We start from the raw sequence: 47,053 nt of genomic DNA on the forward strand, positions 1-47,053 counted from the left end.
GTGGAGGCGAGCGCGAGCGAGGGGCGTGCGCCGGTGAGGCCCAGGGCGCGCAGGGCGTCGCGCTGGGTGCAGACGAGCGCCTCCGGAAGGCCGTGCCCCGGGTCGAGCGCCGCGCAGGCGTCCAGTGCGACGTGCGCCGTGATGTCGCACGACCCGTCCGGGACGGGCAGCGTCGCACGCCCCGCGCGAAAGCCGGTGAGCGTGCCGAACGGCGGGCGTCCGGCCGCGGTGTGCGCGTAGTCCACGGCCACCGCGAGGCCTTCCCGCACACAGGCGACGGCGTCCGCCCACGCCCGGTCCCGGGGCAGCCCGATCTCCGCGCGCAGCCCCGGCTCGCCGCCCAGCGGCCACCACCGCGCCAGCCAGTCCGCGTCCGCGCCCGAGACGCGCTCGCCGAGCAGTTCGAGGCCGTCGCGCCGGACGTGCACGAGGCGGGGCGCACCGGCCGGGTCCACCTCGGCGACGTCGACCGGGACGTTGTCGAGCCATTCGTTGGCGAAGAGCAGGCCGGTCACCGTGCGCGGCAGCTCGGTCAGCCAGGTGATCCGGTCGGGCAGGCCCGGCGGGCGATCGGCGACCTCGACGGCGCAGGCACGCGTGCGTGCGGCCACGTCGGCGGGCAGCGCGGCGAGCACGCCGGCGACCAGTTCGCCGCGGCCTGCGCCCATGTCGACGAAGTCCAGCGCCCCGGGGTGCCCCAGGGCCTCGTCGACCCGGCACAGCAGCCGGGCCACGGCCCCGGCGAACAGCCGTGACGCGTGCACCGACGTACGGAAGTGGGCGGCCGGTCCCTCCGGGCGGCGGTAGAAGCCGCCGGGGCCGTACAGGGCCGCCTCGGTGGCCGCACGCCAGCCACGGGCGTCGTCCGCCGTCTCTCGCGTCGCCTCATCCGTCACCGGGCCAGACTAGGCGTACAGGTGATCACCTTCTCCACCTTGCGGAGTACGTGTGCGGAAAAGGGATCGGCCCTCCGGTTGACCCCTGCACCTATCACACTTCCCTACTCTGGGTTACGTGCAGCGCCTCTATGACTTCCTCCGCAGGAACCCGACATGGGTCGACAGCTTCTGGGCCGTCGTCCTGCTCGGGGTTTCCTGCGTGAGCGTCGTGAACCTCCGCGGGGCGCTCCAGCACCATGGTTCGACCGCCGCCATGCTGGCCGTGTCCGCCGTGATGGCCGTCGTGGTCGCGCTGCGGCGCCGGTTCCCGGAGCGGATGCTGCTGCTGGCCGCCGCGACCGGACTGGCGCAGCTGGTCCTGGACGTCGAGACGACGGTCGCCAACTTCGCCATGCTGGTGATCGTCTGCACGGTGGCCGCGATCGGCGAGCGCTGGTCGTCCCGGTTCGCCCTCTACGCGGGGCTGTGCGCGGCGCCGCTGGCGCAGATCCGGTGGCCGCAGGAGCGGACCAGTCTCGTCGGCCACCTGGCCATCGTGGTGTTCCAGGCGGTGCCGTTCGTGCTCGCCTGGGTGCTCGGCGACTCCATGCGCACCCGCCGCGCCTACTTCGCCCAGCTGGAGGAGCGCGCGGCCCGGCTGGAGAAGGAGCGCGAGGCGCAGGCCAAGGTCGCGGTGGCCGCCGAGCGCGCCCGCATCGCGCGCGAGCTGCACGACGTGGTCGCGCACAACGTGTCGGTGATGGTGGTCCAGGCCGACGGCGCCGCCTACGTCCTCGACGCCGCCCCCGACCAGGCCAAGAAGGCCCTGGAGACGATCTCCTCCACCGGCCGCCAGGCCCTCGCCGAGATGCGCCGCCTGCTGGGCGTGCTGCGCACGGGCGAGCACAAGGAGGTCGGCGAGTACGTTCCGCAGCCCGACGTCGAGCAGATCGACGACCTCGTCGAGCAGTGCCGCAGCTCCGGCCTGCCCGTCGACTTCAAGGTCGAGGGCACCCCGCGCCCGCTGCCCAGCGGCGTCGAGCTGACGGCGTACCGGATCGTGCAGGAGGCGCTCACCAACACCCGCAAGCACGGCGGGCCCAACACGGGCGCCAGCGTGCGGCTGGTCTACTTCGACGACGGACTCGGCCTGCTGGTGGAGGACGACGGCAAGGGCGCCCCGCACGAGATGTACGAGGAGGGCGGCGCCGACGGGCAGGGGCACGGCCTGATCGGCATGCGCGAGCGGGTCGGTATGGTCGGCGGCACGCTCGACGCGGGGCCCCGTCCCGGCGGAGGATTCCGCATCAGTGCTCTGCTGCCGCTCAAACCGGCGCATTGACGCAGACGCACGCCCCCGGTTGACACCTGTCACGCCCCCGGGACAGCCCCGGCGACAAGCCGCCGAACGGAAACGGAAGAGGACCCGATGACGATCCGCGTGATGCTCGTCGACGACCAGGTGCTGCTGCGCACCGGGTTCCGGATGGTGCTCGCGGCCCAGCCGGACATGGAGGTCGTCGCGGAGGCGGGCGACGGCGTCGAGGCCCTCCAGGTGCTGAGGTCCAGCGAGGTGGACGTCGTCCTGATGGACGTGCGCATGCCCAAGCTGGACGGGGTGGAGACCACCCGCCGCATCTGCTCCGAGCCCGACCCGCCCAAGGTGCTCATCCTGACCACCTTCGACCTCGACGAGTACGCCTTCTCGGGACTGAAGGCGGGCGCCTCCGGCTTCATGCTCAAGGACGTCCCGCCCGGCGAGCTGCTGGCCGCGATCCGCTCCGTGCACAGCGGCGACGCCGTCGTCGCGCCCTCCACCACCAGGCGGCTGCTCGACCGCTTCGCGCCGATGCTGCCCTCGGCCGGAAAGGAGCCCCAGCACCAGGAGCTGAACCGGCTCACCGACCGCGAGCGCGAGGTCATGGTGCTCGTCGCGCAGGGCCTGTCGAACGGCGAGATCGCCGGCCGCCTGGTGCTCTCCGAGGCGACCGTGAAGACCCACGTCGGCCGCATCCTGACCAAGCTCGGGCTGCGCGACCGCGTCCAGGTGGTCGTGCTCGCCTACGAGACCGGCCTGGTCCGCGCGGGCGGCGGCCACGGCTGACCCCGCGCCCGCGCGGGATGCGTACGGCTCGAACGCCCGGCGTACGGCCCGAACGCCCGACGTACGGCCCGCACGGCTAGCGGAGGATCCCCTCCAGGAAGTCGCTGCCGAGGCGGGCCACGACCGTGACGTCCAGCTGGTGCAGGACGTACCGGCCGCGGCGGCGGGTGGTGACCAGGCCCGCCTTCTTCAGGGCGCTGAGGTGCCGGGAGACCTCGGGCGCCGACAGGCCGTGCACCTGGGCCAGCTCGCTGGTGGTGTACGCGCTGCGCGCCAGGTAGCGGCACAGCCGCATCCGCACGGGGTGGGACAGCGCCGCCATCCGCAGCGTCAGCGCCTCCACCGACGCCGGGGCGGCCAGCTCGGGCGAGCCGACCGGGTAGTGCAGCACCGGCTGCCAGCCGTAGCGGTGCAGGACCATCAGATGCGGCCAGCCCAGGCTGGTGGGCACCAGCAGCAGGCCGTCGGCGTCGACCACGGCGTGGCCGTCGGTGAGCTTGTCCACCGTGATCCGCTCGCCCGCCTCGTCGAGCGTCACCACCGGCGAGACCGCGGCCAGCGCCTCGGCGAGCCCCTTGCGGCGCAGCAGCTCCGTCTTGTGCCGGGCGTCGGCCGCCAGCTGGTGGCGCAGCCGCGACCAGGCCTCGTCGAAGAACGCCTCGGCGCAGTCCTCCAGGAAGCGGCGCAGCCACGCGCGCACGCTCGGCGGATCGTCGAGCAGCCGCTGTGCGAACCGGACCTGCTGCGGCCCGCGCGAAGCCGCCACCTCCAGCGCCCGGCGGCGCGCCACCGGGTCCGACAGCAGGGCCGGCGCCCGCGTGTCGTAGGAGAGCACGCAGGTGAACTCCAGGGCCGCGTCGACGAACTGCTCGTCCGTCAGCTTGTCCAGCTGGCCCAGCTCCCCGGCCAGCGTGCCCTCAGGGACAGCACCGGGCACGGCCGCGTAGGGCAGGAACAGGTCGGAGAACGTCGTCCGCCACAGGAAGTCGGCCTCGCACATGCGGTCGGCCAGGTGCGGCTCCAGCCGCGCGGTCACCCCGGTCACCCAGGCCTGCAGGCCCGGATGGTGTCCCGGCTCCGACAGTGCGTGCAGCGCCATGCCGAGCTCGGCCAGCGGCGAGGGCACGACGACGACCCGCTCCGGCCGGAGCCCCGCGATGTCGATCCGCACGCTCATGCCCCCATCGTGCACCCCGCCACCGACAACGCCTCTCCCGATTGACGGGCGCCGTCAATCGGGGCGACGGCGGTGCGGCAAAAGCGCAGGCTGGGGCGCATGAGCATCGTCCAGCAGCACTTCCTCGACACCTGCCGGGCCCGGCGGCACGGAGAGCCCGCGCCGCCCGCGCCCGGCACCCACGACGTGCGCGTGGCGCGCGCGGTGCGCGACCACCGGAGGTTCCGCGCGGTTCTCGCAGGGCGCCCGGCGCGCGGACGGCTCCTGGCCGCCGTGCTGCGCCGGTCGCGCCCGTCGAGCCCGTCGAGCCCGTCCTAGGCGGCGGGGAGCGGTCGGGACGAGGCGAGGTGCCGGGCGCGCGAGGGCGCGCGCGAGTCCCGGCCCCTGGCCTGTGACCGGATCCCCTAGCGGGACGCGGACGGCAGCCGGGCAGCGAAGTCCGCGACCGCCGCCCGCACCTCCTCCGGCGTCCACGCCAGACCGGCCTCGGAGACCGTCACCTCGGTCATGGACAGCCCCGGGCCCTTCGGCTCCCAGAAGCCGGGCAGGAGATACGTGCCGGTCTCCTCGGCCTGCCGTACCGCCGCCTCCCTCAGCACGTCGGCCTCGTAGGGCAGCCAGAGCTGGAACTGGTGGGTGTGCGGCTCCTCGGGGTGCACGCGCGTCCAGGCGAGCCCCGCCTCGGCGAAGCCCTCGCGCAGGGCCGCGGCGACCACGCGCGCGTGCCGGACGTACTCCGGCAGGCGGGGCAGTTCGCGCTCCAGGCCGACCAGTGCCGCGAGCACCGTCGGGAACTGCTGGAAGATCATGCCGCCGTAGCGGTGACGCCAGGTCTTCGCCTCCTCGACCAGCGACTTCGGGCCGGCCAGCGCGGCACCGCCGATGCCCCCGAGGGACTTGTAGAACGACACGTAGACGCTGTCCGCGAGGTCCGCGATCTCGTGCAGGGGCCGTCCGAAGCGGTCCGTGCACTCCCACAGGCGGGCGCCGTCGAAGTGCACCACCGCGTCGCGCTCCCGGGCGGCGGCCACGACCTCCGTGAGCTCCTCCCAGGTGGGCAGCACGTACCCGGCGTCGCGGAGGGGCAGCTCCAGCATCAGTGCCCCGAAGGGCTCCTCGAAGTCGCGTATCTCCTGGGCGGTGGGGAGCCGGGGCTCGCTCGTGACACGGACCGGGCGCAGGCCGGCCACCTCGCGGAACGCGCTGCGCTCGTGGACCTCCGGATGGGCGAGGGCGTGCAGGGCCACCGTCCGGTCGCCGGTCCTGGCCGCCCAGCAGCGCAGCGCCACCTGCTGGGCCATCGTGCCGGTCGGGAAGAACGCGGCGGCCTCCGTGCCCAGCAGGGACGCGACGCGTTCCTCCAGGGCCGCGACGACTCCGTTGCCGTAGACGTCGGCCGGTTCGTCCAGGTCGTACACGTCGGGGGCCGCGTCGAGCAGCGCGAGCCGTTCGCGCAGGGTGGCACGCGGGCCCTCGCGCGCGAGGACGCGGTCCGCCTTCCGGTAGGCGGCCGCGCGCCGCTCCCGCATCCGCTGCTCCGCCGACCGGGATCCGTCCGGCTGCTCGTCCTGGGGCGTCGTCGCCGTATCGCTCATGCCGTGGATGATGCCGTGCGGCCGGGACGCACGGCACCGGCATTTTCCGCACCGGCCCGCACCGAGCTACCGCGGGCCGTCGTGTGACCCGTCACCCACAGCCTGTGGACAGCCAACTGGGCCCGAACCCGATAGCGTTAACATGACGAGAAATCGTCCGGTACCCAGAGCGGACTGGAACGGGAAGGCCACCGTCGCGTGAGTACAGTCCAACAGCCAGACCTCAGTGACCGCCCCGCGCGGCTCACCGTCGGCGTCGTCGGCGCCGGCCGGGTGGGACCCGCCCTCGCGGCCTCCCTGCAGCTCGCCGGGCACCGCCCGGTGGCCGTCTCCGGGGTCTCCGACGCCTCCCGGCGGCGCGCCGAGGCCATGTTGCCCGACGTCCCGCTGACGACCCCCGCCGACGTCCTCCAGCGCGCCGACCTGGTGCTCCTGACCGTTCCCGACGACGCCCTGCCCGGCCTGGTCGCCGGCCTCGCCGAGACCGGCGCGGTACGGCCGGGCCAACTGCTCGTGCACACCTCCGGCCGGTACGGCACCCGGGTCCTGGACCCGGCCCTGCGCGCGGGCGCGCTGCCGCTGGCCCTGCACCCGGCGATGACCTTCACCGGGACGCCGGTGGACGTGCAGCGGCTCGCGGGCTGCTCGTTCGGCGTGACCGCGCCCGAGGAACTGCGGCTGGCCGCCGAGGCGCTCGTCATCGAGATGGGCGGCGAGCCGGAGTGGATCCTGGAGGAGAACCGACCGCTCTACCACGCGGCCCTCGCCCTCGGCGCCAATCACCTGGTCACCCTGGTCGCCCAGGCCATGGAGCTGCTGCGCACGGCCGGTGTCGAGGCCCCGGACCGGATGCTCGGCCCGCTGCTCGGCGCCGCCCTGGACAACGCCCTGCGCTCCGGAGACGCGGCGCTGACCGGCCCGGTCGCGCGCGGGGACGCGGGCACCGTCGCCGCACACGTCACCGAGCTGCGCCGGCACGCCCCGCAGGCGGTCGACGGCTATCTCGCGATGGCCCGCGCCACCGCCGACCGGGCGCTCGCCCAGGGCCTGCTGAAGCCGGAACTCGCCGAGGACCTCCTCGGCGTCCTGGCCGGCGGCGCGAACGGCACCCACGGCACCGAGGGGAACACCCGATGAGCACCGCACTGCTGCGCACCGCCGCCGAACTGCACGCGCGCGTGCGGCACGGCCGCCGCGCCGTCGTGATGACCATGGGCGCCCTGCACGAGGGCCACGCCACGCTGATCCGCGGCGCCCGCGAGATCGCGGGCCCCGACGGCGAGGTCGTCGTCACGGTCTTCGTGAATCCGCTGCAGTTCGGGGCCGGCGAGGACCTCGACCGGTACCCGCGCACCCTGGAAGCCGACCTGAAGATCGCCGAGCAGGCGGGCGCGGACGCCGTGTTCGCGCCGTCGGCCGAGGAGGTCTACCCGGGCGGGCAGCCCCAGGTGCGGGTCACCGCGGGTCCGATGGGCACCCTCCTGGAGGGCGCCTCGCGGCCCGGACACTTCGACGGCGTCCTGACCGTCGTCGCCAAGCTGCTCCACCTCACCCGCCCCGACGCGGCCCTGTTCGGGCAGAAGGACGCCCAGCAGCTGGCCGTCATCCGGCGCATGGTGCGGGACCTGAACTTCGGCATCGAGATCGTCGGCGTACCGACGGTCCGCGAGACCGACGGACTCGCGCTCTCCAGCCGCAACCGCTACCTGTCGACCGACGAGCGGCGCACGGCGCTCACGCTGTCGCGCGCGCTGTTCGCCGGGCGCGACCGGCACGCCGCGCAGGAGGCGCTGCGGGCGCGGGCGCGCGAGGTGCCGTCCACGCGGGCGCGTGCCGAGGCGCTCAGCGCCATAGGGGAGTCCCGCGCGGCCGCCGACGCGCACGCCGTCGCCAAGGCCGTGCCGAACGCCGCCGCGGCCGTCCGCGCCGCCGCACGGGCCGTCCTGGACGAGGGCGTGCACTTCGACCCGCCGCTCAAGCTCGACTACCTCGCGCTGGTCGACCCCTGCGACTTCACCGAGATCGACGACGACTTCACCGGAGAGGCCGTCCTCGCGGTCGCCGCCCGGGTCGGCACGACCCGGCTGATCGACAACATCCCGCTCACCTTCGCCGCTCCCGGAGCCGCCTCGTGACCAGCACAGGCATACGACTGCACGCACCCGCCCCCGGATGGTCCATCGACGCGGACGTGGTGGTCGTCGGATCCGGCGTCGCCGGCCTGACCGCCGCCCTGCGCTGCGAGGCCGCCGGACTGACCACCGTCGTCGTCACCAAGGCGCACCTGGACGACGGCTCCACCCGCTGGGCCCAGGGCGGCATCGCGGCCGCCCTCGGCGACGGCGACACCCCCGAACAGCACCTGGACGACACCCTGGTCGCGGGCGCGGGCATGTGCGACGAGGGAGCCGTACGGATCCTCGTCACCGAGGGCCCCGACGCGGTACGGCGGCTGATCTCGACCGGCGCGCACTTCGACACCGACGCGGACGGCGGCATCGAGCTGACGCGCGAGGGCGGCCACCACCGGCGCCGGATCGCGCACGCGGGCGGGGACGCCACCGGAGCGGAGATCTCCCGCGCGCTGGTGGAGGCCGCCCTCGCGCGAGGCGTCCGGATGATCGAGAACGCGCTGGTCCTGGACCTGCTGACCGACGCCGAGGGCCGCACGGCGGGCGTGACCCTGCACGTGATGGGCGAGGGCCAGCACGACGGCGTGGGCGCCGTGCACGCCCCCGCGGTCGTGCTGGCCACCGGCGGCATGGGCCAGGTCTTCTCCGCGACCACCAACCCGTCGGTCTCCACCGGGGACGGCGTGGCGCTCGCGCTGCGGGCCGGCGCGGAGGTCTCCGACCTCGAATTCGTCCAGTTCCACCCGACCGTGCTGTTCCTCGGCGCCGACGCGGAGGGCCAGCAGCCGCTGGTCTCCGAGGCGGTGCGCGGGGAGGGCGCGCACCTGGTCGACGCGGACGGCGTGCGCTTCATGGTGGGGCAGCACGAGCTGGCCGAGCTGGCGCCGCGGGACATCGTCGCCAAGGGCATCATGCGGCGCATGCAGGAGCAGGACGCCGAGCACATGTTCCTGGACGCCCGGCACTTCGGCGCCGCGATGTGGGAGCACCGCTTCCCCACGATCCTGGCCGCCTGCCGGGCGCACGGCATCGACCCGGTCACCGAGCCCATCCCGATCGCGCCGGCCGCGCACTACGCCTCCGGCGGCGTGCGCACCGACGCGCGCGGGCGCACCACGGTGCCCGGGCTCTACGCGTGCGGCGAGGTCGCCTGCACCGGCGTGCACGGCGCGAACCGGCTCGCCTCCAACTCCCTCCTCGAAGGCCTGGTCTACGCCGAGCGCATCGCCGCCGACATCACCGCCCGGCACGCGGAGGACAGCCTGCACGCGCGCGTGCCCGTCCCGGTCCCGCACCCCTCCAGGCCCGCGCACCCGCTGCAGGCCGCCGAGGCGCGGTTCGCGATCCAGCGGATCATGACCGACGGCGCCGGCGTGCTGCGCTCCGACGAGTCCCTGACCAGGGCCGCCGAGCAGCTCCAGCGCCTGCACCGCGACGCCCGCGACGCCCTGGACGAGAATGGCAAGACCGCCGAGCCCGGCGTCGACACCTGGGAGGCCACCAACCTCCTGTGCGTCGCGCGGGTGCTCGTCGAGGCGGCCCTGCGCCGCCAGGAGACCCGCGGCTGCCACTGGCGCCTGGACCACGCCGACCGCGACGACACCGCGTGGCGCCGCCACATCGTCGTACGGCTGAATCCGGACCGCTCGCTGGCCGTGGACACCACCGACACCGCAGACTTCCCCCCGACCCGGCCGCACCAGCCATCCCAGGAGCAGTGACAGACGTGAGCACCAACGACCTTCCCCTCGCCGACGGCGGTGGCTGCGGCGACGGCTGCGCGTGTGGCGCAGAGGGCGACGAGGAGTACCTGGAGTGCGGGCTGGACCCCGCGCTCGCCGACCTGCTCGCCGCCGCCGGACTCGACCCCGTCGAGGTCGAGGACATCGCCAACGTGGCCATCCAGGAGGACCTGGACGGCGGTGTGGACGTGACGACCGTCGCCACCATCCCCGAGGAGGCCGTGGCGACCGGCGACTTCGTCGCGCGCGAGGCGGGCGTCGTCGCCGGCCTGCGGGTCGCCGAGGCCGTGGTCTCCGTGGTCTGCACCGACGAGTTCGAGGTCGAGCGGCACGTCGAGGACGGCGACCGGGTCGAGGCCGGGCAGCCGCTGCTGTCCGTCACCACCCGCACCCGCGACCTGCTCACCGCCGAGCGCAGCGCCCTGAACGTGCTGTGCCGCCTGTCCGGCATCGCGACCGCCACGCGCGCGTGGGCGGACGCGCTGGAGGACACCGGGACGCACGTGCGCGACACCCGCAAGACCACCCCGGGCCTGCGCTCCCTGGAGAAGTTCGCGGTGCGCTGCGGCGGCGGCGTCAACCACCGGATGTCGCTCTCCGACGCGGCCCTGGTCAAGGACAACCACGTGGTTGCCGCCGGCGGCGTCGGACCGGCCTTCAAGGCCGTCCGCGAGGCGTTCCCGGAGCTGGCGATCGAGGTCGAGGTCGACACGCTCCACCAGCTCCGTGAGGTCGTCGACGCGGGCGCCGACCTGATCCTGCTGGACAACTTCACGCCGGGGGAGTGCGAGGAGGCCGTCGCGATCGTCGGCGGACGCGCGCTCCTGGAGGCGTCCGGACGGCTCACCCTGGACAACGCCCGGGCGTACGCCGACACCGGCGTGGACTTCCTCTCCGTCGGTGGCCTGACCCACTCCTCGCCGATCCTGGACATCGGCCTGGATCTGCGCGCGGCGGAGTGACCTCATGCTCCTCACGATCGACGTCGGCAACACGCACACCGTCCTCGGCCTCTTCGACGGCGAGGACATCGTCGAGCACTGGCGCATCTCCACGGACGCGCGCCGTACCGCCGACGAGCTGGCGGTGCTGCTCCAGGGCCTGATGGGCATGCACCCGCTGCTCGGCGACGAGCTGGGCGACGGCATCGACGGCATCGCCATCTGCGCGACCGTGCCGTCCGTGCTGCACGAGCTGCGCGAGGTCACCCGGCGCTACTACGGCGACGTGCCGGCGGTGCTGGTGGAGCCGGGGGTGAAGACCGGGGTGCCGATCCTCACCGACAACCCCAAGGAGGTCGGCGCGGACCGGATCATCAACGCGGTCGCCGCCGTCGAGCTGTACGGCGGGCCGGCGATCGTCGTCGACTTCGGTACGGCCACCACCTTCGACGCGGTCTCCGCGCGCGGGGAGTACGTCGGCGGCGTGATCGCACCCGGTATCGAGATCTCCGTGGAGGCGCTCGGCGTCAAGGGCGCCCAGCTGCGGAAGATCGAGGTGGCCCGGCCGCGCAGCGTGATCGGCAAGAACACCGTGGAGGCCATGCAGGCGGGCATCGTGTACGGCTTCGCCGGCCAGGTCGACGGAGTGGTCGGCCGGATGGCGCGGGAGCTGGCGGACGACCCGGACGACGTGACGGTGATCGCCACGGGCGGCCTGGCGCCGATGGTGCTCGGCGAGTCCTCGGTGATCGACGAGCACGAGCCGTGGCTGACGCTGGTGGGACTGCGGCTGGTGTACGAGCGGAACGTGTCGCGGATGTGAGGCGGCGGGGGGTGCGCGCGGCGCGCGGCGGCCAGGCGAGTGGCCCTGCTGCGCCACACCACGCCCCCTATGTCGAGTTTGTCTGATTTACGCGTATCTTCGGTCCATGCCCACGCCCTACGGATCCCGCGGCGGCATGGCGTTCGGTGCGGAGGAGCTGCGTGTGCTCCGCCGTGCCCTCGCCCTCGCCCTTCACTCCGGTCCCGCCTCCGCCGACGACATCAAGGACTGTCATCGGCTCGCCGAGTCCTTCGACGAGGCGCTGCGTGAGGGGGCCCGGCTGCGGGCCTTCCTGATGGCCGACCTGGTCCGCTACCGAGCGGCGCTGCCCGGGACCGTCGCCGGATATCTCACCCTCCTGGAGGAGGCGCTGGCGGCCGGCCACCGGCCCACGCCGGACGACCTCGCCGCACTGCGGGCACTGCGCGGGAACCCCGGCGCCGCCGCCCTGCTGGAGCGCTGCCAGGACCTCGCGGAGCGTGACGTACGGGCCCGGCTCGCGCAGGGAGCCCGCAAGGTGCCCGCGCCGGCCGTTCCGGCGTGCAGGACGCGCCTGACGGCCCTGCCGGGCGGCGTGGCCGAGGAGCCGGAGAAGAAGCCGAAGGAGCGCCCCGCCGAGCGGCCCGCACCGCAGCCCGCCACCCCCGGGCCCGCGGCGCCGAAGCGTCCTATCCCGACCCCGGGCGAGGTCTTCCCCCGCCGCCGGCCCACCCCGCCCTCCCAGCAGCTCGCCGCCGGCTGACCCGGACGGACGCGCGGGGCGGGCGCCGGTGGGGCGGCGGGAGGAACGGCAGCTCGCGCGGCGCGCGGCGCGCCCGGCCCACCCCGCACCTTTCGCCCGGTCCGCGCTGGCTACCCTGGACGCATGGACTACGTCTCCGCGCTCCTGCCCCCGGTCGTCATGGCCGTCTTCTTCGCCGGCCTGGTCCGGGTGATCGTGAAGACGCAGGGCGGCGCCGCCAAGGCCAAGGAGGACGCCGCCGTGGACGCCGCCCTCGCCCGCGCGGCGCGCGGGGAGAGCGCCCCGACCATCCCCGCTCCGGGCCGCGAGGTCTGACCGCACACCGCACCTTCCCCGGCGTACGACGCGCCGCGCGGCCACGGCCGCGCCCCGCGCCGTACGCCCTTTTTGCTCGGCTTTGTCGCCGAAAGTGCACGTCCGGCACGCCATTGGCCGGATCTCCCACTATTGTTCTGAGCTGTGCCTCGCCCATTGGGAGAACTCGAAGACGCGGTCATGACGCGGGTGTGGAAGTGGAACCGCCCGGTGACCGTTCGAGAAGTCCTGGAAGACCTCCAGCAGGAACGGTCCATCGCCTACACCACGGTGATGACCGTTTTGGACAATCTCCATCAGAAGGGCTGGGTGCGGCGGGAGGCCGAAGGCCGCGCCTATCGATATGAGGCCGTCTCCACACGGGCCGCCTACGCCGCCGCCCTCATGAACGACGCGTGGTCCCAGAGCGACAACCCGGCCGCCGCTCTCGTCGCCTTCTTCGGGATGATGAGCGAGGAACAGCGCCAGTCCCTGCGGGACGCCGTACGGATCGTGCAGGGCCCCGATAGGCCGGAACCGCAGGAAGAACGCGAAGGCCGGGAAGCCCCGCAGGGGGAGAACCCCGGCTCCATGGCGGACCACGGCGGGCGATAGCGTCCGCTCATGTCAGCGATGCGCCCCGAAGTCACCGCAAAAGCCATCACCGTCAGGCGGGCCCGCACCGCCGATGTCCCGGCGGTGCGCCGACTCCTTGACGCGTACGTCCGCGGCCGCATCCTCCTCGACAAAGCCACGGTGATGCTTTACGAGGACATCCAGGAGTTCTGGGTCGCGGAACGCGACGACAACGCCGAGGTGGTCGGCTGCGGCGCGCTGCACGTCATGTGGGAAGACCTCGCCGAAGTGCGCACTCTCGCGGTCAAGCCGGGCCTCAAGGGTGCCGGCGTCGGTCATCAGTTGCTGGAGAAGTTGCTGGAGACCGCGCGTTGGCTCGGCGTTCGCCGGGTTTTCTGTCTGACCTTCGAAGTCGAGTTCTTCGGCAAGCACGGCTTCGTGGAGATCGGCGAGACGCCCGTGGACACCGATGTCTACGCGGAGCTGTTGCGCTCCTATGACGAGGGCGTCGCGGAGTTCCTCGGACTCGAACGAGTGAAACCGAACACCTTGGGCAACAGCCGGATGCTTCTGCATCTGTGATCGCCCGGAGGGATCGCGGCGGACAAGAGGCTTCGGGGCCGAGTTGGACGGGAGATCGGCCTCTATTCCGGATGCATCGCCGTGCCCCGGTTCCCTATGTCCGAAACGCGCATGTTTCCGGGTGGGAGCGGGCCCCTCGGTCTCCCCGAGGGGTTTGTGTTTTTCCCGCAAAAGCGGTTTGCTTTCCGACGTAGTGCAGTACTGCATATAACAGGGGGCGGCGAAACGGCGGGCGCCGCACACCCCCCGGCCCTGAAGTTATCGATGAAAGGAAATCCGGTGGCACAGAAGGTTCAGGTCCTTCTTGTCGACGACCTCGACGGCGGCGAGGCGGACGAGACCGTGACGTTCGCGCTGGACGGCAAGACGTACGAGATCGATCTCACGACTGCCAATGCGGACAAGCTGCGCGGCCTTCTCGACCCCTATGTCAAGGGCGGTCGTCGTACCGGTGGCCGTGCGTCGGGCGGACGTGGAAAGGCCCGTGCGGCGGCCGGCGGCAGCCAGGACACCGCGCAGATCCGCGCGTGGGCCAAGGAGAACGGCTACGAGGTCAACGACCGCGGCCGTGTCCCGGCGACGATCCGCCAGGCCTACGAGGACGCCAACGCCTGATCGTCGGCAGGTCCGTGACTCGCGCGCGACAACCGGACCCGGTGGCACTCGGTGGCCATCGTGTCCACCAGCCGTACGAGATCGGGGGCGCGTCCCGCGTCCCCCACGGCCGACCTCGCCGACAGCGTCGGCATGCTCGGCAGCGAGGCCTCGACCTCGCACCCCGGCCCGGGGGGCCGCAGCCACACGGCGGCCCCCTGCACGGCTTCCCGCAGACCGGCGCGGCCCTCGGCGTCCACGGGCTCCGGGCGGATCCCGGCGCGGACCGGCTCGGGCCGCAGCGGAGCGGTCATCCGGCCGTGCGCCCCCAGCGCCCGCAGATCCAGGTCGAGCGCTCCCCACTCCAGCCATTCCAGCAGTCCCGGCAGCTCCTGAGCGCTGCCCGCGGCCACCAGCAGCCGCATCCGGTCGCCCCGGAGCGCGACGGGAGAACCCGGCACCAGATGCCTGAGCGCCTTCGCGCCCGCTGCCGCCGGCACGTCGAGCACGTCGAAACGCACGCCCGTGACCAGCCGCAACGGCTCTCCGGGCGCCCCGGGCACGGTCGCCCAGCCCAGATCGTTCTCGTACCAGTGCCGGAGCCGGGCCGCGGGCCCGTCCGGCCCGGCGGTGCCGTCGGCACCGCAACCGAGCGGACGACGGGGGTGAGGGACCGTGGAAACGGCCAGGGGAACCGTGCCAGCCATGCCCGGCGCAACCGCCGCGAAGCGGTCCGAGTTACGCTGTGTGCGCCCACGGATGCGCAGAGTTCCGGAATTCAGGGGCCGCGGGGGTCCGGAGGGACGCAAGGTTGTTCGCCCGTAGCGGAGGGACCAGGGGCATACGGCATGGACTGTCGGTCCGGGCGGGTAAGACATCCCTAGTGGGAGGGGGGCGACACGCTGGCAAGGCCGCCTCGCGTTCGCCATCGGCGTACTGGCGGAAGGGGTAACTGCCTGGCCTGCGGGAACATCGTCTCGCACCATCGGGTTGGAGCATATGTCGGCGTTCGGGGTCAGGAGGCCATCGACGGTGTCGGCAGTTGGAATGAGCGGTCCCCGCTTGCGGGACTAAGCTGCGGAAGGACAGAGAGGGGAAGTTCCCCCCACTGCCTGACCGCTCTGAGGAGCGATTAACGATGTTCGAGAGGTTCACCGACCGCGCGCGGCGGGTTGTCGTCCTGGCTCAGGAAGAAGCCCGGATGCTCAACCACAACTACATCGGCACCGAGCACATCCTCCTGGGCCTGATCCACGAGGGTGAGGGTGTCGCCGCCAAGGCCCTTGAGAGCCTCGGGATTTCGCTCGAGGCGGTCCGCCAGCAGGTGGAGGAGATCATCGGCCAGGGCCAGCAGGCCCCGTCCGGGCACATCCCCTTCACTCCCCGTGCCAAGAAGGTCCTGGAGCTGTCGCTCCGCGAGGCCCTTCAGCTGGGCCACAACTACATCGGCACGGAGCACATCCTGCTCGGCCTGATCCGTGAGGGCGAGGGCGTCGCCGCCCAGGTCCTGGTCAAGCTGGGCGCAGATCTCAACCGGGTGCGGCAGCAGGTCATCCAGCTGCTCTCCGGTTACCAGGGCAAGGAGACCGCCACCGCCGGCGGCCCTGCCGAGGGCACCCCCTCGACGTCCCTGGTCCTCGACCAGTTCGGCCGGAACCTCACCCAGGCCGCTCGTGAGTCCAAGCTCGACCCGGTCATCGGGCGCGAGAAGGAGATCGAGCGGGTCATGCAGGTGCTGTCCCGCCGTACCAAGAACAACCCGGTCCTGATCGGTGAGCCCGGCGTCGGCAAGACCGCCGTCGTCGAGGGCCTCGCGCAGGCCATCGTCAAGGGCGAGGTGCCCGAGACCCTCAAGGACAAGCACCTCTACACCCTGGACCTCGGCGCCCTGGTCGCCGGCTCCCGCTACCGCGGTGACTTCGAGGAGCGCCTGAAGAAGGTGCTCAAGGAGATCCGCACCCGCGGCGACATCATCCTGTTCATCGACGAGCTGCACACGCTGGTCGGTGCGGGTGCCGCCGAGGGCGCCATCGACGCCGCTTCGATCCTGAAGCCGATGCTGGCCCGCGGTGAGCTGCAGACCATCGGTGCCACCACCCTGGACGAGTACCGCAAGCACCTGGAGAAGGACGCGGCCCTGGAGCGCCGTTTCCAGCCCATCCAGGTCGCCGAGCCGTCGCTGCCGCACACGATCGAGATCCTCAAGGGTCTGCGTGACCGGTACGAGGCCCACCACCGGGTCTCCATCACGGACGAGGCGCTGGTCCAGGCCGCCACCCTGGCCGACCGCTACATCTCGGACCGCTTCCTGCCGGACAAGGCGATCGACCTGATCGACGAGGCCGGCTCCCGGATGCGCATCCGCCGGATGACCGCTCCGCCGGACCTGCGCGAGTTCGACGAGAAGATCGCCGCCGTCCGCCGGGACAAGGAGTCCGCGATCGACTCGCAGGACTTCGAGAAGGCCGCCTCCCTCCGCGACAAGGAGAAGCAGCTCCTGGCCGCCAAGGCCAAGCGGGAGAAGGAGTGGAAGGCCGGCGACATGGACGTCGTCGCCGAGGTCGACGGCGAGCTGATCGCCGAGGTGCTGGCCACCGCCACGGGCATCCCGGTCTTCAAGCTCACCGAGGAGGAGTCCTCGCGTCTGCTGCGCATGGAGGACGAGCTCCACAAGCGGGTCATCGGCCAGGTCGACGCCGTCAAGGCGCTGTCGAAGGCGATCCGCCGTACGCGTGCCGGTCTGAAGGACCCGAAGCGCCCCGGTGGCTCGTTCATCTTCGCCGGCCCGTCCGGTGTCGGTAAGACCGAGCTGTCCAAGGCCCTCGCCGAGTTCCTCTTCGGTGACGAGGACGCGCTGATCTCCCTCGACATGTCGGAGTTCAGCGAGAAGCACACGGTGTCGCGTCTCTTCGGTTCGCCCCCCGGTTACGTGGGCTACGAGGAGGGCGGCCAGCTGACCGAGAAGGTCCGCCGCAAGCCGTTCTCCGTCGTCCTCTTCGACGAGGTGGAGAAGGCCCACCCGGACATCTTCAACAGCCTGCTGCAGATCCTGGAGGACGGTCGCCTGACCGACTCCCAGGGCCGGGTCGTGGACTTCAAGAACACGGTCATCATCATGACGACCAACCTCGGCACCCGGGACATCTCCAAGGGCTTCAACCTGGGCTTCGCGGCCTCGGGTGACACGAAGACCAACTACGAGCGCATGAAGAACAAGGTCCAGGACGAGCTCAAGCAGCACTTCCGGCCCGAGTTCCTCAACCGCGTCGACGACGTGGTCGTCTTCCCGCAGCTGACGCAGGAGGACATCCTGCGGATCGTCGACCTGATGGTCGGCAAGGTGGACGAGCGCCTGAAGGACCGGGACATGGGCATCGAGCTCTCCCAGTCCGCCAAGGAGCTGCTGTCCAAGAAGGGCTACGACCCGGTGCTGGGCGCGCGTCCGCTGCGCCGCACGATCCAGCGCGAGATCGAGGACACCCTCTCGGAGAAGATCCTCTTCGGCGAGCTGCGTCCCGGTCACATCGTGGTCGTCGACACGGAGGGCGAGGGCGAGACCAAGACCTTCACCTTCCGCGGTGAGGAGAAGTCGGCGCTGCCCGACGTCCCGCCGATCGAGCAGGCGGCCGGCGGAGCCGGTCCGAACCTGAGCAAGGAGGCGTAACCCTCGGGGGTTCGCCGCACGAGAGGGGCCGGTGCTTTCCGAAGCACCGGCCCCTCTCGCATGCGTACCCGCCGGGCGGCGGCTAGGAGAGCTGGCCGTCGTAGTCGGGCAGCTTGTACGTCTTCTCCGCGTGGCCGCCGGAGAGGTCGGTGGCGCTGTTGCCGATGTTCGCGATGATCGTGTAGCCGTTGTTCTCGATGTCGACGCGCTGGGCGGTCTTGTAGGCGGCGACGTCCTTGAAGAGGTCGAAGAGGCCGCGGACGTACAGGCCGGAGACGTCGTAGCCGTCGTGTTCGAGGTTGTACTCGGTCGGCAGGTAGATGATGCCGGGACGGGCCGTGACGAAGAACAGGGCGACGCCGTGCTCCTGGGCGTAGCGGGCGACGTTCAGGACCGGCTTGTTGGCCGGCTGCGGGAAGCTGAAGCCGAAGTCGGTCTCCAGGGTGGTGTTGTCGATGTCGAAGACGATCGCCTGCCGCTCGCCCGGCGTGGCCGCGGCGATGCGCTGCTTCAGGTAGGGCAGGGCCTGGTCCATCACGGACTGGCAGTCCCGCTGCCAGGTGGCGTAGTCGACCGCGGTGGAGCCGCTCGCCGTCGCCGCCTGGGCCGGTGCGGCCATCCCGGCGAGCGCGGCCACGGAGACGGCGGTGACGGACATGCGGCGGGTCCAGGTGCCTGTGGTCATCGGTGGGGGTGTCCTCTCACGTCCACGTCTGTGTCAGGGGCATGATGAACGGAGGAGGTGGCGAGAAGGAAGCCCTCGGGTTACTTGCGGGTAGGAGGTGCGAGGTGCGGGTCACATCCAGGTGCCCGCGAGGGGCCGTCGCCGGTGACATAGCGCACGGGCGAAATGCCCGTTACTAGCCGGGATAGTGGGCCTCGAAGTCGTTGCAAAAGGGATTTTCTGCCCCATGTCACCCCGCTGCAGGCGAGCGTGGGGACCGGGTTGCGCAACCGGAACCCCTCTGTCAAGAAAGGGTCAAGTCTGTCCCCGGGTACTAGGTGATGTCGTAGATGGTGACGTTTGAGTGCGGCGCGGCTTTCGGGTTACCAAGAGATGCCCCGTTCGGCGGCTCCCGGTGTCAGCCGGTGCCGGAAGGGGCTCCCTGTTGCCTACTCCACGAGGTTCCGATGTCCCTGCGCGCCGCTCTCCGTGCCCCCCGTACGTCCTCCCTCCGTAAGCGGGCCGCCGTTCTGGCAGCCGGCGCAGGAGTCGCGGCCGTGGTGGGCTCGGGTGTCGCGTCGGCCGCCACCCCGAGTGCCGCCGCCTGGATCGACCCGGTGCGGAAGTACACCCTCTCCGCGAGCTTCGACCAGGCCGGCGGCATGTGGGCCGCCAAGCACAGCGGCCAGGACTTCGCGGTGCCGATCGGCACCCAGGTCGTCGCCGCGCACGGCGGCACCGTCGTCAAGGCCGGCGGCAACGGCGCCGGTGACGGTCCCGCGTACGGCAACGCCGTCGTCATCAAGCACGCCAACGGCCAGTACTCGCAGTACGCCCACCTGTCCCGTGTCGACGTCCGGGTCGGGCAGGTCGTCAGGACCGGCCAGCACATCGCGCTCTCCGGCAACACCGGCAACTCCACCGGGCCGCACCTGCACTTCGAGATCCGTACGACCCCGAACTACGGCTCCGCGATCAACCCGGTCGTCTTCCTGCGCGCCAAGGGCGTGACCGTCTGAGCGGCGTGACCGTCTAGACGGCGGGGCCGGAGCCCTGGTGGGCCTGGGTCACCAGGTCCAGGGCGACCTCCAGCACGGCATCCTGCTTCTTCTCGGGGTCGCCCTCCAGGTCCTGCATGACGAACATGCCCGCGTGCAGCGTGAACATCGCGCTGATGCAGCGGACCTGGTCGGTCAGGGGCGCGTCCGGGTCGACGAAGATGCCCCGCAGGTCGCGCATCCGGTCCTTGAAGGTGTCGCCGATCCGCAGTTCGCGGACGGTCGCCTGGTTCTCCTGCATGAAGCGGAACAGCGGTCCGGCCTCGGCGAGCGCCCGGCTGTAGCGCCGTACGATCTCCAGCTTGATCTCCAGGGTGTGCGGCTGGCCCTCGCCCCACTCGATCAGGTCCTGGATCGGCCGGGTCAGATCCTCGAAGACGCTGACCAGGATCTCTTCCTTGGTCTTGAAGTGGTAGTACAGGGCCGCCTTGGTGACGTCGAGTCGCTCGGCGATCTCCCGCAGGGAGGTCTTCTCGTACCCCTGCTCGGCGAAGAGTTCCAGCGCCACGTCCTGGATGCGCTGACGGGTGTTGCCCCGCCGCTGCTGCTTGGTGCCGTCCATGGTGACGCCCATCCTCTTACTCCTCGCACTCCCGCGAAAACTCGCCCTGTCGGCCGCCGGTGCCCGGTCCGGTTAACTTACTTGACGACCGGCTAGTGACAGGTCTACCTTTCACAGTGTACTGAACTAGCCGGGCGGCAAGTAAGTAGCTGCCGCCAGGGGGAGTGGGAGAGATGGCGGACATCCAGGCGGCCGGGACCGGCCAGGAGTCACCGGGGGCACCGGTCGCGGCGGATGCGCCGGCGAAACAGCCCAAGAGCGTGCGGGTCGTGATCCTCGCGCTGATGGTCGCGATGATGCTCGCGATGCTCGACAACATGATCGTGGGTACGGCGATGCCGACGATCGTGGGAGACCTCGGCGGCCTCGAACACCTCTCGTGGGTCGTCACCGCGTACACCCTCGCCACCGCCGCGGCCACCCCGATCTGGGGCAAGCTCGGCGACATGTACGGGCGCAAGGGCGCCTTCCTGACCTCCATAGTCATCTTCCTGATCGGCTCCGCGCTCAGCGGCATGGCCCAGAACATGGGCGAGCTGATCGGGTTCCGGGCCGTTCAGGGGCTCGGGGCCGGTGGCCTCATGGTCGGCGTCATGGCGATCATCGGCGACCTCGTGCCGCCCCGTGAGCGCGGCAAGTACCAGGGCATGATGGCCGGCGTCATGGCGCTCGCGATGATCGGCGGCCCGCTGGTCGGCGGCACCATCACCGACAACTGGGGCTGGCGCTGGGCCTTCTACATCAACCTGCCGCTCGGCGTGGTGGCGCTGGCCGCCGTCACCGCCGTCCTGCACCTGCCGAAGAAGCGCAGCAAGGCGCGCATCGACTACCTCGGCGCCGGCCTGCTGACCCTCGGCATCACCTCGATCGTGCTGGTCACCACCTGGGGCGGCTCCGAGTACGCCTGGACGTCCGCGCGGATCATGGAACTGATCGCCATCGGCGTCGTCGCGCTCATCGGGTTCGTCTTCTGGCAGACCCGTGCCGCTGAGCCCGTACTGCCGCTGCACATCTTCCGCAGCCTGAACTTCACCCTGATGTCGATCATCGGCTTCATCGTGGGCTTCGTGATGTTCGGCGCCACGCTCTTCCTGCCGCTGTACCAGCAGGCCGTGCAGGGTGCCTCCGCGACCAACTCCGGTCTGCTGCTGCTTCCGATGCTCGGCGCGATGCTGGTGACCTCGCTGGTCGCCGGCCGGGTCACCACCAACACCGGCCGCTACAAGATCTTCCCCCTCGTGGGCGGTGTGCTGCTGGCCATCGGGCTGTACCTGCTCTCCACGATGGACACCGACACCACCCGGTTCATCTCGGGCGTGTACATGGCCGTCGTCGGCCTCGGCATGGGCTGCCTGATGCAGATCACCATGCTGGTCGCGCAGAACAGCGTGGAGATGAAGGACATGGGCGTCGCGTCCTCGTCCACCACCCTGTTCCGTACCCTCGGCTCCTCCTTCGGCGTCGCCATCATGGGTGCGATCTTCAACGACCGGGTCAAGGACGAGATGGCCGCACGGGCCGGCGGACTGGGCTCGAAGGTCACCGAGCAGTCGGCCTCGCTGGACGCGGCGAGCCTGGCGAAGCTGCCGGCCGCGGTGCGCGAGGCCTACCAGCACGCGGTGTCGGCCGGTACGCACTCGGCGTTCCTGCTCGGTGCGGTGATCGCGGTGGCGGTCGTGGCGGCGGCGGTCTTCGTCAAGGAGGTGCCGCTGCGCGGCGGCCCCCAGAAGGCGGGCTCCGACGAGGCGGCACCGCTGCCGGTCGTCGAAGCGGTCTGAGCGACGCGAACGGCGTCCCTGCGACGCGTACGGGTGGCCCCGGGGACGGACGTCCCCGGGGCCACCCGGCTTCTGTCCGTGCCGCGGCGGGAGCCGGCGGGTCAGCGGGCCGACTGGGCGGGGCCCGGCAGCATCGGGTAGCTGCCGGTGGCCGTCGGGGCGTGCTCGGGCAGCCAGAGCACGGCCACCGCGCCCTCCGCCGCGACGTGCTCGGGCGCGCCGGCCGGACGGATGTTGCGGAACGTCAGCCGGGCGCCCAGGACACGCGCCTGCCCGGCCGCGATGGTCAGACCCAGGCCGTGTCCCTGGCCCGCGCGGTCCTCGCTGCCGGTGCGGAAGCGGCTCGGGCCCTCCGCGAGGAGCTTCTCGGGGAAGCCGGGGCCGTGGTCGCGGACCCGGATGACCCGGCCCTCGACGGTCACCTCGATGGGCGGCTTGCCGTGCCGGGCCGCGTTGGCGAGCAGGTTGAACAGCACCCGCTCCAGACGGCGCGGATCGGTGGTGACCTCCGACTCGTGCACCACCCGCACCTCGATCGCCGGGTCCTTCGCGGCCACCCGGCGGGCGACGAACTCGCCCAGCATGATGTCCTGCAGCTCGGCGCGCTCGGAGGCGCTGTCGAGCCGGGCCACCTCCAGGACGTCCTCGACCAGGGTGCGCATGGCCTTGGCCCGGTCCAGGACCAGCTCGGTCGGACGGCCGGGCGGCAGCAGCTCGGCGGCCGTGAGCAGGCCGGTCACCGGCGTGCGCAGTTCGTGGGCGATGTCGGCGGTGACCCGCCGCTCGGCCTCAAGACGCTGCTGCAACGCGTCCGCCATGGCGTCCACCGCACGGGCCAGGTCGTCGGTCTCGTCGCGTACGACGCCGCCGATCGCCTCCCGTACCCGTACGTCCGGCTCGCCCTGGGCGACCTGGTTGGCCGCGGAGGCCGCCTTGCGCAGCCGCCGCGAGAGCTGCCCGCCGATCAGCACGCCGAGCGCGCTGCCGCCCAGGACGACCGCGATGGAGCCGATGACCAGGGCCTGGTCGAGGTCCTTGAGCACGTCGCTGCTCCGGTTCGGGAAGGTGCCGTGCAGGGACAGCACCCGCCCGTCCTTGGCCTGCACCGCCGCCCAGATGTCCGGCGCGCCGCCGCCCGGGTCGATGACGTCGGTCGCCCGGCGGCCCGCGTCGACCCGCTCGCGCAGCGCCGGCGGCAGCTCGGGGTCGTTGACCTTCACGTCCGGGAAGTTCGCCCGCCCGTACAGCTCGTAGTTGCGCTGGGCGATCTGCAGTCGTTCGTTGGCCAGGTCGCGCGCGTTGTCCAGCATCGAGACCCGGGCCGCGTTGTGCACCACCAGGCTCAGCGCGATCGCGACGAGCGCGCCGACCAGCGCGATCGCCGCGCTCAGCTTCCAGCGCAGCCCGGTGCGCAGCCCCGGTCCGCGGTGCCGGACGGACCGCTGGACGGTTCTCCTGATGGATCTGATGAGCCCCCGCATGACCGCCCCGCTCAGGCCTTCAGCTTGTAACCGAAACCGCGGACCGTCTCGATCCGGTCCTGGCCGATCTTCGTACGCAGCCGCTGCACATGGACGTCGACGACCCGGGTGTCACCGCCCCAGCCGTAGTCCCAGACGCGTTCCAGCAGCTTGTCCCGCGAGAGCACGGTTCCCGGCGCCGAGGAGAACTCCAGGAGCAGCCGCATCTCGGTCGGGGTGAGCGCCACCGGCTGTCCGGCCCGGCGCACCTCCATGCCCTCGGTGTCGATCTCCAGCTCGCCGAAGATCAGCGGGCCGCCGGTCACCGGAGCCGCGTCCTCGTGCGGCCGGTCGCCGCCGTTCGCGTGCCCGAAGCGCCGCAGCACGGCACGGATCCGGGCGACCAGGACCGCGCCGTCGAACGGCTTGGTGACGTAGTCGTCGGCGCCCGCCTCCAGGCCCAGCACCACGTCGATGGAGTCGGCGCGCGCCGACAGCATGATCACCGGCACCGTGGACTCGTCGCGGATGCGCCGGCACAGACTCACCCCGTCCAGGCCCGGCACCATCACGTCCAGCAGGGCGATGTCGGGCCGGTCGGCGCGGAACGCCTCCAGGCCGGACAGCCCGTCGGGCATGGCGGTGACCGCGAAGCCGTCCCGCTCCAGGGCGAGCTGGGTGGCCTCGCGGATGACGTCGTCGTCCTCGACGAACAGGACGTGGGTCTGGTCTGCCATCCCTGGTCTCTCGTGTGGTCGGTGTGGGGGGTCAGCCGGCGGGCGAGGGGACCGGTGTGGCACCGCCGCTGCCGGTCGCGTTGCCGTAGTCGGTGTGGTGGAAGTCCTGCTGGACGAAGCGGCCCGCGGTCCAGCCGTAGGTGATCACGTTCTCACCGGACGGGCTCGACACCGGGTCGCCCTTCTCGTACACCTGTTTGGTGACGCTCAGGTCGCCGCGGTCGATCTCCGCGTAGACCGGGGACTCCTCGGCCTTGAAGACATTCTTGTACCCGCCGCTCTCCTCGCGGTACACGTACGCCCCCACCCCGACCGCGTCTCCGCAGGTCAGCACGTTCACGACGATGTCCTCGGCCGGCCCGCCGGTCAGGTCGCCGTAGGTGACGTCGACCGGGTACTGGTCGCCCGCGCACGGCTTGAGGTCCCGTTTCACGGTGGCCGAGACCGCCGGGTCGGCCTTCACGAGGGAGACCGCGTCGACCTTCGAGTAGGTCTGGGACGGGTTGGGCGAGGGGGCGGCCGCGGCCGGGGCCTTCTGTGCCGCGTCGGCGTGCGCCGGGCCCTCGTCGCGGGCGCCGGTGCCGCCGGTGCCGCAGGCGGCGGCGAAAAGGGCGAGGGCGGTGAGCACGGCCGCCGCCGTGCTCACCGCCTGTGCACTCGCCGGGCCCCGGCTGGGCCCTGTGCCGGTCAGGCCGCGCAACGCTCCCGCTCCTCACGCTCCAGCGCGCGTGCGTCGAGGTCGCGTGACTCCAGCTCCTCGCGGAGCCGGGCGAGCGCCCGGTGCAGCGTGCTCTTGACCGTTCCGGCCGACATGCCGAGGGCGGCGGCCGTCTCCTCCGTGGACATCTGCTCCCAGTGTCGCAGCACCACGACACTGCGCTGCTTCGGTGCCAGCACCTTCATGATGTCCATGAGGAGTGCGCGGTCCGCGTGCTGCTCGGTGGAGTCCTCCACGCGGGCGTCGGGAAGCTGCTCGGTGGGAACCTCCTCCAGCTTCCGGGCCCGCCACCACTCGGTCCGCGTGTTGATCATGACCCGGCGCAGGTAGGCGTCCGCGAGCCGCTTGTCCTCGATGGTCTCCCAGCGGCCGTACGTCCGTACGAGCGCGGTCTGGAGCAGGTCCTGGGCGTCGGTGGGGTCGGGGACGAGCCGGCGGGCACTGCGCAGCAGCGCGTCCTGCCGAGTGCGGACGTACTCCTCGAATTCGAGCACCTCGCCCTGCGCCATGATCAACCGCCTCCCGTTCCCCGTTTTCCCCGGCCCTGTGCCTGAGTTCCTGCTGTCCCGCGGTCGTGGCGGGCACAGAAACGAAGCTACGGACCTGTTGTCACGGGGCTGTGCGGAGCAGCCTTCGGCTAGCACTCGGCTGTCCGTCGGTTGTGTAACGGAAGTAGGTTCGGGGTAAGCGGGTGCGGGGTTATGTACGGCTATGGGGGCATTTGCCGGGCGGGTGGGGCCGTAACACGGCCCCCTCCGCTGTGATGTGGCTGTACGTCAGCCCAGCGGAAGCCGGTACAGGCCGCCCGCGAGCGGCTCCACCAGCCCGTCCGAGACCAGCCCGTCCAGCGCGCGGGCCCGCTGCACCGGCTCGTGCCACACCCGGTCGAGCACCGTCTGTGTCACGGGGGCGTGCGCCTCGCGCAGCACCGCCAGCAGCTTGCCGCGCACCTGCCGGTCGGTACCCGCGTACGTCTGGCCGCGCCGGGGCGGTCCCTCGTGCGCCGGCTTGCCGGCCAGCCGCCAGGCGCACTCCCCGGCGATCGGGCACCGCGGGCACGTCTCGTTCTTCGCCGTGCACACCAGCGCGCCCAGTTCCATGGAGGCGGCGGCCCAGCGGGCGGCGGTCGGCTCGTCCTCGGGCAGCAGCTCGCGGGCGAGCCTGCGCTCGGCGGCGGTGGTGGCGTTCGGCGGGTACTGCACACCGGTCACGGCCCGCGCGAAGACCCGGCGCACGTTGGTGTCGAGGACGGCGTGCCGCTGCCCGTACGCGAAGGACGCGACGGCCGCGGCGGTGTACTCGCCGATGCCCGGCAGCGCGAGCAGCTGCGCGTGATCGGTCGGTACGTCGCCGCCGTGCCGTTCCGTTATGGCGACGGCGGCGCCGTGCAGCCGCAGGGCGCGGCGCGGGTAGCCGAGCCGGCCCCAGGCGCGCACCGCCTCGCCGGGCGCCTCGGCGGCGAGGTCGGCGGGGCGCGGCCAGCGGGCCAGCCACTGCTCGTAGACGGGCAGCACCCGGCTGACCGGGGTCTGCTGCAGCATGAACTCGCTGACCATCACCCCCCACGGGCCCGCCTCCGGGCGGCGCCAGGGGAGGTCACGGGCATGGGCGTCGAACCAGGCGATCACGGGGGCGTGGAGCTTCTCAGTCATGTCCCTTCCGATCCTGCCACGTCCGGCCACGGCTGGGTTGGACGTGCTTCCCGGCGAGGCCTGACGGCTCTGCGGAGCCGCCCCGCGCGGCCCGGCACGCGAAGAAGCGGCGTGCCGAGGGGAGTTGCCGGAATGATGATCCGGAAAAGTTGAGGTTTGAGCGGCGGGTGGGGCGAGGAAGCGCATCGATCTCTCGTACAGTTTGCGCCGTGGGATCTCTGCGCAATCCGGTCGGGCCGCTTCCCTCCTCCATCTACTGGCGACGGAGGGTCGTCATGGTGTCCGTGGTCGCCGTACTGGCGCTGCTGATCACCTGGATCGTGACGTCCGGTGGTGGCGGCGGCAAGAAGGGCGCCGACGGGGCGGACGGCAAGAATCCCGCGTCCACGATCACTCCCGGGCCGTCCGGCAGCGGGCCGGCGATCAGCCAGGCGCCGGGCGGGCGGGACGAGTCGAGCGGGGGCGGCGGCGGGTCGTCCGGCACGGGCGCCGGTTCGAGTGCCGGATCCGGTTCCGGTTCCACTTCCGGTTCCGGCGGCGGGAGTTCGGACGGGTCGGGTGGCGGTGGCTCGTCCGGTTCCGGCGGGTCCTCGGGGGCCTCGTCGGGCTCGGGGGACGTCACCTCGGGATCCGGCGGTACGGTCGCCTCGCTGCCGGGGAGTTCCACGCTGCCCAACTGCACCGCGTCCGCCGTGTCGTTGACGCTGAAGAGCCTGCACAACTCCTACTCGCCCGAGCAGACGCCGACCTTCGAACTCACCGCGAAGAACAGGTCGTCCAGTGACTGCAAGATCGATCTCGGGCCGAAGAAGGCGGTGTTGACGATCACGCCGGCGAGTGCGGACGACAGTTTCTGGTCGTCGGCGGACTGTCCGAGGGCGACGTCGAGCCGGTGGTACCGGGTCCCTGCGGGCAGCGGCATCGTCTACACCCTGAAGTGGGACCGGAAGCCGAGCGCTCCCCGGTGCGCGACGCCTGCGGCGGGCTCGGCGGGTTCGGGCACGTACCTGCTGGAAGCCGCCGCCCCTGGCTACCCGAAGTCCCAGGCCTCCTTCGTCCTGACCGCAGACTGAGCCCACCGCCGGGCTCAAGCCCGTAAGGGGCGCGGGGAACTGCGCGATCGGCCCCCGCCGGGCCGCAGCCGAGGTCGGGGTGTCGCTCACCGGCGCCGGCAGGGTGCCGCCGCGCCCACCCGTGCCGCCCCAGCGGCACGACTGCCCGCGGCTGGGCCGGAACGGCGCGACCGGCGCCCGCGGGGGCGCAGTCGGGGTCAGCTGTATCGAGCCGGTTCTCGCCCGCCGAGGCCGCCAGGATCGCGCCCGTCAGGGGCGCGGGGAACTGCGCGATCGGCCCCCGCCGGGCCGCAGCCGGGGTCGGGGTGTCGCTCACCGGCGCTGGCAGGGTGCCGCCGCGCCCACCCGTGCCGCCCCAGCGGCACGACTGCCCGCGGCTGGGGCGGAACGGCGCGACCGGAGCCCGCCGGGGGGCGCAGTCGGGGTCAGCTGTATCGAGCCGGTTCTCGCCCGCCGACGCCAGGATCGCGCCCGTAAGGGGCGCGGGGAACTGCGCGCTCAGCCCCCGCCGGGCCGCAGACGAGGTGGGTTCGGTTGCGGTGGTGGCGGGACAGCACCTTAGGGGGCGTGGGGAACTGTGCGAACGGCCCCCGCGGGGCTGCACGCGAGGGGGTTTCATCGGCCCCCGACGGGACGCACCCCGGGGAGATGCTCCCCCACAGACACCCGCGTGAGCTACACGTACCGTTCGAGGATCGAGGACTCCGCCAGCCTCGACAGACCCTCCCGCACGCTCCGCGCCCTCGCCTCGCCGACCCCGTCCACGGCCTGCAGGTCGTCCACGCTCGCGGCGAGCAGCTTCTGCAGGCCCCCGAAGTGCTCGACCAGCCGGTCGATGATCGCCCCCGGCAGCCGCGGCACCTTCGCCAGCAGCCGGAAGCCACGCGGCGACACCGCGGAGTCCAGCGCCTCCGGCGACCCCGTGTATCCCAGCGCCCGCGCCACCGTCGGCAGCTCCAGCAGCTCCGCGTGGCTCAGCGCGTCCAGCTCGTAGAGCGCCTCGTCGACCGTGCGGGAGCGCTTGGCGGTGGGCTCGGGGACGTAGTCCCTGACCACCAGCTCGCGCTCGGGCTCGACACCGGCGATCAGCTCGTCCAGCTGGAGCGCGAGCAGCCGTCCGTCGGTGCCCAGCTCGACGACGTACTCGGCGATCTCGGTGGCGATACGGCGGACCATTTCGAGCCGCTGCGCGACGGCCGAGACGTCGCGGACCGTCACCAGGTCCTCGATCTCCAGCGCCGACAGCGTTCCCGCGACCTCGTCCAGGCGGAGCTTGTACCGCTCCAGGGTCGCGAGCGCCTGGTTCGCGCGCGACAGGATCGCCGCCGAGTCCTCCAGGACCCGGCGCTGCCCGCCGACGTAGAGCGCGATCAGCCGCATCGACTGCGAGACCGAGACCACCGGGAACCCGACCTGCTTGGAGACGCGGTCGGCGGTGCGGTGCCGGGTGCCGGTCTCCTCCGTGGGGATCGTCGCGTCCGGCACGAACTGCACGCCCGCCCGGAGGATCTTCGACAGGTCGGAGGAGATCACGATGCCGCCGTCGAGCTTGCACAGCTCGCGCAGCCGGGTCGCGGTGAACTCGACGTCCAGGACGAAGCCGCCCGTGCACATCGTCTCGACCGTCTTGTCGAAGCCGAGGACGATGAGCCCGCCGGTGTTGCCGCGGAGGACCCGCTCCAGGCCGTCACGCAGGCCCGTGCCCGGAGCCACAGCGCTCAGCGAGGCGCGCATCAGGCCATCGGAACCGGCACTCCCACCGGATTTTCCGGGAGCCGCTGCCCGGTCGTTGGCTGCCACTGCACTCCTCCGGTCGCAGGTTCTGAGGCGCTCCCGCAGCCGCACGCGGTTCGTACGGATGGGCGAGACCAGGGCAAAGTCTACCGGCGCTGCTCCGCCTCCTGTGGGGCCTCTCGGCGACGGGAACGCGGCAGCACCCGCAGCGCGTCCCCCATGTCCGCGACTTCCAGGACCTTCATGCCCGCCGGGATCTTGCCGGGATCGCCCGGTACGAGCGCGTGCGTGAAGCCGAGGCGGTGCGCCTCCGCCAGCCTGCGCTGGACGCCGGTGACCCGTCTGACCTCGCCGGCGAGACCGACCTCGCCGATGGCGACCAGGTTCTTGGGGAGCGGGGTGTCGCTCGCCGCGGAGGCCAGCGCGAGGGCGATCGCCAGGTCGGCCGCGGGCTCGGAGAGCTTCACGCCGCCGACGGTCGCGGAGTAGATGTCCCGCTTGCCGAGCGCGGTGATCCGCCCGCGCTGCTCCAGCACCGCCAGCATCATCGACACCCGGGAGGTCTCCAGGCCGGAGGTGGTGCGGCGCGGGGAGGGGATCTGGGAGTCCACGGTCAGCGCCTGCACCTCGGCGACCAGCGGGCGGCGGCCCTCCAGGGTGACCGTCAGGCAGGTCCCCGGGACCGGTTCGGCCCGGCGGGTCAGGAAGAGTCCGCTCGGGTCCGCCAGACCCGTGATGCCCTCGTCGTGCAGCTCGAAGCAGCCGACCTCGTCCGTGGTGCCGTAGCGGTTCTTGACCCCGCGGACGAGCCGCAGGCGCGCGTGCCGGTCGCCCTCGAAGTGCAGGACGACGTCCACGAGGTGTTCGAGGAGGCGGGGACCGGCGATCGCGCCGTCCTTGGTGACGTGGCCCACCAGGAGCGTCGACATGCCCCGGTCCTTGGAGGCGCGGATGAGCGCCCCGGCCACCTCCCGCACCTGGGCCATGCCGCCGGGCGCGCCGTCGATCTCGGGGGACGCGACCGTCTGGACGGAGTCCAGGATCAGCAGTGACGGCTTGACCGCGTCCAAGTGGCCGAGGACGGCGGACAGGTCGGTCTCGGCGGCGAGATAGAGGTGGTCGTCGATGGCGCCGATGCGGTCGGCGCGCAGCCGGACCTGGCTCGCCGACTCCTCGCCGGTGACGTAGAGGGTGCGGTGCTCCTCGCTCGCCGACTTGGCGGCCACGTCGAGCAGCAGGGTGGACTTGCCGACACCGGGCTCGCCCGCCAGCAGGACGACCGCGCCGGGGACCAGGCCGCCGCCCAGCACCCGGTCCAGCTCCGGCACGCCGGTCGTGCGCGCGGTGGCCTGGCGGCCGTCGACCTCGCCGATGGGCACCGCGGAGGTGGTGACCCGGCCGGGCGCCGTCGTGCGGACCGCGGGCGCGCCGTACTCCTCGACCGTCCCCCACGCCTGGCACTCGGGGCAGCGGCCGAGCCACTTGGCCGTCTGCCAGCCGCACTCGGTGCAGCGGAACGACGGACGGTCTTTCGCGGTCTTGGTGCGGGCAGCCATGCGGAAACCGTAGCTCCCGCCACCGACAGCGGGCCCACGGCGGCGCCCGCGACCGCCCCGGGCTGACGGGTCCCGGCCATGTCCCGTCAGGAACGAGCCACCGGGCAGCCGGTTGGTGTCCCCTTATGAGGGATCGTTTCACCCGTACGGATTAAAAGTGCTCAAGGTGCCAGAAGGGACGTTACGCCGCCGCCTACGGTCGCACGGGTGATGAGCAGCAGCCCGGAGACCTCGACCCGCATGACCGGCGCGCACCGGGCAGACCGGGGAGCGCGTGCAGCGCGCGACCGTACGGCGGCGCGTGCGCTGGCGCAGCGGCCGTCGGCGCGCTACGAGCCGTACCTGGACGGGCTGTTCACGTACTGCCTCTCGGTGCTCTGCGACCACGACACGGCCACCGCCGCCCTCGGGGACGTCCTCGCCGTCGCCGAGCGGCGCGGCCAGCGCGTCCCCGAGGCCGACGGAGACCGCAGGGCCTGGCTGTACGCGCTGGCCCGCTGGGCCTGCCTGCGCGGGCTGGCCGAGGCCAAGCAGAAACGTCAGGCCACCCACGCGGCGGGCCGGACCACCGCCCCGGAACCGGCGGCCGCCGCCCGGAGCGAGGAGGAGCGGCGCGGCGAACTCGCCCTGCTCGCCTGGCCCGAGGCCGCCGGCACCACCCCGGAGCAGCGCGAGGCGCTCGAACTCGCGGTACGCCACCACCTCACCGCCCAGGAGGTCGCCGCCGTCCTCGGCATGGACCTGGCCGGCGCCCGTGAACTGCTCGCCTCCGCCGCCTGCGAGGTGGAACGCACCCGCGCGGCGCTCGCCGTCGTGGAGACCGGCGGCTGCCCCAGCGTGTCCCACCTCACCGGGGACAGCCAGCTGGTGCTGAGCAGCGCCCTGCGCCGTGAGCTGGTCCGGCACGTCGACGACTGCCCGCGCTGCCGCCGTACCGCGGAACGCGCCGCGCCCGGACGCTGGCCCGGCGCGATCACCACCCCCGCCGAGCTGCCGGTCCTGGAGGCGCCGCGCGCGGAGCTGCACGTGGCGATGGCGCACCCCACGCGCGCGCGTGGCGCCGGTGTGCCGCGCTTCGACCGGCGCGGTTTCCCGATGGACCCGAAGGACCGCGCGGCCCGCCGCGACCGGCTGCGCGCGCGTGCCGTCACGACCACCGTCGTCGCCACGGTGGTGGCGGCTCCCGTGCTGGCCCTGTGGGCCGCGTACCGGGGCTCGCCCGCGGGGGAGGGGCACGACGGGCCGTCCGCGACCGCCCGCGAGGCCTCCGGTCCCGACGCGCTGGCCGGCGACGGCTCGGGCGGCTACCAGAACGCGGGCAACGCCGGCACCAGACCGGGGCCGCGCATCGGCAAGGACGGCAAGGCCGACGTCTCGGTGGAGGTGGTCGGCGTCGCGGGCGGCGACCGGATCAAGGGCGGCGCGGCTCACCTCGCGGTGACGGCCGCGAACGACGGCGACACGACGCTGATCACGCTCGCGGCGGCCGGTGACGCGCCCCTGCGGTGGTCGGTGTCCACCACCGCGGGATGGCTGTACTTCTCGCGCTCCTCGGGAACGCTCAGGCCGGGCGAGTCCCTCACCGTCAAGGTGTTCGTCGACCACCTGCGGGAGCCGGCCGGGCACTGGACCGCGCGGGTCGCCGTGGCGCCGGCCGGGGCGGTGGTGTCGATCGACGGCTTCGGGACGGCTCCGCCGGTGAAGCGGGGGCCGACGCCGCCGGGGCGGCCGACGCCCACGCCGACCGTGTCGGCGTCCGCCGAGCCGACGGCCCCGCCGACCGAGCCGACGCCCACGCCGACCCCGACCGCGTCGGACACGCCCGGCCCGACGGGTTCGGCGTCGCCGACGGAGACCGAGAGCGCGGGGCCGTCGGCCACTCCGTGACAGCCGACGCGGTGCGTTCACGGGCGTGCGCCCGGCGACGCCCGCGCCCCGCGGCCGCGTGCCGACGGGCGGCCGTACCGGACGCCGCCGCGCGGAGCCGCCCTGCGCACCCGCCCCGCAGGGTGTGTCAGGTCGCCGGGTCCGCCGGGTGCGGGGCCACCAGGGGCAGCTGGGAGGCCAGCCGCTGCTCGCACAGCTCGGCCAGGCGGTCGTAGCCGGCCTTGCCCATGAGCTCGGTCAGTTCCGGGCGGTAGGAGACGTAGACCGGGTCGCCGGCGCCGTGTGCCGAGGTCGCCGACGTGCACCACCAGTGCAGGTCGTGACCGCCCGGACCCCAGCCCCTGCGGTCGTACTCGCCGATCGAGACCTGGAGGACGCGCGTGTCGTCGGGGCGGTCGATCCAGTCGTAGGTACGGCGGATCGGGAGCTGCCAGCAGACGTCCGGCTTGGTCTCCAGCGGCTCGCGGCCCTCCCGCAGGGCCAGGATGTGCAGGGAACAGCCCGCGCCGCCCGCGAAACCGGGGCGGTTCTGGAAGATGCACGAGCCGTTGTACGGGCGGGTCTGGCGGGAGCCCTCGTCGTCCTCGGAGACCCAGCCGTCGCGCGTGCCCTCGGCGTGGTGCTGCCAGATGTCCGGCGTGAGCCTCGACACGTGCTCGGCGACCCGCTTCTCGTCGTCCTCGTCCGAGAAGTGCGCGCCCAGCGTGCAGCAGCCGTCGTCCGCACGGCCCGCCTGGATGCCCTGGCAGCCGCTGCCGAAGATGCAGTTCCAGCGCGAGGTCAGCCAGGTCAGATCACAGCGGAACACCTGCTCGGCGTCGGCCGGATCCGGGAACTCCACCCACGCGCGCGCGAAGTCGAGGCCCTTCTCGTCCCCCGCCGGAGCCTGCTGCGACGTCTTCGGCTTCTTCGACGGCTTCGCCCGCGAAGAACCGTCGGCGGATTGGGCGCCCTTGTGGTCCTTCGTCTTTTTCGTCTTTGGCACCTGTACAGGGTAAAACGCGCGAGGTGGCTTCGGGGACGCCTCCGGCGGTGGGTTCCCGGCCACCTGGCAGTAGCGTTCCGTACATGAGACTCGGTGTCCTCGACGTGGGATCCAACACGGTGCACCTGCTGGTGGTGGACGCGCACCCCGGCGCCCGCCCGCTGCCCGCGCACTCGCACAAGGCGGAATTGCGCCTTGCCCAACTCCTCGACGGCAACGACGCGATCGGTCCCGACGGAGTCGAAAAACTGATCGGTGTCGTCCATGGGGCCCTCCAGGCCGCGGAGGACAAGGGCGTCGAGGAACTGCTGCCGTTCGCCACCTCCGCCGTGCGCGAGGCCAGCAACGCCGACGACGTCCTCGCGCGCGTGAAGGCCGAGACCGGCGTCGAACTCCAGGTCCTCAGCGGCGCCGAGGAGGCCCGCCTGACCTTCCTCGCGGTACGCCGCTGGTTCGGCTGGTCCGCCGGGAAACTCCTGGTCCTGGACATCGGCGGCGGCTCCCTGGAGATCGCCTACGGCATCGACGAGGAGCCGGACGCGGCCGTCTCGCTGCCGCTCGGCGCCGGCCGGCTCACCGCCGGCTGGCTCCCCGGCGACCCGCCGGCCCCGGAGGACATACGGGCACTGCGCCGCCACGTGCGGGCCGAGATCGCGCGCACGGTCGGCGAGTTCAGCCGCTTCGGCGCGCCCGACCACGTCGTCGCCACCTCCAAGACCTTCAAGCAGCTGGCCCGGATCGCCGGCGCGGCCCGCTCCGCCGACGGCCTCTACGTCCAGCGGGAACTCAAGCGCAGCTCGCTGGAGACCTGGGTGCCGCGGCTCGCCGCCATGAACACCGCCCAGCGCGGCGCGCTCCCGGGGGTCTCCGAGGGCCGATCGGGCCAGCTGGTGGCGGGCGCGCTGGTGGCGGAGGCCGCGATGGACCTGTTCGGGGTGGACTCGGTCGAGGTGTGCCCGTGGGCGCTGCGCGAGGGCATCATCCTGCGGCGCCTCGACCACATGGGCCCGGTCTAGACGCACCCGCGGCGGGCGCCCGCCGGACCCGCCGCCCGTCGGCGGGCACACCCGCAGGGCGCCTCCCGCCGGACCCGCCGCCGGGCGGCGGGCACACCCGCAGGCCGGCGCGTCCGGACCCGTGACGGCGGCCGGGCGCCCGGCCGCGCTTCCGACGCGACGATCGTCACACTGGCGAAGACGCCCCCCGCCCCCGCCCGTTCCCACCCCGTAACCTGTCCCTCGTGGCAGAACCAAGGGACGTCGTCCGTATCCCGGATGCGAAGGTCGCGCTCTCCACGGCCTCCGTCTATCCGGAGTCGACGGCGACGGCCTTCGAGATCGCCGCGCGCCTCGGCTACGACGGCGTCGAGGTCATGGTGTGGACCGACCCGGTCAGCCAGGACATCGAGGCCCTGCGCAGGCTGAGCGACTACCACCGCATCCCGATCCTCGCCGTCCACGCCCCCTGCCTGCTGATCACCCAGCGGGTCTGGTCCACCGACCCCTGGGTCAAGCTCCAGCGGGCCCGGTCGGCCGCCGAGAGGCTCGGCGCGGACACCGTCGTCGTCCACCCGCCGTTCCGCTGGCAGCGCCAGTACGCCCGCGACTTCGTGGAGGGCGTCTGGCGCATGGCCAACGAGACGGACGTCAGGTTCGCGGTGGAGAACATGTACCCGTGGCGCTACCGCGACCGCGAGATGCTCGCGTACGCCCCCGACTGGGACGTCACCAAGGACGACTACCGGCACTTCACGATCGACCTCAGCCACGCCGCGACCTCCCGCACCGACGCGCTCGCCATGTTCGACCGGATGGGCGGCCGGCTCGGCCACGTCCACCTCGCCGACGGCCGCGGCTCCGCCAAGGACGAGCACCTGGTGCCCGGCCGCGGCACCCAGCCCTGCGCCGAGGTCCTGGAGCGCCTCGCGCTCACCGGCTTCGACGGGCACGTCGTCATCGAGGTCAACACCCGGCGCGCGATGTCCGCCGCCGAGCGCGAGGCCGACCTCGCGGAGGCCCTGGCCTTCACCCGCCTGCACCTGGCCTCGGCGGTGAAGGTGCCCCGCAGGTGACCCGCACCGCTCCGGCCGGCGACGGGACCGCACCCCGCCGCCGCGGCCGCCCGCCGCGCGCCGAGTCGGCCGACACCCGGGACCGCATCCTCGCCGCCGCCCGCGAGGAGTTCTCCGAACTCGGCTACGACAAGACGTCCGTCCGCGGCATCGCCAAGGCCGCCGGCGTCGACTCGGCCCTCGTCCACCACTACTTCGGCACCAAGGAGCAGGTCTTCGAGGCCGCGATCTCGGTCGCCTTCGCGCCCGCGCTGAACGCGCCCCTCGCGGTGGCCGACGGCCCGGTGGACGGCGTCGGCGAACGCCTGACCCGCTTCATCTTCGGTGTCTGGGAGAACCCCACCACCCGTACGCCGCTGCTGGCGATCCTCCGCTCGGCCGTGAACAACGAGACCGCGGCCGCCGTCTTCCGCCGGCTGATCGCCGCCCAGCTGCTGCGCCGGCTCGCCGAGCAGCTGGACCTCCCGGACGCGCAGCTGCGCGCCGAGCTGGCCGCCGCGCAGCTGGTGGGGTGCGCGATGCTGCGGTACGTGATCAAGCTGGAGCCGCTGGCGTCGGCGGACCTGGAGCAGATCGTGGCGCGGGTGGCACCGGTCGTACAGGGGCATCTGACCGGCCCGTGAGGGCGGACCCGCGAGACATCCGTCCCGCATTCCGGACACCTCGTCCCGAAGCCTGAGCAACGGGCGTACGCTCGATGACAGCCCTATCTGTCTGAAGGAGCGAGCGACGATGCCCGAGCTGAGGTCCCGCACAGTCACCCACGGCCGCAACATGGCGGGCGCCCGCGCCCTTATGCGCGCCTCCGGTGTACCGGGCGCGGACATCGGCCGCAAGCCGATCATCGCGGTCGCCAACAGCTTCACCGAGTTCGTTCCGGGCCACACCCACCTCCAGCCGGTCGGCCGGATCGTCAGCGAGGCGATCACGGAGGCGGGCGGCATCCCGCGCGAGTTCAACACGATCGCCGTGGACGACGGCATCGCCATGGGCCACGGCGGCATGCTGTACTCCCTGCCGTCCCGCGACCTGATCGCCGACTCCGTCGAGTACATGGTCGAGGCGCACTGCGCCGACGCCCTGGTCTGCATCTCCAACTGCGACAAGATCACGCCGGGCATGCTGATGGCCGCGCTGCGCCTCGACATCCCCACCGTCTTCGTCTCCGGCGGCCCGATGGAGGCCGGCCGGGCCACCCTCGTCGACGGCACCGTCCGCACCCTGGACCTGGTCGACGCGATCTCCGACGCGGTGAACGACAAGATCTCGGACGAGGACATCCTCCGTATCGAGGAGAACGCCTGTCCGACCTGCGGCTCCTGCTCCGGCATGTTCACCGCCAACTCGATGAACTGCCTGACCGAGGCCATCGGTCTCTCGCTCCCCGGCAACGGCTCGGTCCTGGCGACCCACACGGCCCGCAAGCGGCTGTACGTCGACGCGGCCCGCACGGTCATGGACATCACCCGCCGCTACTACGAGCAGGACGACGACACGGTCCTGCCCCGCAACGTCGCGACCTTCGCCGCGTTCGAGAACGCCATGGCCCTGGACATTGCGATGGGCGGCTCCACCAACACGATCCTGCACCTGTTGGCCGCCGCCCAGGAAGCGGGCGTCTCCTTCGGCCTGGAGGAGATCAACGAGGTCTCGCGCCGGGTCCCCTGCCTGGCCAAGGTCGCCCCGAACGTCGCGAAGTCCCGCACCTACTACATGGAGGACGTGCACCGGGCCGGCGGCATCCCCGCCCTCCTCGGCGAACTGCACCGCGGCGGCCTCCTGAACGAGGACGTGCACTCCGTCCACAGCCCCTCCCTCGCGGACTGGCTCAAGACGTGGGACGTGCGCGGCGGCTCCCCGTCCCCCGAGGCGGTCGAACTGTGGCACGCGGCCCCGGGCTGCGTCCGCTCCTCCGAGGCGTTCTCCCAGTCCGAGCGCTGGGAGGCCCTGGACGAGGACGCGGCGGAGGGCTGCATCCGCAGCGTCGAGCACGCCTACTCCAAGGACGGCGGCCTCGCCGTCCTCAAGGGCAACCTCGCCGTCGACGGCTGTGTGGTGAAGACGGCCGGCGTCGACGAGTCCATCTGGACCTTCGAGGGCCCGGCGGTCGTCTGCGAGTCGCAGGAAGAGGCCGTCGAGAAGATCCTCAACAAGCAGGTCACGCACGGCGACGTCGTCGTCATCCGCTACGAGGGCCCCAAGGGCGGCCCCGGCATGCAGGAGATGCTCTACCCGACGTCCTTCCTCAAGGGCCGCGGCCTCGGCAAGACCTGCGCGCTGATCACCGACGGCCGCTTCTCCGGCGGCACCTCGGGCCTGTCGATCGGCCACGCCTCGCCGGAGGCGGCCTCGGGCGGCACCATCGCCCTCGTCGAGGACGGCGACCGCATCCGCATCGACATCCCCAACCGCACGATCGAACTCCTCGTCGACGACGCCGAACTGGCCCGTCGCGAGCAGGCCCTGAACGGCGTGTACGCGCCGAAGAACCGCGACCGCAAGGTCTCGGCGGCCCTGCGCGCCTACGCGGCGATGGCCACCAGCGCCGACAAGGGCGCGGTGCGTGACGTGAGCAAGCTCGGCTGAGACCCGGCGTACGACAGGGGCCGCCTCCCACGGGGGAGACGGCCCCTGCCGTCTGTCCGCGGCACACGGCACCGACGGCTGTGCTCGTCCCGGTGACGCGGACGCCTGCGTCACCAGCCGGCGGGATCCGCCCCGTCCACGGCGAAGACGCTGCCGTCCGGGGCGGTGGCGTACACCTGGGCGCCGACGACCAGCGGAGCCGACAGCGCGGCGACGACCTGGTCGGAGTTGCCGGCCAGCCGCGCCGGGGTCTGGCCGACGAGGGTGCCCTTGCGGGCGTCGACGGCGAGCAGGCGACCGTCAGCCGCCGTGAAGTAGACGTGCCGGCCGTCGGCCACGGGCGCCGACCCCCGGCTCACCGACGTCTGCAGCCCCCAGAGCCGTCTGCCGCCGTCCATGTCCACGGCCTCCAACGAGCCGCCGGCGGCCAGCAGGTAGACGACGTCACCGCGGACGGAGGCGCCCGGCGCGTCCCGGCGGACGGGCAGCGCCACCCGGCGGGTGGTCCCGGGGTCCGGCGTGTAGCGCACCACCGCGTCCGTCTGCCCGGAGGCGAGATCCGTGGACAGCAGGAACAGCGACCCGCCCGAGCCGCCGACCGGTTCGAGGTCACCCGCGAGCCGGGCCTCCCAGCGCTGCTTCCCGGCCTCCGGGTCCAGCGCGGTGACCAGGGTGTGCGTGCCGTCGTCGCTGGTACTGGTCGCGTAGGCCAGCCGGTCTCCGGCGAACGAACTCAGGGACGGGGTCACGGTGCCCGGTACCGGCAGGCTCCATCTGGTGCGGCCGGTCCCGGCGTCGATGCCGGTGATCACACGGTCGGCCCCGACGACCAGCAACATGCTCCGGGTGACCGTCATCGCCTGGTGCGCGGGCAGTTCCCGCTGCCAGCGCGGCGAACCCGTCGCCGGATCCAGCGCCGTCACCCGCCGACCACCGTCCGCCGGCACCAGCAGGAGCCCGCCCGACAGCGACGGCGCGCCGCTCGTACGTTCGTCCGCGACCCGGTGCCGCCACAGCACCCGGCCACTCGTCGGATCGAGGGCGAAGGCCAGCCCCGACCGCAAGCACAGCAACCTCCCCGCCCCGCTGACGCATTGGGGCATCCCCGAGCCGTTCCCGGCGACCGACTCCCGCTGCCAGGCCTCGAACGCCGTGGCGGAGCGCCGGACCGTTTCGCCCGTGGGCGCCGGACCGTCGTCCCCCGACCACGGCACCGAGGCGAGCACACCGCCGAGGACCAGGAGCCCGGCCCCGGCGGCGACCGCCATCCGCCGCACCGACACCTTCCGCGCCGGCCGGGGCCCCCGGCCGGAACGGGCGGCCGGCGGCTCGTCCGGCTCCCGTGGCTTCTCCTCTTCCCTCTCCGAGGGGTCGTCCTCGTCCTCCGTGACCCGCTGCGCCGGTATGAACGCCTGCGTGTCGTACGACGCCGACAGCGACCGCAGCTCCCGCATCATCTCGTCGGGCGTCGGCCGGTCCTCCGGCTCCTTGGCGAGACAGCGCAGCACCAGCGGAGCCAGCTCCTCCGGCATGCCGGTGAGGTCGGGTTCGTCGTGCACGACCTGGTAGGCGACGACGTAGGGGCTGTCGGAGTCGAACGGCCCCCGCCCGGTCGCCGCGTGCACCAGCACCGACCCGAGCGCGAAGATGTCCGCGGCGGGCCCCACCTCCCGCGGCCGCCGGAACTGCTCCGGCGCCATGAACGGCGGCGTACCGATCAACTTCCCGGTCTCGGTCCGCAGTTCGCTGTCCTTCGGCCGGGAGATGCCGAAGTCGATGACTTTCGGACCGTCCTTGGCGAGCAGGACGTTGCTCGGTTTGAGGTCCCGGTGCACCACCCCGACGCGGTGGATGTCGCGCAGCGCCTCCGCGAGCCCCGCCATCAGCCTGCGCAACTGGGCAGGGGACATGGGGCCGTTCCGCTTGACCTGCTCGGAGAGGGTCGGTCCGGGGATGAAGAGGGTGGCCATCCAAGGCCGTGCGGCCTCCGGATCGGCGTCCACGACGGGAGCCGTGAAGGCGCCGCTGACCTTGCGCGCGGCGGCCACCTCCTGCCGGAAACGGCCCCTGAACTCACGGTCCTTGGCGAACTCGGCGTGCACGACCTTCACGGCGAGCTTCAGCCCCGAGGTGCTGCGGGCCAGGTGCACCACGCCCATGCCGCCCGAGCCCAGGCAGGACTCCAGACGGTAGTGCCCGGCGTACTCGGGAAGTTCCGCTTCCGCGTCCGCTCCGGTGTTGCGCTGTGGCGTCATCAGACCACCCCCGTGCTTTCTCCGCGGAGCGCGACGCACGGAGCCTAGTCGATGACGCGTGCGATACAGAGGCGGCTTGCTAGCCTCCGCGTGCGAGTCGCGCACACGAGTTTCATGGCTCGATTCGAGGGAATCAACGGGATCCCATGGCACTCATGGGGTTCATTGGGGGGAGTTTCACATGTCAGTCGATCATGTCCAGGAAGCCGGCAGCAGCGGTGAGGCCGAGGCCGTCGCGACGCTCGCGGCGGCGTCCGTGAAGACGTATCCGGTCGCCCCCGGCGTCCGCCTGAACGTCCGCAGCGGCCCCGGCACCGGTTACGGCATCACACGGACCCTGCCCGAGGGCACCCGCGTCCCGATCTTCTGCCAGACACCCGGCACGACGGTCTCCGGCTACTACGGCACCTCGAACATCTGGGACAACATCGACAACGGCGAGTACGTCTCGGACTCCTACGTCCACACGGGCAGCGACGGCTACGTCGCCGACCGCTGCTCCTGATCCGGCCGGCACGACCCGCCCCGGAGCCCGCGGCCGTCCGGCGCCATAATCGTCCCGTGAGCGACGAACCTGGCACCCCGGACACCTCCGCGGGCTCCACCGGCGGGGCCCCGAACGGCCCCCGGCCCGAGCCCCTCCGCTTCTTCGGCACGTCCTGGGTCGACCACGACCACGGCTACGTCCTGCGCCGCGTGGGCGTGGCCGCGGGTTCGCTCGCCGCCGCCGTCGTCTCCTGCCTGATCCTGCGCCTCGCCTACGAAGGCCTCCAGCTCGCCGACACCGGAACCTTCGTGACCGTGCTGGTCGTCGCGATGTTCGCCATCTGCAGCGCACTGGCCTTCCGCACCACCTGGGACGGCTTCGGCAAGCGCCCCGACCCGGACCGCCAGGCCTCCCTGCGCGGCCTCCTCGCCATCGGCTTCGTCGGCTCCCTCCTCGCCTACTTCTTCCGCGCCCTGATCGAGGCCCCCGGCGAGCGGCTCCACCGCACCGAGTACGAGACCGCCGTCCAGGAGCACGAACGTCGCACGACGCGCCGCACGGGCAACCCGTCGAAGAAGAAGCGCAAGCGCTGAGACCGTCCGGTACGGCACCCGAGGCACCCGGGCGCCCGGCGATATCCGCTGTCGCCCTCCCTCCCGCCCCCGCGACCATGGCCGTATGACCACAAGCCAGTCGCGCACCCCGGAACCCGTCCCCTCGCACGCGACCCGCGCGCACTCCTTCAACGCCGCAGCGGCCCAGTACGCCGCCAACCGCCCCTCCTACCCGCCCGCACTCCTCGACGCCGTGGAGGAAGCGGCCGGCCACACCCTCACCGGGGCCCGGGTGGTCGACGTCGGCGCCGGCACCGGCATCGCGACCGCCGTCCTGCGCGCGCGCGGCGCCGACGTGGTCGCGGTGGAACCGGGCGAGGGCATGGCGGCGCAGTTCCACCTGACCCTCCCCGACGTCCCGCTCGTCCGCGGCAACGGCAACGCCCTGCCGCTCGCCGACGGCATCGCCGACTTCGTCACCTACGCCCAGGCCTGGCACTGGACCGACCCGGCCCGGTCGGTGCCGGAGGCGCTGCGCGTGCTGCGTCCCGGCGGCGCGATCGCGCTGTGGTGGAACACCGACGCCCTGGACGTGGAGTGGATCGCCGGGCAGAACGAGCGGATGAGCCGCTTCTTCGGTGTGGACGCGGCCGCCGAGAAGCGCAAGACCGCCGAACGCACCGACCTCGCCGACCCCAGCGGCCGCCTCCGCTTCGAGCGCCGCGAGGTCCGCTGGAGCCGCCGTATCCCCGTCGACACCCACCTCGCCAACCTCGGCAGCCACTCGGCGTTCCTCCTCACCCCCGAGGACCGCCGCACCGCCTTCTTCACCGACGAGCGCGCCCACCTCCTCAAGGCCTTCCCTGAGGGGATCGTCGAGGAGACCTACGACGTCCTCCTCCTCGTCGCCCTCAACACCTGACCGTCGCCAACGGCCAACGGCCAACGGCCAACGGCCAACGGCCAACGGCCAACGGCCAACGGCCACTGACCACCGGCCCGGCCACCGTCCCGACCCCCGGCCACCGTCCCGCGGCAACGACCCGGCCGCGGGACGGTGGCCGTCGTGCGTGCGCTCCCCGCCCCCAGGGACGCCCCAGGAGGCGCCCCCTCCGCAACTCCTCGCCCCCTCGCCGCAACCGGCCCCGCCCGGCAGGAGCCCGCCTTCAACCCACTCACTCTCCCCTTGACGCCCCCTGCCCTCCCGAGCATTATTCATCGCATGGTGAATTACTCGCCGGAGCCGCCCGAGGCCCCCGGCAACTCAGCCCTGCCCCCCGCCGTCCAGGCCGCCGGCCTCACCGCCGTCCGCGGCCCCCGCACCGTCCTGCGCGGCCTCGACTTCACCGTCCCCCGCGGCCAGATCACCGGCCTGCTCGGACCCTCCGGCTGCGGCAAGTCGACCCTGATGCGCTCCATCGTCGGCAGCCAGGCCAAGGTCACCGGCACCCTGAACGTCCTCGGCCGCCCCGCCGGCCACCCCACCCTCCGCACCCGCATCGGCTACGTCACCCAGGCCCCCTCCGTCTACGACGACCTGACCGTCCGCCAGAACCTCGACTACTTCGGCTCGGTCCTGGACCCCACCCGCCCCACCCCCGACCGCCGTGCCGACGTCGAACGCGTCCTCGGCGAAGTCGACCTCACCAGCCACGCCGACTCCCTCGCCGGCAACCTCTCCGGCGGCCAGCGCAGCCGGGTCTCGCTCGCCGTCGCCCTGCTCGGCACCCCCGAACTCCTCGTCCTCGACGAACCCACCGTCGGACTCGACCCCGTCCTGCGCCGCGACCTCTGGCAGCTCTTCCACTCCCTCACCGACACCCACGGCGCCACGCTCCTCGTCTCCTCCCACGTCATGGACGAGGCCGAGCGCTGCCACCGCCTCCTCCTCATGCGCGAGGGCGAGATCCTCGCTGGGGGCACCTCCCGGCCGGAGGCTGGGGGAGACACGCCCGAGGCGCTCCGCACCCGCACCGGCTCCGCCACCGTCGAGGAAGCCTTCCTGCACCTCGTCGACGAAGCCGCCGCCACCTCCCGCACGAAGGAGACCGCGCGATGACCGCTCAGCCGGCCACCACGACCGCCCCCGTCGGCGCCCTCAACCTGGCCCGCACCACCGCCACCGCGGCCCGCGTCCTGCGCCAGCTCCGCCACGACCCCCGCACGATCGCGCTGCTCCTCCTCATCCCCTGCCTGATGCTGGTCCTGCTCCGCTACGTCTTCGACGGCAGCCCGCACACCTTCGACAACATCGGCGCCTCGCTCCTCGGGATCTTCCCGCTCATCACGATGTTCCTGGTGACCTCCATCGCCACCCTTCGCGAGCGCACCTCCGGCACCCTGGAACGCCTCCTCGCCATGCCGCTCGGCAAGGCCGACCTCATCGCCGGCTACGCCCTCGCCTTCGGCATCCTCGCGATCATCCAGTCGGCCCTCGCCACCGGCCTCGCCGTCTGGTTCCTGGGCCTGGACGTCACCGGCTCACCCTGGCTCCTGCTCCTGGTCGCCCTGCTCGACGCCCTGCTCGGCACAGCCCTCGGCCTCTTCGTCTCGGCCTTCGCGGCCTCGGAATTCCAGGCGGTCCAGTTCATGCCGGCGGTGATCTTCCCCCAGCTCCTCCTCTGCGGACTCTTCACACCCCGCTCCCAGATGCACCCCGCCCTCGAAGCCCTCTCCGACGTCCTCCCCATGTCCTATGCCGTGGACGGCATGAACGAAGTCCTCCACCACACCGACATGACCGCCACCTTCGTCAGGGACGTCCTGATCGTCGCCGGCTGCGCCCTGCTGGTGCTGACCCTGGGAGCCGCCACCCTCCGGCGACGGACGGCGTGACCGCCGTCATGCCCACCGTCCGTCCGCCCAGCGGACAACCCCCTCCCGCCCGCCACCCCCGGTGACAGACTGAACCGCATGAGTCAGAAAGTCGCAGTCCTCGGTACCGGCAAGATCGGCGAAGCCCTGCTCAGCGGAATGATCCGGGCCGGCTGGGCACCCGCCGACCTCCTGGTCACCGCCCGCCGCCCCGAACGGGCCGAAGAACTCCGCGCCCGCCACGGAGTCAGCCCGGTCACCAACGCCGAGGCCGCGAAGACCGCCGACACCCTGATCCTGACGGTCAAGCCGCAGGACATGGGCACGCTCCTCGACGAACTCGCCCCGCACATCCCCGCCGACCGCCTGGTCATCAGCGGCGCGGCCGGCATCCCCACCTCCTTCTTCGAGGAGCGGCTCGCCGCCGGCACCCCGGTCGTCCGTGTCATGACGAACACGCCCGCCCTCGTCGACGAGGCGATGTCCGTCATCTCCGCAGGCAGCCACGCCACCGCCGCCCACCTCGCCACCGCCGAGGAGATCTTCGGTGCGGTCGGCAAGACCCTCCAGGTCCCCGAGTCCCAGCAGGACGCCTGCACCGCCCTGTCGGGCTCGGGCCCGGCCTACTTCTTCTACCTGGTCGAGGCCATGACGGACGCCGGCATCCTGCTCGGCCTGCCCCGCGACAAGGCCCATGAACTCATCGTCCAGTCCGCGATCGGCGCGGCCGTGATGCTCCGTGACAGCGGCGAGCACCCCGTCAAGCTCCGCGAGAACGTCACCTCGCCCGCCGGGACCACCATCAACGCCATCCGCGAACTGGAGAACCACGGCGTCCGCGCCGCCCTCATCGCCGCCCTCGAAGCCGCCCGCGACCGCAGCCGCGAACTCGCCTCCGGAAAGAAGGACTGAGCCCGGACCGACCGCGGTCGGAAGAAGGCGACGAGGAGAGCCGCCAGGCCCTGAAGGACTTGAGGGCCTGAGGGATCGAGGGACTGCCGGTGCCTAGCGCGCCGCGTTCACCGCGGGCTGGGCCACGGCACCCTCCGCGAAGGCGCCCGGCGGCAACAACCCGATGGCCCGATAGGCGGTATCGACGATCGGCCGGGCGATCGCCCGAGCCTTCTCCGCCCCATGCCGCAACACCTCCTCCACATATCCGGGATCGACGCACAACTCCTTGTGCCTGGCCTGCACGGGACCGAGCACGTCCAGCACCGCATCAGCGGTGGCCCGCTTCAGAGCCCCGTACGAATCGTGAACGGTCGCCAGTGACTCAGGGTTCCCGCCCGTGCACGCAGCGAGAATCTCCAGCAGATTCGCGACCCCGGGCCGCTCCACGCGGTCATAGACGACGTCCTGCCCGCTGTCCGTCACCGCCCGCATGATCTTCTTCCGGATCACCTCCGGTTCGTCCAGGAGGTAGACGACGCCCGGCCCGGAGTCGTCGCTCTTGCCCATCTTCGACAGCGGATCCTGGAGGTTCATCACCCGCGCGGCGACCTTCGGCACGGTCGCCTTCGGCACCACGAACGTGTGCCCGTACCGCTGGTTGAACCGCACCGCGAGGTCCCGCGTCAGTTCCACGTGCTGCGCCTGGTCGTCACCGACCGGCACCTCGTCCGCCCCGTACGCCAGGATGTCCGCCGCCATCAGCGCCGGGTACGTGAGGAGGGACAGCCGGACACTCCGCCCGCGCACCGCCTCGCTCGCGACCTTCTCCTTGTACTGGATCATGCGCCGCATCTCCCCGTCGGTGGCCACGCACTCCATGAGGTACGACAGCCGGGTGTGCTCGTCGACGTGACTCTGCACGAACACCGTGCACAGCTCCGGATCCAGTCCCGCGGCCAGCAGCAGGGTCGCCGCCTGCCGGGTGAGCCTGCGCAGCCGCGCCGGGTCGTGGTCCACGGTCATCCCGTGCAGGTCGACGATGCAGAACAGGGCGTCGGCCTGGTGCTGGTCCACGGCGGCCCACTGCCGCATGGCCCCCAGGTAGTTCCCCAGGGTCAGGTGTCCGGTCGGCTTGATACCGCTGAAGACCCGTGTCATTCCTTCTCCACCTCCAGGTCGGAGCCGCCGTCCCGAGCGGCCGGCCCTCAGAGGTTCTGGAGGGAGATACACGAACGGCCGCCGAGGCGGCGGCCGTTGAATGCGTACGTGAACGCGGCCGCCGTCAGGCGGCCCACCACTGCTGCCGGGTGCACGTACGCGTAGTCATGACGCCCACGATACGCCCGGCGGGCCCGGCAGGTCGCGGGTTGACACACCCCAACCGGTTACGTAATGTTCTCCGAGTTGTCCGACGTGAGCGCCGACTCCGGTCGGTCCCCGGACAGCCATTCCGCACGTACCTACCAGCAGTCGACGATTCGTCGTCGCCTTGTTTTGGCATGCGTACGTGCGAAATGAAGGAATCCACGTTCGAAAGGACGCGGCCCCCCGATTAGCGTCGGAGGCCGGGAATCCGCTAAAGTCTCACTCGTCGGAACGGCCCAACAGCCGGGAAGACAACACCCGCTGACTGGGAATCAGACGCCGAAAGGATCTGATAGAGTCGGAACCGCCGGAAAGGGAA

The 47,053-nt window shown here is 72.3% G+C and carries 44 protein-coding genes (1 of these 44 running past the window's edge); 28 read left to right on the forward strand and 16 right to left on the reverse strand.

Annotated elements, in window-relative coordinates:
• Positions 1–896: the 5' portion of an SAM-dependent methyltransferase gene (locus ACIQOE_RS26945; RefSeq protein WP_365564436.1), read on the reverse strand. The gene continues 127 nt to the left of window position 1, outside the view; 896 of the gene's 1,023 nt are visible here — the first part of the coding sequence; the start codon lies at positions 894–896; its stop codon lies off the left edge, out of view.
• A 118-nt stretch (positions 897–1,014) separates the two neighbouring features.
• On the opposite strand from ACIQOE_RS26945, the gene ACIQOE_RS26950 reads away from it, so the two are divergent.
• Positions 1,015–2,220 (forward strand): sensor histidine kinase, encoded by a 1,206-nt coding sequence (locus ACIQOE_RS26950; protein WP_351317734.1) that lies wholly within the window; start codon positions 1,015–1,017, stop codon positions 2,218–2,220.
• Positions 2,221–2,307: 87 nt separating this feature from the next.
• Positions 2,308–2,982 (forward strand): response regulator transcription factor, encoded by a 675-nt coding sequence (locus ACIQOE_RS26955; RefSeq protein ID WP_351934822.1) that lies wholly within the window; start codon positions 2,308–2,310, stop codon positions 2,980–2,982.
• 76 nt (positions 2,983–3,058) lie between these two features.
• On the opposite strand, the gene ACIQOE_RS26960 is transcribed toward ACIQOE_RS26955, so the two are convergent.
• On the reverse strand, positions 3,059–4,159 hold the full coding sequence (locus ACIQOE_RS26960) for a DUF5937 family protein (protein ID WP_351317738.1): 1,101 nt from the start codon (positions 4,157–4,159) through the stop codon (positions 3,059–3,061).
• A gap of 99 nt (positions 4,160–4,258) precedes the next feature.
• Here ACIQOE_RS26960 and ACIQOE_RS26965 point away from each other — a divergent pair, with 99 nt between their 5' ends.
• Entirely contained in the window at positions 4,259–4,477 is a 219-nt protein-coding gene (locus ACIQOE_RS26965; RefSeq protein WP_401414169.1) for a hypothetical protein, read from the forward strand.
• Positions 4,478–4,563: 86 nt separating this feature from the next.
• Here ACIQOE_RS26965 and ACIQOE_RS26970 read toward each other — a convergent pair whose 3' ends face one another.
• Positions 4,564–5,754, reverse strand: coding sequence for an aminotransferase class I/II-fold pyridoxal phosphate-dependent enzyme (locus tag ACIQOE_RS26970; RefSeq protein WP_365564445.1), 1,191 nt, complete (start codon positions 5,752–5,754; stop codon positions 4,564–4,566).
• A 198-nt stretch (positions 5,755–5,952) separates the two neighbouring features.
• Between ACIQOE_RS26970 and ACIQOE_RS26975 the strand changes: the two genes are divergently transcribed.
• The 10 genes from ACIQOE_RS26975 (at position 5,953) to ACIQOE_RS27020 (ending at position 14,201) form a co-directional block, all read left to right on the forward strand.
• Entirely contained in the window at positions 5,953–6,891 is a 939-nt protein-coding gene (locus ACIQOE_RS26975; RefSeq protein WP_362642988.1) for a DUF2520 domain-containing protein, read from the forward strand.
• A complete protein-coding gene (gene panC, locus ACIQOE_RS26980; RefSeq protein WP_365564447.1) occupies positions 6,888–7,889 on the forward strand; it encodes a pantoate--beta-alanine ligase in 1,002 nt (333 codons plus the stop codon). Before ACIQOE_RS26975 ends, panC begins: the two co-directional genes overlap by 4 nt.
• Complete coding sequence (locus ACIQOE_RS26985) at positions 7,886–9,607, forward strand: L-aspartate oxidase (RefSeq protein WP_401414172.1); 1,722 nt, start codon at positions 7,886–7,888, stop codon at positions 9,605–9,607. The genes panC and ACIQOE_RS26985 overlap by 4 nt, the downstream gene beginning before the upstream one ends.
• Before the next feature lie 5 nt (positions 9,608–9,612).
• A complete protein-coding gene (gene nadC, locus ACIQOE_RS26990) occupies positions 9,613–10,590 on the forward strand; it encodes a carboxylating nicotinate-nucleotide diphosphorylase (RefSeq protein ID WP_351317750.1) in 978 nt (325 codons plus the stop codon).
• Between the two features lie 4 nt (positions 10,591–10,594).
• Entirely contained in the window at positions 10,595–11,392 is a 798-nt protein-coding gene (locus ACIQOE_RS26995) for a type III pantothenate kinase (RefSeq protein WP_189263137.1), read from the forward strand.
• 136 nt (positions 11,393–11,528) lie between these two features.
• Complete coding sequence (locus ACIQOE_RS27000; RefSeq protein ID WP_401414236.1) at positions 11,529–12,134, forward strand: hypothetical protein; 606 nt, start codon at positions 11,529–11,531, stop codon at positions 12,132–12,134.
• Positions 12,135–12,257: 123 nt separating this feature from the next.
• Entirely contained in the window at positions 12,258–12,449 is a 192-nt protein-coding gene (locus ACIQOE_RS27005; RefSeq protein ID WP_401414177.1) for a hypothetical protein, read from the forward strand.
• A gap of 180 nt (positions 12,450–12,629) precedes the next feature.
• Complete coding sequence (locus tag ACIQOE_RS27010) at positions 12,630–13,043, forward strand: BlaI/MecI/CopY family transcriptional regulator (protein ID WP_399011453.1); 414 nt, start codon at positions 12,630–12,632, stop codon at positions 13,041–13,043.
• 9 nt (positions 13,044–13,052) lie between these two features.
• Complete coding sequence (locus ACIQOE_RS27015) at positions 13,053–13,586, forward strand: amino-acid N-acetyltransferase (protein ID WP_351317757.1); 534 nt, start codon at positions 13,053–13,055, stop codon at positions 13,584–13,586.
• 279 nt (positions 13,587–13,865) lie between these two features.
• Positions 13,866–14,201 carry an Lsr2 family protein gene (locus ACIQOE_RS27020; RefSeq protein ID WP_351317758.1) on the forward strand — a complete coding sequence of 112 codons (336 nt, stop codon included), beginning with the start codon at positions 13,866–13,868 and terminating at the stop codon, positions 14,199–14,201.
• Here ACIQOE_RS27020 and ACIQOE_RS27025 read toward each other — a convergent pair.
• Entirely contained in the window at positions 14,180–14,887 is a 708-nt protein-coding gene (locus tag ACIQOE_RS27025; protein ID WP_401414180.1) for an SCO3374 family protein, read from the reverse strand. The two genes, ACIQOE_RS27020 and ACIQOE_RS27025, sit on opposite strands and share 22 nt — an antisense overlap.
• Before the next feature lie 431 nt (positions 14,888–15,318).
• On the opposite strand from ACIQOE_RS27025, the gene ACIQOE_RS27030 reads away from it, so the two are divergent.
• On the forward strand, positions 15,319–17,844 hold the full coding sequence (locus tag ACIQOE_RS27030; protein ID WP_351317762.1) for an ATP-dependent Clp protease ATP-binding subunit: 2,526 nt from the start codon (positions 15,319–15,321) through the stop codon (positions 17,842–17,844).
• Between the two features lie 82 nt (positions 17,845–17,926).
• Here ACIQOE_RS27030 and ACIQOE_RS27035 read toward each other — a convergent pair whose 3' ends face one another.
• Positions 17,927–18,529 carry an HAD family acid phosphatase gene (locus tag ACIQOE_RS27035; protein WP_365565564.1) on the reverse strand — a complete coding sequence of 201 codons (603 nt, stop codon included), beginning with the start codon at positions 18,527–18,529 and terminating at the stop codon, positions 17,927–17,929.
• 446 nt (positions 18,530–18,975) lie between these two features.
• On the opposite strand from ACIQOE_RS27035, the gene ACIQOE_RS27040 reads away from it, so the two are divergent.
• Positions 18,976–19,527: a M23 family metallopeptidase gene (locus ACIQOE_RS27040; protein ID WP_351317766.1), complete on the forward strand. Its 552-nt coding sequence runs from the start codon at positions 18,976–18,978 to the stop codon at positions 19,525–19,527.
• Positions 19,528–19,540: 13 nt separating this feature from the next.
• Here the strand turns inward: ACIQOE_RS27040 and ACIQOE_RS27045 are convergent, their stop codons facing one another.
• The gene (locus tag ACIQOE_RS27045) at positions 19,541–20,140 is read right to left on the reverse strand and encodes a TetR/AcrR family transcriptional regulator (protein ID WP_351317768.1); all 600 of its coding nucleotides are present in this window, start codon (positions 20,138–20,140) and stop codon (positions 19,541–19,543) included.
• Between the two features lie 161 nt (positions 20,141–20,301).
• On the opposite strand from ACIQOE_RS27045, the gene ACIQOE_RS27050 reads away from it, so the two are divergent.
• Positions 20,302–21,906: an MDR family MFS transporter gene (locus ACIQOE_RS27050; protein ID WP_365565561.1), complete on the forward strand. Its 1,605-nt coding sequence runs from the start codon at positions 20,302–20,304 to the stop codon at positions 21,904–21,906.
• Positions 21,907–22,007: 101 nt separating this feature from the next.
• Here the strand turns inward: ACIQOE_RS27050 and cseC are convergent, their stop codons facing one another.
• The 5 genes from cseC to ACIQOE_RS27075 form a co-directional block, all read right to left on the reverse strand.
• Positions 22,008–23,387: a two-component system sensor histidine kinase CseC gene (gene cseC, locus ACIQOE_RS27055; RefSeq protein ID WP_365565558.1), complete on the reverse strand. Its 1,380-nt coding sequence runs from the start codon at positions 23,385–23,387 to the stop codon at positions 22,008–22,010.
• An 11-nt stretch (positions 23,388–23,398) separates the two neighbouring features.
• On the reverse strand, positions 23,399–24,103 hold the full coding sequence (gene cseB / locus ACIQOE_RS27060; RefSeq protein WP_351317773.1) for a two-component system response regulator CseB: 705 nt from the start codon (positions 24,101–24,103) through the stop codon (positions 23,399–23,401).
• A gap of 31 nt (positions 24,104–24,134) precedes the next feature.
• Positions 24,135–24,803, reverse strand: a complete 669-nt coding sequence (locus ACIQOE_RS27065; RefSeq protein ID WP_351317775.1) for a hypothetical protein — start codon at positions 24,801–24,803, stop codon at positions 24,135–24,137.
• Positions 24,791–25,330: a SigE family RNA polymerase sigma factor gene (locus ACIQOE_RS27070; protein ID WP_351317777.1), complete on the reverse strand. Its 540-nt coding sequence runs from the start codon at positions 25,328–25,330 to the stop codon at positions 24,791–24,793. Before ACIQOE_RS27070 ends, ACIQOE_RS27065 begins: the two co-directional genes overlap by 13 nt.
• Positions 25,331–25,597: 267 nt before the next feature.
• Positions 25,598–26,473: an A/G-specific adenine glycosylase gene (locus ACIQOE_RS27075; protein ID WP_351317779.1), complete on the reverse strand. Its 876-nt coding sequence runs from the start codon at positions 26,471–26,473 to the stop codon at positions 25,598–25,600.
• A gap of 209 nt (positions 26,474–26,682) precedes the next feature.
• Between ACIQOE_RS27075 and ACIQOE_RS27080 the strand changes: the two genes are divergently transcribed.
• Positions 26,683–27,546 carry a hypothetical protein gene (locus tag ACIQOE_RS27080; protein WP_401414185.1) on the forward strand — a complete coding sequence of 288 codons (864 nt, stop codon included), beginning with the start codon at positions 26,683–26,685 and terminating at the stop codon, positions 27,544–27,546.
• Between the two features lie 675 nt (positions 27,547–28,221).
• Here ACIQOE_RS27080 and disA read toward each other — a convergent pair.
• Both disA and radA read right to left on the reverse strand, forming a co-directional pair.
• Positions 28,222–29,346, reverse strand: a complete 1,125-nt coding sequence (gene disA / locus ACIQOE_RS27085; RefSeq protein WP_351317783.1) for a DNA integrity scanning diadenylate cyclase DisA — start codon at positions 29,344–29,346, stop codon at positions 28,222–28,224.
• Between the two features lie 80 nt (positions 29,347–29,426).
• Positions 29,427–30,836: a DNA repair protein RadA gene (gene radA / locus ACIQOE_RS27090; RefSeq protein ID WP_351317785.1), complete on the reverse strand. Its 1,410-nt coding sequence runs from the start codon at positions 30,834–30,836 to the stop codon at positions 29,427–29,429.
• 207 nt (positions 30,837–31,043) lie between these two features.
• Here radA and ACIQOE_RS27095 point away from each other — a divergent pair, with 207 nt between their 5' ends.
• Positions 31,044–32,723, forward strand: a complete 1,680-nt coding sequence (locus ACIQOE_RS27095) for a BACON domain-containing protein (RefSeq protein ID WP_351317787.1) — start codon at positions 31,044–31,046, stop codon at positions 32,721–32,723.
• 127 nt (positions 32,724–32,850) lie between these two features.
• Here ACIQOE_RS27095 and ACIQOE_RS27100 read toward each other — a convergent pair whose 3' ends face one another.
• A complete protein-coding gene (locus ACIQOE_RS27100; RefSeq protein WP_362642968.1) occupies positions 32,851–33,708 on the reverse strand; it encodes a hypothetical protein in 858 nt (285 codons plus the stop codon).
• 83 nt (positions 33,709–33,791) lie between these two features.
• On the opposite strand from ACIQOE_RS27100, the gene ACIQOE_RS27105 reads away from it, so the two are divergent.
• From ACIQOE_RS27105 to ilvD, 4 genes are all read left to right on the forward strand, one after another.
• The gene (locus ACIQOE_RS27105) at positions 33,792–34,724 is read left to right on the forward strand and encodes a Ppx/GppA family phosphatase (protein ID WP_401414188.1); all 933 of its coding nucleotides are present in this window, start codon (positions 33,792–33,794) and stop codon (positions 34,722–34,724) included.
• Between the two features lie 224 nt (positions 34,725–34,948).
• On the forward strand, positions 34,949–35,779 hold the full coding sequence (locus ACIQOE_RS27110; protein WP_351317791.1) for a sugar phosphate isomerase/epimerase: 831 nt from the start codon (positions 34,949–34,951) through the stop codon (positions 35,777–35,779).
• Positions 35,776–36,402: a TetR family transcriptional regulator gene (locus tag ACIQOE_RS27115; protein ID WP_351317793.1), complete on the forward strand. Its 627-nt coding sequence runs from the start codon at positions 35,776–35,778 to the stop codon at positions 36,400–36,402. The genes ACIQOE_RS27110 and ACIQOE_RS27115 overlap by 4 nt, the downstream gene beginning before the upstream one ends.
• A 109-nt stretch (positions 36,403–36,511) precedes the next feature.
• Positions 36,512–38,365, forward strand: coding sequence for a dihydroxy-acid dehydratase (gene ilvD, locus ACIQOE_RS27120; RefSeq protein ID WP_351317795.1), 1,854 nt, complete (start codon positions 36,512–36,514; stop codon positions 38,363–38,365).
• 110 nt (positions 38,366–38,475) lie between these two features.
• Here ilvD and ACIQOE_RS27125 read toward each other — a convergent pair whose 3' ends face one another.
• Positions 38,476–40,620, reverse strand: coding sequence for a serine/threonine-protein kinase (locus tag ACIQOE_RS27125; RefSeq protein ID WP_401414191.1), 2,145 nt, complete (start codon positions 40,618–40,620; stop codon positions 38,476–38,478).
• Between the two features lie 181 nt (positions 40,621–40,801).
• Here ACIQOE_RS27125 and ACIQOE_RS27130 point away from each other — a divergent pair, with 181 nt between their 5' ends.
• The 6 genes from ACIQOE_RS27130 (at position 40,802) to proC (ending at position 45,387) form a co-directional block, all read left to right on the forward strand.
• Entirely contained in the window at positions 40,802–41,125 is a 324-nt protein-coding gene (locus tag ACIQOE_RS27130) for an SH3 domain-containing protein (RefSeq protein ID WP_351940703.1), read from the forward strand.
• A gap of 56 nt (positions 41,126–41,181) precedes the next feature.
• Entirely contained in the window at positions 41,182–41,700 is a 519-nt protein-coding gene (locus ACIQOE_RS27135) for an EamA/RhaT family transporter (RefSeq protein WP_401414193.1), read from the forward strand.
• Positions 41,701–41,785: 85 nt separating this feature from the next.
• Positions 41,786–42,583 (forward strand): class I SAM-dependent methyltransferase, encoded by a 798-nt coding sequence (locus ACIQOE_RS27140; RefSeq protein ID WP_365565540.1) that lies wholly within the window; start codon positions 41,786–41,788, stop codon positions 42,581–42,583.
• A 300-nt stretch (positions 42,584–42,883) separates the two neighbouring features.
• Complete coding sequence (locus ACIQOE_RS27145) at positions 42,884–43,720, forward strand: ABC transporter ATP-binding protein (protein WP_365565538.1); 837 nt, start codon at positions 42,884–42,886, stop codon at positions 43,718–43,720.
• The gene (locus ACIQOE_RS27150) at positions 43,717–44,496 is read left to right on the forward strand and encodes an ABC transporter permease (protein ID WP_401414196.1); all 780 of its coding nucleotides are present in this window, start codon (positions 43,717–43,719) and stop codon (positions 44,494–44,496) included. Before ACIQOE_RS27145 ends, ACIQOE_RS27150 begins: the two co-directional genes overlap by 4 nt.
• Positions 44,497–44,574: 78 nt before the next feature.
• Positions 44,575–45,387, forward strand: coding sequence for a pyrroline-5-carboxylate reductase (gene proC / locus ACIQOE_RS27155; RefSeq protein WP_351940695.1), 813 nt, complete (start codon positions 44,575–44,577; stop codon positions 45,385–45,387).
• Positions 45,388–45,480: 93 nt separating this feature from the next.
• Here the strand turns inward: proC and trpS are convergent, their stop codons facing one another.
• The gene (gene trpS, locus ACIQOE_RS27160; protein ID WP_401414198.1) at positions 45,481–46,527 is read right to left on the reverse strand and encodes a tryptophan--tRNA ligase; all 1,047 of its coding nucleotides are present in this window, start codon (positions 46,525–46,527) and stop codon (positions 45,481–45,483) included.
• Positions 46,528–47,053 lie beyond the last annotated feature (526 nt).

It is taken from the genome of Streptomyces sp. NPDC091282 (genome assembly GCF_044757385.1).
In the GTDB taxonomy this organism is placed as follows: domain Bacteria; phylum Actinomycetota; class Actinomycetes; order Streptomycetales; family Streptomycetaceae; genus Streptomyces; species Streptomyces gramineus.

Coding starts and splice junctions, on each gene's coding strand:
- ACIQOE_RS27035 (WP_365565564.1), bottom strand. CDS start 18,529: ATGACCACAGGCACCTGGACCCGCCGCATGTCCGTCACCGCCGTCTCC.
- ACIQOE_RS27105 (WP_401414188.1), top strand. CDS start 33,792: ATGAGACTCGGTGTCCTCGACGTGGGATCCAACACGGTGCACCTGCTG.
- cseC (WP_365565558.1), bottom strand. CDS start 23,387: ATGCGGGGGCTCATCAGATCCATCAGGAGAACCGTCCAGCGGTCCGTC.
- ACIQOE_RS27140 (WP_365565540.1), top strand. CDS start 41,786: ATGACCACAAGCCAGTCGCGCACCCCGGAACCCGTCCCCTCGCACGCG.
- ACIQOE_RS27075 (WP_351317779.1), bottom strand. CDS start 26,473: ATGACTGAGAAGCTCCACGCCCCCGTGATCGCCTGGTTCGACGCCCAT.
- ACIQOE_RS27070 (WP_351317777.1), bottom strand. CDS start 25,330: ATGGCGCAGGGCGAGGTGCTCGAATTCGAGGAGTACGTCCGCACTCGG.
- ACIQOE_RS27025 (WP_401414180.1), bottom strand. CDS start 14,887: ATGGCTGGCACGGTTCCCCTGGCCGTTTCCACGGTCCCTCACCCCCGT.
- cseB (WP_351317773.1), bottom strand. CDS start 24,103: ATGGCAGACCAGACCCACGTCCTGTTCGTCGAGGACGACGACGTCATC.
- ACIQOE_RS27145 (WP_365565538.1), top strand. CDS start 42,884: ATGGTGAATTACTCGCCGGAGCCGCCCGAGGCCCCCGGCAACTCAGCC.
- ACIQOE_RS26965 (WP_401414169.1), top strand. CDS start 4,259: ATGAGCATCGTCCAGCAGCACTTCCTCGACACCTGCCGGGCCCGGCGG.
- radA (WP_351317785.1), bottom strand. CDS start 30,836: ATGGCTGCCCGCACCAAGACCGCGAAAGACCGTCCGTCGTTCCGCTGC.
- trpS (WP_401414198.1), bottom strand. CDS start 46,527: ATGACACGGGTCTTCAGCGGTATCAAGCCGACCGGACACCTGACCCTG.
- ilvD (WP_351317795.1), top strand. CDS start 36,512: ATGCCCGAGCTGAGGTCCCGCACAGTCACCCACGGCCGCAACATGGCG.
- ACIQOE_RS27050 (WP_365565561.1), top strand. CDS start 20,302: ATGGCGGACATCCAGGCGGCCGGGACCGGCCAGGAGTCACCGGGGGCA.
- ACIQOE_RS27040 (WP_351317766.1), top strand. CDS start 18,976: ATGTCCCTGCGCGCCGCTCTCCGTGCCCCCCGTACGTCCTCCCTCCGT.
- ACIQOE_RS27010 (WP_399011453.1), top strand. CDS start 12,630: ATGACGCGGGTGTGGAAGTGGAACCGCCCGGTGACCGTTCGAGAAGTC.
- ACIQOE_RS27015 (WP_351317757.1), top strand. CDS start 13,053: ATGTCAGCGATGCGCCCCGAAGTCACCGCAAAAGCCATCACCGTCAGG.
- panC (WP_365564447.1), top strand. CDS start 6,888: ATGAGCACCGCACTGCTGCGCACCGCCGCCGAACTGCACGCGCGCGTG.
- ACIQOE_RS26970 (WP_365564445.1), bottom strand. CDS start 5,754: ATGAGCGATACGGCGACGACGCCCCAGGACGAGCAGCCGGACGGATCC.
- ACIQOE_RS26960 (WP_351317738.1), bottom strand. CDS start 4,159: ATGAGCGTGCGGATCGACATCGCGGGGCTCCGGCCGGAGCGGGTCGTC.
- ACIQOE_RS26995 (WP_189263137.1), top strand. CDS start 10,595: ATGCTCCTCACGATCGACGTCGGCAACACGCACACCGTCCTCGGCCTC.
- ACIQOE_RS27150 (WP_401414196.1), top strand. CDS start 43,717: ATGACCGCTCAGCCGGCCACCACGACCGCCCCCGTCGGCGCCCTCAAC.
- ACIQOE_RS27130 (WP_351940703.1), top strand. CDS start 40,802: ATGTCAGTCGATCATGTCCAGGAAGCCGGCAGCAGCGGTGAGGCCGAG.
- ACIQOE_RS27045 (WP_351317768.1), bottom strand. CDS start 20,140: ATGGGCGTCACCATGGACGGCACCAAGCAGCAGCGGCGGGGCAACACC.
- ACIQOE_RS26955 (WP_351934822.1), top strand. CDS start 2,308: ATGACGATCCGCGTGATGCTCGTCGACGACCAGGTGCTGCTGCGCACC.
- ACIQOE_RS27000 (WP_401414236.1), top strand. CDS start 11,529: ATGGCGTTCGGTGCGGAGGAGCTGCGTGTGCTCCGCCGTGCCCTCGCC.
- ACIQOE_RS27005 (WP_401414177.1), top strand. CDS start 12,258: ATGGACTACGTCTCCGCGCTCCTGCCCCCGGTCGTCATGGCCGTCTTC.
- ACIQOE_RS27030 (WP_351317762.1), top strand. CDS start 15,319: ATGTTCGAGAGGTTCACCGACCGCGCGCGGCGGGTTGTCGTCCTGGCT.
- proC (WP_351940695.1), top strand. CDS start 44,575: ATGAGTCAGAAAGTCGCAGTCCTCGGTACCGGCAAGATCGGCGAAGCC.
- ACIQOE_RS27125 (WP_401414191.1), bottom strand. CDS start 40,620: ATGACGCCACAGCGCAACACCGGAGCGGACGCGGAAGCGGAACTTCCC.